Source organism: Kutzneria sp. NPDC052558, from assembly GCF_044547355.1.
Lineage (GTDB): Bacteria > Actinomycetota > Actinomycetes > Mycobacteriales > Pseudonocardiaceae > Kutzneria.
In genome coordinates this window covers 286,422-329,639 of record NZ_JBIUAG010000010.1, presented here as the reverse complement: position 1 = coordinate 329,639, position 43,218 = coordinate 286,422, and the positions used below count along the sequence as shown (strand labels likewise).

27 protein-coding genes and 2 pseudogenes (1 of these 29 cut by a window edge) are annotated in these 43,218 nt (G+C 71.9%); 18 read left to right on the top strand and 11 right to left on the bottom strand.

Annotation, left to right across the window (positions count from 1 at the left end; genetic code table 11):
* From ACIG5F_RS20490 to ACIG5F_RS20480, 3 genes and pseudogenes are all read left to right on the top strand, one after another.
* Nucleotides 1-667 (top strand): beta-ketoacyl reductase (locus ACIG5F_RS20490; RefSeq protein ID WP_396519595.1); only part of this gene is annotated, 667 nt, incomplete at its 5' end.
* A 39-nt stretch (nucleotides 668-706) separates the two neighbouring features.
* Nucleotides 707-10,912: pseudogene (locus tag ACIG5F_RS20485) on the top strand (SDR family NAD(P)-dependent oxidoreductase); the annotation flags it as partial.
* Nucleotides 10,913-10,974: 62 nt separating this feature from the next.
* Nucleotides 10,975-14,139: pseudogene (locus ACIG5F_RS20480) on the top strand (type I polyketide synthase); the annotation flags it as partial.
* A 53-nt stretch (nucleotides 14,140-14,192) separates the two neighbouring features.
* Here the strand turns inward: ACIG5F_RS20480 and ACIG5F_RS20475 are convergent.
* Entirely contained in the window at nucleotides 14,193-14,744 is a 552-nt protein-coding gene (locus ACIG5F_RS20475) for a hypothetical protein (RefSeq protein WP_396519593.1), read from the bottom strand.
* A 266-nt stretch (nucleotides 14,745-15,010) separates the two neighbouring features.
* Here ACIG5F_RS20475 and ACIG5F_RS20470 point away from each other — a divergent pair, with 266 nt between their 5' ends.
* Nucleotides 15,011-15,841, top strand: coding sequence for a transposase domain-containing protein (locus ACIG5F_RS20470; protein ID WP_396519591.1), 831 nt, complete (start codon nucleotides 15,011-15,013; stop codon nucleotides 15,839-15,841).
* Nucleotides 15,842-15,880: 39 nt separating this feature from the next.
* On the opposite strand, the gene ACIG5F_RS20465 is transcribed toward ACIG5F_RS20470, so the two are convergent.
* Both ACIG5F_RS20465 and ACIG5F_RS20460 read right to left on the bottom strand, forming a co-directional pair.
* Complete coding sequence (locus ACIG5F_RS20465; protein WP_396519589.1) at nucleotides 15,881-16,798, bottom strand: serine hydrolase domain-containing protein; 918 nt, start codon at nucleotides 16,796-16,798, stop codon at nucleotides 15,881-15,883.
* A 334-nt stretch (nucleotides 16,799-17,132) separates the two neighbouring features.
* Nucleotides 17,133-20,525, bottom strand: a complete 3,393-nt coding sequence (locus ACIG5F_RS20460) for a putative Ig domain-containing protein (RefSeq protein WP_396519587.1) — start codon at nucleotides 20,523-20,525, stop codon at nucleotides 17,133-17,135.
* A 580-nt stretch (nucleotides 20,526-21,105) separates the two neighbouring features.
* Between ACIG5F_RS20460 and pelF the strand changes: the two genes are divergently transcribed.
* Genes pelF through ACIG5F_RS20425 form a run of 7 tightly spaced genes read left to right on the top strand, consistent with a single transcriptional unit; the run spans nucleotide 21,106 to nucleotide 28,083 of the window.
* Nucleotides 21,106-22,548 (top strand): GT4 family glycosyltransferase PelF, encoded by a 1,443-nt coding sequence (gene pelF, locus ACIG5F_RS20455; RefSeq protein ID WP_396519585.1) that lies wholly within the window; start codon nucleotides 21,106-21,108, stop codon nucleotides 22,546-22,548.
* The gene (locus ACIG5F_RS20450) at nucleotides 22,545-23,981 is read left to right on the top strand and encodes a hypothetical protein (RefSeq protein ID WP_396519583.1); all 1,437 of its coding nucleotides are present in this window, start codon (nucleotides 22,545-22,547) and stop codon (nucleotides 23,979-23,981) included. The genes pelF and ACIG5F_RS20450 overlap by 4 nt, the downstream gene beginning before the upstream one ends.
* Before the next feature lie 16 nt (nucleotides 23,982-23,997).
* Complete coding sequence (locus tag ACIG5F_RS20445; RefSeq protein WP_396519581.1) at nucleotides 23,998-24,993, top strand: SDR family NAD(P)-dependent oxidoreductase; 996 nt, start codon at nucleotides 23,998-24,000, stop codon at nucleotides 24,991-24,993.
* Nucleotides 24,994-25,005: 12 nt separating this feature from the next.
* Nucleotides 25,006-25,719 carry an NDP-sugar synthase gene (locus ACIG5F_RS20440; protein WP_396519579.1) on the top strand — a complete coding sequence of 238 codons (714 nt, stop codon included), beginning with the start codon at nucleotides 25,006-25,008 and terminating at the stop codon, nucleotides 25,717-25,719.
* A 2-nt stretch (nucleotides 25,720-25,721) separates the two neighbouring features.
* Nucleotides 25,722-26,606, top strand: a complete 885-nt coding sequence (locus tag ACIG5F_RS20435; protein WP_396519577.1) for an NAD-dependent epimerase/dehydratase family protein — start codon at nucleotides 25,722-25,724, stop codon at nucleotides 26,604-26,606.
* Nucleotides 26,607-26,617: 11 nt separating this feature from the next.
* On the top strand, nucleotides 26,618-27,280 hold the full coding sequence (locus ACIG5F_RS20430) for a spherulation-specific family 4 protein (RefSeq protein WP_396519575.1): 663 nt from the start codon (nucleotides 26,618-26,620) through the stop codon (nucleotides 27,278-27,280).
* Nucleotides 27,277-28,083 (top strand): endo alpha-1,4 polygalactosaminidase, encoded by an 807-nt coding sequence (locus ACIG5F_RS20425; protein WP_396519573.1) that lies wholly within the window; start codon nucleotides 27,277-27,279, stop codon nucleotides 28,081-28,083. Before ACIG5F_RS20430 ends, ACIG5F_RS20425 begins: the two co-directional genes overlap by 4 nt.
* Nucleotides 28,084-28,145: 62 nt before the next feature.
* On the opposite strand, the gene ACIG5F_RS20420 is transcribed toward ACIG5F_RS20425, so the two are convergent.
* The gene (locus tag ACIG5F_RS20420) at nucleotides 28,146-29,159 is read right to left on the bottom strand and encodes a zinc-binding dehydrogenase (RefSeq protein WP_396519571.1); all 1,014 of its coding nucleotides are present in this window, start codon (nucleotides 29,157-29,159) and stop codon (nucleotides 28,146-28,148) included.
* Nucleotides 29,160-29,414: 255 nt separating this feature from the next.
* Here ACIG5F_RS20420 and ACIG5F_RS20415 point away from each other — a divergent pair, with 255 nt between their 5' ends.
* Nucleotides 29,415-30,596: a serine/threonine-protein kinase gene (locus ACIG5F_RS20415; protein WP_396519569.1), complete on the top strand. Its 1,182-nt coding sequence runs from the start codon at nucleotides 29,415-29,417 to the stop codon at nucleotides 30,594-30,596.
* 74 nt (nucleotides 30,597-30,670) lie between these two features.
* On the opposite strand, the gene ACIG5F_RS20410 is transcribed toward ACIG5F_RS20415, so the two are convergent.
* The 5 genes from ACIG5F_RS20410 to ACIG5F_RS20390 form a co-directional block, all read right to left on the bottom strand.
* Entirely contained in the window at nucleotides 30,671-30,988 is a 318-nt protein-coding gene (locus ACIG5F_RS20410; protein WP_396519567.1) for an alpha/beta hydrolase fold domain-containing protein, read from the bottom strand.
* A 10-nt stretch (nucleotides 30,989-30,998) separates the two neighbouring features.
* Entirely contained in the window at nucleotides 30,999-32,492 is a 1,494-nt protein-coding gene (locus tag ACIG5F_RS20405; RefSeq protein ID WP_396519565.1) for an FAD-dependent monooxygenase, read from the bottom strand.
* Nucleotides 32,489-33,361, bottom strand: coding sequence for an alpha/beta fold hydrolase (locus tag ACIG5F_RS20400; RefSeq protein ID WP_396519563.1), 873 nt, complete (start codon nucleotides 33,359-33,361; stop codon nucleotides 32,489-32,491). The genes ACIG5F_RS20405 and ACIG5F_RS20400 overlap by 4 nt, the downstream gene beginning before the upstream one ends.
* Nucleotides 33,361-34,251 carry an alpha/beta fold hydrolase gene (locus ACIG5F_RS20395; RefSeq protein ID WP_396519561.1) on the bottom strand — a complete coding sequence of 297 codons (891 nt, stop codon included), beginning with the start codon at nucleotides 34,249-34,251 and terminating at the stop codon, nucleotides 33,361-33,363. Before ACIG5F_RS20395 ends, ACIG5F_RS20400 begins: the two co-directional genes overlap by 1 nt.
* Nucleotides 34,252-34,343: 92 nt before the next feature.
* Complete coding sequence (locus tag ACIG5F_RS20390; RefSeq protein WP_396519560.1) at nucleotides 34,344-35,039, bottom strand: TetR/AcrR family transcriptional regulator; 696 nt, start codon at nucleotides 35,037-35,039, stop codon at nucleotides 34,344-34,346.
* Nucleotides 35,040-35,177: 138 nt separating this feature from the next.
* Between ACIG5F_RS20390 and ACIG5F_RS20385 the strand changes: the two genes are divergently transcribed.
* The 5 genes from ACIG5F_RS20385 (at nucleotide 35,178) to ACIG5F_RS20365 (ending at nucleotide 38,938) form a co-directional block, all read left to right on the top strand.
* On the top strand, nucleotides 35,178-36,347 hold the full coding sequence (locus tag ACIG5F_RS20385; RefSeq protein WP_396519557.1) for an MFS transporter: 1,170 nt from the start codon (nucleotides 35,178-35,180) through the stop codon (nucleotides 36,345-36,347).
* 186 nt (nucleotides 36,348-36,533) lie between these two features.
* Nucleotides 36,534-36,830, top strand: coding sequence for a DUF1330 domain-containing protein (locus ACIG5F_RS20380; protein ID WP_396519556.1), 297 nt, complete (start codon nucleotides 36,534-36,536; stop codon nucleotides 36,828-36,830).
* Between the two features lie 91 nt (nucleotides 36,831-36,921).
* The gene (locus tag ACIG5F_RS20375; protein WP_396519554.1) at nucleotides 36,922-38,289 is read left to right on the top strand and encodes a purine-cytosine permease family protein; all 1,368 of its coding nucleotides are present in this window, start codon (nucleotides 36,922-36,924) and stop codon (nucleotides 38,287-38,289) included.
* Nucleotides 38,290-38,297: 8 nt separating this feature from the next.
* Nucleotides 38,298-38,456 carry a KR domain-containing protein gene (locus ACIG5F_RS20370; RefSeq protein ID WP_396519552.1) on the top strand — a complete coding sequence of 53 codons (159 nt, stop codon included), beginning with the start codon at nucleotides 38,298-38,300 and terminating at the stop codon, nucleotides 38,454-38,456.
* A 161-nt stretch (nucleotides 38,457-38,617) separates the two neighbouring features.
* Nucleotides 38,618-38,938: an Lsr2 family protein gene (locus ACIG5F_RS20365; protein WP_396519550.1), complete on the top strand. Its 321-nt coding sequence runs from the start codon at nucleotides 38,618-38,620 to the stop codon at nucleotides 38,936-38,938.
* Between the two features lie 137 nt (nucleotides 38,939-39,075).
* Here the strand turns inward: ACIG5F_RS20365 and ACIG5F_RS20360 are convergent, their stop codons facing one another.
* Nucleotides 39,076-39,420, bottom strand: coding sequence for a hypothetical protein (locus tag ACIG5F_RS20360; RefSeq protein ID WP_396519548.1), 345 nt, complete (start codon nucleotides 39,418-39,420; stop codon nucleotides 39,076-39,078).
* A 248-nt stretch (nucleotides 39,421-39,668) separates the two neighbouring features.
* The gene (locus tag ACIG5F_RS20355; protein ID WP_396519546.1) at nucleotides 39,669-40,097 is read right to left on the bottom strand and encodes a hypothetical protein; all 429 of its coding nucleotides are present in this window, start codon (nucleotides 40,095-40,097) and stop codon (nucleotides 39,669-39,671) included.
* 172 nt (nucleotides 40,098-40,269) lie between these two features.
* On the opposite strand from ACIG5F_RS20355, the gene ACIG5F_RS20350 reads away from it, so the two are divergent.
* A protein-coding gene (locus ACIG5F_RS20350; RefSeq protein ID WP_396519544.1) for a protein kinase crosses the window boundary here: on the top strand, nucleotides 40,270-43,218 show its 5' portion. Its footprint extends 1,563 nt past the window's final position; 2,949 of the gene's 4,512 nt are visible here — the first part of the coding sequence; it begins with the start codon at nucleotides 40,270-40,272; its stop codon lies beyond the right edge, outside the window.

The following is a 43,218-nucleotide window of genomic DNA, read 5'->3' as shown; positions in this document are numbered from 1 at the left end:
CCACCACCGCCACACCCACGGACAACCCGCCACCTCACTCACCTGGGGCCTCTGGCACACCGGCATGGCCACCACCCTCACCCACACCGACCTCGGACGTATCGCGCGGACCGGCATCGTGCCCATGTCGCAGGCCCAGGCCCTCGCGCTGTTCGACGCTGCCCTCGGCCGGCCGGAACCGGTGCTGGCGCCGACCGTGTTCGACCTGTCCGGGCTGCGCGGACGCCCCGCGCTGATGCGGGAACTGCTGCCCGTCCGGGAAAGCCCGGCCAGCACCGCCGACTCGCTCACGGATCGGTTGGCCGGCCTGACATCCGAGCAGGCGCGGGCGGCGGTGAAGGACGAGGTGCGGTCCCGGATCGCGGCGGTCCTCGGGCACAAGTCGCCGGCCAGCGTCGACGACCGCACCGGCCTGCTCGATCTGGGGCTGGACTCGTTGACGGCGGTGGACCTGCGCAACCAGCTGCACGAGATCACCGGGCTGCGGCTGCCGAGCACGCTGACCTTCGACTATCCGACGCCCGGCGACCTGGCCGACCATCTGGCCGACCTGCTGTCGCCGACGGCCGAGCCGGCGCCGCCGACCGACACCGTGGGCTCGACGCTGAGCGCCACCTCCGACGACGAGCTGTTCGATTTCATCGACAACGAACTGGGTATCTCCTGACCGGTTCCGGGGGACGGACGACATCGCATGACGAGCACTGAGGACAAGCTGCGGGACTACCTGCGCCGGGTCACCGGCGACCTGCAGAAGACGCGACAGCGGCTGCACGACGTGGAGTCCCGCGCCGGCGAGCCGATCGCGATCATCGGCATGGCCTGCCGCTATCCCCACGGGGTGCGCACGCCGGAGGATCTCTGGCGGCTCGTCGACGACGGAGTCGACGCGATCTCGGAGTTCCCGGCCAACCGCGGCTGGCCGCTCGACGAGCTCTACGACCCGGACCCGGACCGGCCCGGCAAGGTCTACACCCGCTCCGGCGGCTTCCTGCACGACGCAGACCAGTTCGACGCCGCGTTCTTCGGCGTGAATCCACGCGAGGCGGCGGCGATCGACCCGCAGCAGCGGCTGCTGTTGGAAACCTCCTGGGAAGCGGTGGAACACGCCGGCATCGACCCGCTCTCGTTGCATGGCAGCCAGACCGGCGTGTTCACCGGCGTCATGTACGACGACTACGCGCTGCGCCTGCTGGGCCGCACTCCCGACGGCTTCGAGGGATACCTGGGCACCGGCAGCGCCGGCAGCGTCGCCTCCGGCCGCGTCTCCTACACGTTCGGTCTCACCGGCCCGGCGGTCAGTGTGGACACCGCCTGCTCCTCCTCCCTCGTCGCCATGCACCTCGCCGCACAAGCCCTGCGCAACGGCGAATGCGATCTCGCCCTGGCCGGCGGCGCCACCGTGATGGCCACGCCGAACACGTTCATCGAGTTCAGCCGGCAGCGCGGTCTGTCCCCGGACGGGCGGTGCAAGGCGTTCGGGGCTGGCGCGGACGGCACCGGTTGGGGCGAAGGCGTCGGCGTTCTCGTCCTGGAGCGGCTGTCCGACGCCCAGCGCCACAACCATCCGGTGCTGGCGGTGATCCGCGGTTCCGCGGTCAACCAGGACGGCCGGAGCAGTCAGTTGACCGCGCCGAACGGCCCATCGCAGCAACGGGTGATCCGCGCCGCGCTCGACGCGGCCGGACTACGACCGTCCGATGTGGACGCCGTAGAAGCCCACGGCACCGGCACCACCCTCGGCGACCCGATCGAGGCCCACGCCCTGCTGGCCACCTACGGCCAGGACCGCGACCAACCCCTATGGCTCGGCTCCATCAAATCCAACATCGGCCACACCCAGGCCGCCGCCGGCGTCGCCAGCGTGATCAAGCTGGTCGAGGCGCTTCGGCACGGAGTGCTGCCCCGGACACTGCACGTCGAACAGCCGTCACCCCAAGTGGACTGGTCGGCCGGAGCAGTGTCGCTGCTCGCCGAGCCGGTGGCTTGGCCAGCCGGGGAACGCCCCCGGCGGGCCGCGGTGTCGGGCTTCGGGGTTGGTGGCACCAACGCCCATCTCATCCTGGAGGAAGCTCCCGCACCGACGCCTTCGGCCGCCACTGACGATCCCACCGTCGCCGTGCCGCTGCTGCTGTCGGCCCGGTCCGCGACCGCACTGGCGGAGCAGGCCGCACGGCTACGCGAGTTCGTGCTGGCCAGTCCGGACGTGTCGGTCGTCGAACTGGGCCGGGCTCTGTCCACCACGCGATCGGAACTTCCCCACCGCGCGGCGGTGATCGCCGCCGACACCGAGGAGACGCTCACCGGACTGGCCGCGCTGGCCGCCGGGGAGAGCGCGGCCACCGTGGTGCCGCCGGCCGTGGCCGAGCCCGGCCCGGTGGTGTTCGTGTTTCCCGGACAGGGCTCTCAGTGGCCAGGCATGGCCCGGGACCTGCTGGAGTCGTCGCCGGTGTTCGCCGAGCAGTTGCGCGCCTGCGCCGAAGCGCTGGCGCCGCATGTGGACTGGTCGCTGCTCGACCTGATCAGCGGCACCGGTGACGCACCGCCGCTGGATCGGGTCGACGTGGTCCAGCCCGCGCTGTTCGCGGTGATGGTGTCGCTGGCCGCGTTGTGGCGTTCGCACGGCGTTCGGCCGGCCGCGGTGATCGGACACTCCCAGGGCGAGATCGCGGCGGCCTACGTGTCCGGCGCGCTGTCGCTGGCCGACGCGGCCAAGGTGGTCGCGTTGCGCAGCAAGGCGATTCGCCGGATCGCGGGCACCGGCGGCATGGCCTCGGTGGCACTGCCGGCCGACCAGGCCGCAGCGCGCGTCGGCGACGGGCTGAGTGTGGCGGCCGTCAACGGTCCACAATCGACAGTCATCTCGGGCGACGCGAATGCGCTCGCGCGGTTCGTGGCCGCCTGCAAGGCGGACGGGGTGCGGGCCCGCGTCATCCCGGTGGACTACGCGTCGCACTCGGCCGAGGTCGAGCCCTTGCGCGAACACCTGCTGGAGGTGCTGGCCGACATCGCGCCCGGTCGCGCGGAGGTGCCGTTCTTCTCCACGGTCACCGCGGGCGAACTGGACACCACTGGTCTCGATGCCGAGTACTGGTACCGGAACCTGCGGGTGACGGTCAGGTTCGCCGACACCGTCGGGCATCTGATCGAACGCGGGCACCGGCTGTTCGTCGAGACCAGTCCCCATCCGGTGTTGACGGTCAGCGTGCAGGAGTCGCTGGACGAGGCCGGGATCGGCGACACCGCACTGGCAACCGGCTCGCTGCGCCGCGACGATGGCGGCCGGCCCCGTTTCCTCACCTCGCTGGCCACCGCGCACGCGCACGGGGCGACCGTCGACTGGCGCACGGTGTTCGCCGGGGCGCCGGGACGGCACCTGGACCTGCCGACCTACCCGTTCCAGCACCGCCGGCACTGGCTCGACGCGCCGGACGCGGTCACCGACGCGGCCGACCTCGGCCTGGCCGCCACCGAACACGCCCTGCTCGGCGCCAGCACCCGGCTGGCCGACGGGGCCGGGACGCTGCTCACCGGCCGCTTGGCGGCGCGGCATCAGCCCTGGGTGGCCGAGCACAGCGTCGGCGACACCACGCTGGTCAGCGCCACCACGTTCGTCGAACTGGCGCTGCGGGCCGGCGACCAGGTCGGCAGTGACCGCGTCGAGGAGCTGCTCGTGGTGGCGCCCCTGGCGCTGCCGGCCGACGGAGTCGATCTCCAGGTCACCGTGGCCGAGTCCGACGACACGGGTCGGCGGGAGTTCGCGGTGCACGCGCGGCACGGCGAGGACTGGACCCGGCATGCCACCGGTTACCTCGCGGTCAGCACGCGGGAGCCGGCTTCGGCGGACCTGTCTGTCTGGCCGCCCGCCGGCGCGGAGCCGGTGGACCTGACCGAGTTCTATGACCGGTTGGCCATCCTCGGGGTCGGCTACGGGCCGAGCTATCGCGGCCTGCGCGCGGTGTGGCGGGTCGGCGCGGAGTTGTACGGGGAAGCGCGCCTGCCCAACGAGGTGACCACGGCCCGCCTCGGACTGCACCCCGCCCTGCTGGACTCAGCCGTTCAGGTTCTCGCCGCCGCCACCGTCAGCGAGCAGTCCGCGGTGACACTGCCGTTCGCCTGGAACGGAGTGGCGTTGCACGCGGTGGGTGCACGGGCCGTCCGGGTACGCCTGTCGCCGATCGGGCCGGACACGTTCGCCGTGACCGTCGCGGATCCGACCGGCGCCCCGGTCGCCGACGTCGAAGCCCTGACCCTGCGGCCCGTCGACCTCTCCCGGCTGGTCGTCGCCGAGCCCGCCCCGCGCGCCGCGCCGGTCGCCGTTCGGCGTACGGCCGCCACGGACGGTGAACCGTCCGGGTCGACCGACCGGCTTGCCGGTCTGGCCGACGCCGAGCGGATGACCGTGCTGCTGGACGTGGTGCGGCAGACGGCGGCGGCGGTGTTGAAACACGACGGCATCGACGAGATCGAGTCGGGTCGGTCGTTCCGCGACCTCGGCTTCGACTCGCTGACCGCCGTGGAGCTGCGCGGCCGGCTGGCCGCGGCCACCGGCCTGCGGCTGCCGGCCACGCTGGTGTTCGATCACCCCACCCCGGCCGCGCTGGCAGGCCACCTCAGCGCGCAGATCGTCGGCGGGGCGACCACCGCGCGGCCGCCGGTTCGGACGACGCCGGTCGACGAGCCGATCGCCATCGTCGGCATGGCCTGCCGCTACCCGGGCGGCGTGCGCTCGCCCGAGGACCTGTGGCAGTTGCTGATCAACGGAGTGGACGCGATCGGCGAGTTCCCCACCAACCGCGGCTGGCGGCTCGACGAGCTCTACCACCCCGATCCGGACCACCACGGCACCGTCTACACCCGCCAGGGCGGGTTCCTGCACGACGCCGACCAGTTCGACGCGGACTTCTTCGGCATCAACCCGCGGGAGGCGCTGGCCACGGACCCGCAGCAGCGGCTGCTGCTGGAGACCGCGTGGGAGGCGGTGGAACGCGCGGGCATCGACCCGACGTCGTTGCGCGGCAGCCGAACCGCCGTGTTCACCGGCGTCAACGTGAACGACTACTGGGCCCGGCTGGAGGACAACACGCCGGAGGGCTTCGAGGGCTACCTCGGCACCGGCAACGCCACCAGTGTGGCATCGGGCCGGGTCGCCTACACGTTCGGTCTGGTCGGCCCGGCTCTCACCGTGGACACCGCTTGTTCGTCCTCGGTGGTCGCGCTGCACCTGGCCGCGCAGGCACTGCGCAACGGCGAGTGCGACCTCGCGCTGGCCGGTGGCGTCACGGTGATGGCCACGCCGCATCTGTTGCTGGACTTCAGCCGGCAGCGCGGGCTGTCGCCGGACGGCCGGTGCCGCGCGTTCGCCGATTCCGCCGATGGCACCGGTTTCTCCGAGGGCGTGGGACAGCTGGTGGTGGAGCGGCTGAGCGACGCCCGGCGCAACGGCCATCCGGTGCTGGCCGTCGTCCGGGGTTCGGCCGTCAACTCCGACGGCGCCAGCAACGGCCTGACCGCGCCGAACGGCCCGTCCCAGCAGCGCGTCATCCGCGCCGCGCTCGACGCGGCCGGACTGCGACCGTCCGATGTGGACGCCGTAGAAGCCCACGGCACCGGCACCACCCTCGGCGACCCGATCGAGGCCCAGGCCCTGTTGGCCACGTACGGCCAGGACCGCGAACGGCCGCTGTTGTTGGGGTCGCTCAAGTCGAACATCGGCCACACCCAGGCCGCCGCGGCGGTGGGCGGCGTGATCAAGATGGTGCTGGCCCTGCGGCACGGGATCCTGCCCAAGACCCTGCACGTCGACACGCCGTCCGAGCGGGTGGACTGGACGGCCGGCGCGATCGACCTGCTGACCGAGCCGACCGCCTGGCCCGAGGTGGACCGGCCGAGGCGGGCCGGCGTGTCCGCGTTCGGCATCAGCGGCACCAACGCGCACGTCATCATCGAGGAACCACCGGCCGGCACGGAACGTAAGTCGTCCATTGTGGACACTCCTGTGCCGCTGGTGCTGACGGCGCGCGGGCCGCTGACCGCACAGGCGGCGGCGCTGCACGCGCACCTGGTCGCGAACCCGGCGGCCGACCTGGCCGCCATCGGCCACACCCTGGTCACCAGCCGGGCCGGCCTGCCGCGGCGTGCCGCCGTGGTCGCGGCCGACCGGGACGCGGCCCTGGCCGGCCTGCAAGCCCTCGCCGACGGGGTCACCGCCCCGAACGTCGTCGCGGGCGACGCCGGTTCGCCCGGCTCGACCGCGTTCGTGTTCACCGGGCAGGGCAGTCAACGCCCCGGCATGGGCCAGCAGCTCTACGACGCCTATCCCGTGTTCGCCACCGCCTTCGACGAGGTGTGCGCCGCCCTCGGCCTCCCCATCGCCGACGTCATCCACGACGCGGAGCGCATCAACCAGACCCAGTACACCCAGCCCGCCCTGTTTGCCCACCAAGTCGCCCTCCACCGCCTGCTCACCGCGCACGGCATCGTCCCCGACCACCTCATCGGCCATTCCATCGGCGAGATCGCCGCCGCCCACATCGCCGGCGTGCTCGATCTCGCCGACGCCGCGACCCTCGTCACCGCACGGGCACAGCTCATGCGGGAACTTCCTGCCGGCGGCGGCATGCTCGCCGTGCGGTGCGGACCGGAGCGGGTCGCGGAGCATCTGGGCGACCGGGTGTCGATCGCGGCGATCAACGGGCCGAACGCGGTGGTGCTGTCCGGGGACGCCGAGGAACTCGCCGACATCGCCGCCCGACTGACCGATGTGGACAGTCGGTGGCTGCGGGTGAGCCATGCCTTCCACTCGCCGCTGATGGAGCCGATGCTCGCCGAGTTCGCCGCGGTGGCCGCCGGACTCACCTACCACGTGCCACGCATCCCCATCGTGTCCACAGTGGACCCCGCGGCGTCGCTCGACTCGCCGGACCACTGGGTACGTCAGGTGCGGGACACCGTGCGGTTCGCGGACGGCATCCGGGCCCTCCACGCGCGGGGCGTGCGCACGTACCTCGAGATCGGGCCCGATGCCGTGCTCACTCCGCTGGTCGACGCCATCCTCGACGACAACCCGGTCCTGATCCCGACGCAGCGCGGGAACCGACCCGAGGTCGACACGTTCGTCGGCGCGGTCGCCTCGGCCCACGTCCACGGGGTGGCCGTCGACTGGGCACCGGTCTTCGGCGACCAGAACGGGGTCGACCTGCCCACCTACGCGTTCCGGCGCTCACGGTTCTGGCTGGACGCGCCGGCCGCGGTCGGCGACGCCGGCGATCTGGGCCTCGACGCGGTGCGGCATCCGTTGCTCGGCGCGGAGGTCCGGCCGGCCGACGGGAACGGGTTCCTCCTGACCGGCCGCATCTCCCTGCGCACCCACCCATGGCTGGCCGGACACGCCGTCGGCGGTGCGGTCCTGTTCCCGGGCACCGGATTCGTCGAACTGGCCCTTCAGGCCGGCCAGCGAGCAGGCTGCCACCGGATCGACGAGCTCGTGCTCGCCACGCCGCTCCTGCTGCCCGAGCACGGCGCGATCGACCTCCAGGTGGCCGTCGGCCCGGTGGACGACCAGGGTCTACGCACAGTGCGGGTGCATTCCCGGCCGCACCGCGCCGGCGACCCGCTCGACACGACACCGTGGACCACCAACGCGACGGGCCGGTTGAGCTCGACATCGGAACCCCTCGGCGAAACGTTGGACAGTTGGCCGCCGGCCGGGTCGGCCGCAGTCGACACCAGCGAGCTGTACACGGGCCTCGCGGCCGTCGGATTCCGGTACGGTCCGGCTTTCCAGGGCTTCCAGGCGGCGTGGCGGCGAGGCGACGAGGTGTTCGGCGAGGTCGCGCTGCCGGCCGACCAGCGGGCGGACGCGACCGAGTTCACCCTTCACCCGGCCCTGCTGGACGCCGCCCTGCACGGCCTCGGCCTCGGGGCTCTCGACTCCGCCTCGCTCCCGTTCTCCTGGACCGGGGTGACCCTGTGCGCGATCGGTGCGACCGCGCTACGGGTCCGCATCACCATGACGGGACCGGACACGATCGCGCTGCTGGCCACCGATCCGACCGGTGCGCCGGTCCTGATGGCGGACGCGCTGACCGTCCGGCCGCTCGACAAGGCCCAACTCGCCGCCCTCCGCCCGACCGTGCCCGAGGGGCTGCACCAGGTCGACTGGCCGGTGGTTCCGGTGGCCGACGGTCCGGCGCCGGCACGGATCCAGCTCATCGGCGGCGATCCGTTCGGGCTGGCCGAGGTGCTGCCGGCCGACCAGCTCGACGACCCGGCCGAGATCGCCGTCCTGTCGGTCGCGGGCGACCCCGAGTTGCCGATCGACACGGCGACCCACCAGCTGACCGCCCACGTCCTGGAGGCGTTGCAACGCTGGCTGGCCGACGAGCGGTTCGCCGCGAGCCGGCTGGTGGTGTTGACCCGGGACGCGGTCGGTGTGACCGGCGGGGATCCGGTGCGGGACCTGGCCGCCGCTGCGGTCCGGGGTCTGATCCGCTCCGCGCAGGCCGAGCATCCGGGCCGAATCACCTTGGTGGACATGGGAGTCCGCGAGTCCGCCGAGTCGCTGCCGGCGGCGCTGGCCGCCGACGAGCCCGTGCTGGCGATCCGCGACGGCGCGGTGCTCGCCGCCCGACTGGTCCCCCGCACGCATGACGGCCTGATCGCGCCGGCCACCGACGCGTGGCGGCTCAGCCTGAACGGCAGGGGAACCCTGGACAACCTCGCGTTCGAGGAGATCGAAGAACAGCCGCTGGGCGCAGGCCAGGTCCGGGTCGCCGTGCGCGCGGCCGGACTGAACTTCCGGGACGTGCTGTTCGCGCTGGGCATGTACCCGGGCGAGGTCCTGCTCGGCAGCGAAGGCGCCGGGGTCGTGACCGAGGTCGGTCCGGCCGTGGCCGGGTTGTCCGTCGGCGACCGGGTGTTCGGGCTGTTCCCGGGGGCGATCGGGCCGGTCGCGGCGACCGATCACCGACTGGTCGGCCGGATGCCGGACCGGTGGAGTTTCGCCCAGGCGGCGGTGGTCCCGGCGGTGTGGTTGACCGCGTACTACAGCCTCGTCGACCTGGCCGGCCTGCGTCCGGGCGAGTCGATCCTGGTGCACGCGGCCACCGGAGGCGTGGGCATGGCCGCCGTGCAGTTGGCCCGTCACCTCGGTGCGGACGTGCACGGCACGGCCAGCCCCGGCAAGTGGCCGGTGCTGCGGGAGCTGGGCTTGGCCGAGGACCGGCTCGCCTCCTCCCGGACGCTGGAGTTCGCCGAGCGGTTCGGCCACGTCGACGTCGTGCTGAACTCGCTGACCAAGGACTTCGTAGACGCATCGCTGGGGTTGCTCGGCCCCGGCGGGCGGTTCGTCGAGATGGGCAAGGCCGACATCCGCGATCCGGAGCGCGTCGCGGCCGAGCACACCGGCGTCGTCTACCGGTTCTTCGAGCTGATGGACGCCGGCCCGGACCGCATCCAGCGGATGCTGACCGAGCTGCTCGCCCTGTTCGAGAGCGGGGCGCTGCGACTGTCCCCGCACACCGCCTGGGACGTGCGCCGGTCCCCGGACGCGTTCCGTTTCCTCAGTCAGGCCAAGCACGTCGGCAAGGTGCTGCTGACCATTCCGCACGAGCTCGACCGCGACGGCACCGTGCTGGTCACCGGCGGCACCGGGTCCCTCGCCGGCGCCACCGCGCGGCATCTCGTCACCACGCACGGGGTCCGGCATCTGCTTCTGGCCAGCCGCAGCGGCCCGGCCGCCGCCGGCGCCAACCAGCTGGTGGCGGAGTTGACCGAGTTGGGCGCACGGGTCGATGTCGCGGCGGCCGATGTGTCCACAAGGGATGGTGTGGCGGGCCTGCTGGCCAGGATCGATCCCGCGCACCCGATCACCGCCGTGGTGCACACCGCGGGCGTGATCGACGACGGCGTGCTCGCCTCGCTCACGCCGGAGCGGCTCGACGCCGTGCTGCGGCCGAAGGTGGACGCGGCCTGGCACCTGCACGAACTGACCCGTCACCTCGACCTGGCCGCGTTCGTGCTGTTCTCGTCGGTGGCCGGCGTGTTCGGCGGGGCCGGGCAGGGCAACTACGCCGCGGCCAACACGTTCCTCGACGCGCTCGCCGCGCACCGCCGGTCACTCGGCCTGCCGGCGACCTCCATCGCCTGGGGCCTGTGGGCGCGCACCAGTGGCATCACTGGTCGGCTCGACCAGGCCGAGCGTGATCGCCTCCGCCGGGCCGGCCTGGTCCCGCTGGCGGACGAGCAGGCCCTGCGTCTGTTCGACGGCGCGATGGCCGCGGAGCGGGCCGAACTGGTGGCCAGTGGGCTGGATCCGACCGCGCTGCGCGATGCGGGGCCGCTGTTGCGGGGGCTGGCGGCGACCTCGGTGCGGCGCGCCGCGGAGGCGACGGTCGACGAGGACAAGCTGCGCCGCCGCCTGGCCGGGCTCACCGACGTCGAACGGGCGGCGGTGCTCGTCGACCTGGTCCGCGAGCAGGCGGCCGCCGTGCTCGGACATGCCGGCGCGCAGGCGGTCGACGCCGACCGGACGTTCAAGGAACTGGGATTCGACTCGTTGACCGCGGTCGAGCTGCGCAACCGGCTCGGCTCGGCCACCGGACTGCGGCTGACCCCGACCCTGGTCTTCGACTACCCGACCGCCGAGGCGCTGGCCGGCCAACTGGCCGCCGAGCTGGTGATCGAGCCGGCCGCGACCGGAGTCGAGGAGGCGCTGGCCGACCTCGACCGGCTGGACCGCGCACTGGCCGGAATCGGATCGGACGACGCGGCGCGCGCCGGGATCGCCGAACGGCTGCGCCTTCTGGTCACCCGGCTCGACGCCGCCCCGCCCGCGCCGGCCGGACCGGTGTCGGCCCAGGAGATCTTCGACTTCATCGACAACGAGCTCGGGCGACTGTCCGATCGGTAGGAGCGACCATGCCGGAAAACGATGCGGAGCGGGACAAACTGCTCGACTATCTGCGCCGGGCCACCGAGGATCTGCGCAGCACCCGACAACGGCTGCGAGAGCTGGAGACGGCGCGACACGAGCCGATCGCCGTCATCGGCATGGCCTGCCGGTTCCCCGGCGGCGTGCGCACGCCGGAGGACCTGTGGCGGCTGGTGACCGACGGCGTGGACGCGATCACCGAACTCCCCAAGGACCGCGGCTGGGACCTGGAAGCCCTCTACGATCCCGACCCCGACCACAGTGGCACCAGCTACACCAGATCCGGCGGGTTCCTGACCGGCGCGGACGAGTTCGACGCCGATTTCTTCGGCATCACGCCCCGCGAGGCGCTGGCCCTGGACCCGCAGCAACGGCTGCTGCTGACCACCAGCTGGGAGGCGTTGGAGCGCGCCGGCATCCCGCCGCACGCCCTGCGCGGCAGCCGAACCGGCGTCTTCGCTGGTCTCGTCGGGCAGGAGTACGTGCCGCTGTCCGCGCCGCCGCCCGCCGGCCTCGACGGATACCTGCTCACCGGCAACGCGGCCAGCGTCGCGTCCGGTCGGATCGCCTACGCCTTCGGCTTCGAGGGGCCCACGCTCACCGTGGACACGGCCTGCTCGTCATCGCTGGTCGCGCTGCACCTGGCGGTCCGGGCGCTGCGCAACGGCGAATGCGACCTGGCCCTGGCCGGCGGCACTACGGTGATGGCGAATCCGGCGCTGCTGGTGGAATTCAGCCGGCAGCGGGGTCTGTCCCCGGACGGCCGCTGCCGGGCCTTCGCCGAGGCCGCCGACGGCACCGGCTTCGCCGAGGGCGTCGGCCAACTGGTGGTGGAACGGCTCTCCGACGCGCAGCGCCACGGCCATCCGGTGCTGGCGGTGATCCGGGGCTCCGCGGTGAACGCCGACGGCGCCACCAACGGCCTGACCGCGCCGAACGGGCCGGCCCAGCAACGGGTCATCGGCGCGGCGCTGGCTGACGCCGGACTACGTCCGTCCGATGTGGACGTCGTCGAGGGGCACGGCACCGGAACCACGCTGGGTGATCCGATCGAAGCCCAGGCGCTGCTGGCGACCTATGGTCGGGACCGGCCCCGACCGCTGTTGCTGGGGTCGATCAAATCCAACATCGGCCACACCCAGGCCGCCGCCGGCGTGGCCGGCGTGATCAAACTGGTGTTGGCGATGCGGCACGGCGTCGTGCCGAAGACGCTGCACGTCGACGCGCCGTCCGGGCACGTGGACTGGACGGCCGGCGCGATCGACCTGCTGACCGAGCCGACCGCCTGGCCCGAGGTGGACCGGCCGAGGCGGGCCGCGGTGTCCTCGTTCGGGATCAGCGGCACCAACGCGCACCTCATTCTGGAACAGGCGCCGGCGGAGACGCCCGAGCAGACCGCGCGACCGGCGATCCTGCCGTGGGTGCTGTCCGCCCGCGGCGAGCAGGCCCTGCGCCGTCAAGCCGCCCGGCTGACCGAATACGTGACGGCGAATCCCGACATCCCGGTCGGCGACATCGGCGCCGCGCTCTTGACCGGACGGGCCGAGTTCACGCACCGGGCGGTGCTGGCGGCCGGGGATCGCGCCGAGGCGTTGGCCGGCCTGGCCGCGGTGGCCGATGGCGCGGCGGCGGACACCGCGGTCCGCGGCCAACCCCGGCCCGGTGCGATCGCTTTCCTGTTCACCGGCCAGGGCAGCCAACGGCTGGGGATGGGCCGCGAGCTCTATGCGAACGAACCAGTGTTCGCGCGGGCGCTGGACGAGGTGTGCGCGCAGCTGGACCCGTTCCTCGACTGCCCGATCCGCGACGTGATCTTCGCCGAGCCGGGGCACGCCGACGCCGCGCTGCTCGACCAGACCGCGTTCACCCAGGCCGCGCTGTTCGCCGTGGAAACCGCGCTGTACCGTCTGGTGCGCTCTTACGGTGTCACCCCCGACTACCTCATCGGCCACTCCATCGGCGAGCTGGCCGCGGCGCACGCGGCGGGCGTGCTCACCCTGCCCGACGCAGCCGTTCTGGTCGCGGCCCGGGGAAAGCTGATGCAGGCCGCGCCCAGCGGCGGGGCCATGGTGTCCGTTCAGGCGGCGGAGCAGGTCGTCGCGCCGTTGCTCGCCGGTCAGGAGCACCTGGTGTCCGTCGCGGCCGTCAACGGTCCGCGGTCGACCGTGGTGTCCGGGGACGCCGAGGCCGTTCGCCGACTGGTCGCCGATCTGCGCGCGCAGGGGGTGAAGGCCCGCCGGCTGCGGGTCAGTCACGCGTTCCACTCGCCGCACATGGACGGCGTGCTGGACATCTTCCGCGCGGTCGCCGGCAAACTCGCCTTCGCGCCGCCGCGGATTCCACTGGTGTCCACTGTGACCGGTGGCGTGGCCGGCGCCGGGCAGCTCACGTCGCCGGACTACTGGACCGCCCAGCTCCGCGGGGGCGTCCGCTTCCTGGACGGCATGCGCCTGCTGGAGGGACTTGGCGTGAACCGGTTCGTCGAACTCGGCCCGGACGCGACCCTGTGCGGCCTCGGCGCTCAGTGCCTCACCGGCGCGACCTCGGACCCGGTGTTCGCGCCGGTCCTGCGCCCGGACCGGCCGGAGCTCACGACCGTGGCCACGGCCCTCGGCGCGCTGCATGTGCGGGGAACCCGGGTCGACTGGCGGGCCGGGCCGGTGCGCTACCGGCTGGACCTGCCCACCTACCCGTTCGAGTCCGACCGCTACTGGCTGGACCAGTCCACGCTCGGCGTGCGGACCTCCTCGGCGGAAGGCCGATTCCTGGCCGCGCTCGACCGGCCCGACAGCGTCGAACTCGCCGACACCCTCGGCCTGGACGCGCCGTTGCGGGACGCGCTGGCGCAGCTGTGGCCCGCGCTGGCGGACTGGCGCGCCACGAATCGTGTCGAGGCACCCGTCCCACCCGAGCCCACCGACAAGTCATGGGTGCGGGACATGGTCGCCGCACCGGCCGCGGAGCAGGAGACGCTGCTGCTCGACCTGCTGCGCCGGCACGTCGCCGCGGTCCTGGGTCATCAGTCGCCGGATCGTATCGAGGGCGAGCACAGCCTGCTCGAACTGGGCTTCTCCTCGTTCACCGCGCTGGAGCTGAGCAACCGGCTCAAGACGGAGGCCGGCGTGGACCTGCCGCCGGTCGCCATCTACGACCACCCGACGCCGGCCGCGCTGGCCCGCTACCTCCGCGCCGAACTCACCGCGTGAACGCCAAGGGCGGTGGCCGGATCACCGGCCACCGCCCTTGGACACGAATCAGATCACCGGCGATAGAGCACGATCGCCGACGCGTATTCCTTATGCGGCACCACCGGCCGGAACTGCCGGAAGCCGACCGCGCCGCGGAACGGGCCCGCGACGCCCACCGCCGTAATGGTCGCCTGCTCCCCCGCGGTCAGCCGGGCGTCGTCGATGAGGCCGCCAGTGCGGATGACATTGCCGTCCCGCAACCGGATCTCCTCGCCGAAGTAGGCCACGAAACCGCCGTCCTCACGCTGATAGAGCATCTGCCCGACGCCCTTGCTCTGGCCGACCTTGTCACCCGCGGCGTCGAAGAACTCGTACGCCACCTCCGCGCGGTCGTTCACCGTCGGGCTCTCGCCGCTGAAGTCCTCGTTGTTCGACTCGTACTTCAGCAGCTTCTCGACGAGGTCGACCAGCACCAGGGAATTGGCCGGATCGGCCACCCGGGGATCGTCCTTCGCCGGCGCGAACGGTGGCACCACCAGCTTACTGATGGCGAACGAGGACAGGTCGGACAACACCGCCGTCGCCGCGGCCGGTAGCCGCAACCCGCTGGTCCGCACGGTCATCAATCGCTCCCCTTTGCTTGGTTACACGTGGCTGCCGGACGAAACGGCCGTGGGGAAAACGTAGCCCGAGTCGCTGAACCGGCCCTAAAGCTGACATTGGCCGCCCCCCGCGTCCCGTTCCGGACGGCTGAGCCGACCATGCCGATATCGCGGATGGGCTCCACCCGGGTCCAATGTCACTTGGCTTAGTTTGATCTTGGTGGTCCTGGTGTCTGGACGATGACGCTCGGGCGGCATGATCACCTGTCATAGCGCAGGATGTTGGGGTGGCTGCCGGGAACCGGCTGACGGCGATGGCGATGGCGTTGTTCGCCGATGAGGACTACGAGGAAGTCGCGGCCCGGCTGACCGACACGCTGTCCTCGTGGGGTTGCTGGGATGACGGGTGGAGTGTGCCGACCTCGGGTGGGATCACCCAGGCCCGCCAGCGGCTCGGGCACGAACCGCTGCGGGAGCTGTTCGCCCAGGTCGCGGTCCCGGTCGCGGACCACCTGACCCGCGGGGCGTTTCTGGGCCCGTGGCGGGTGATGGCCATTGACGGGTTCGAGTGGGACGCCCCGTCCAGCCAGGCCGACACCGCGGAGTTCGGGGACGCCGGCGGCGAGGACGACAAGTCGGCGTTCGCGAAAATCCGGGTGGTCACCGTCAGCGAGTGCGCCTCGCACGCGGTGGTGGACGCCGAGATCGGCGGGATCGCGGGCAAGGGCAGCCGGGAGCAGGCCCTGGCCCGCAGGATGTATCCGCGGCTGGACGCCGACTGGCTGCTGATCGCCGACCGCAACTTCTACAACTGGGCGGACTGGTGCGCCGCTGCCGACACGGGCGCGCAGTTGTTGTGGCGGGCCAAGGCGGGTCTGCGGCTGCCCCATGTCTGGTGGCCCAGATACTGGGCACAGGTCGCCATTCTAGTCACCGCCCTCGACCGAGACATAGAAGAACTGGTAGGCCTCGGACGCGAACCGATAGTCACGAAATACCTTGAGCAGAATGCCGTTGCAGCACCAGGGGTGGCTATGGCGATCAGGTGTGCGACCGAGAACGCGTTGGCCAGTTTCCGGCACGCCGACAGGGAAATCGTTCCCGTGGCCCGATGCTGACACGGGCACTCTTGGGCTTCACCCGAGGAACGCTTGCCTTTATAGGCGGGCTACGATCTCTTCGTCTATTAGGGCTGTTATAGAGGTTCGCCGGGGGACGCCCCCTTCCACGTGGGCGGTTACGGTTACCACCGCCTCCTTGTCCGGGGAGATTATGCAGAGCTGACCGTAGAGGCCTGCCATTTTGTACGTTTTTTCCCCGCGGGTGCACCAGACGCCGAGGCCGTAACTGTCCGAGAGGCGGAAGCCTTCGTCCGTTGGGTCCTGCACGGTCGGGACGGTTTCAGTCGCAATTCGCGCGCAGTATTCGGCGGGGACCAACTGGCGGCCTTCGTGGCGGCCCTCGTCGAGCAGGAGGCGGCCGAAGCGGGCCAGTTCGGACGTCCTCAGGTGCAGGGCGCTCTCCGCTACCGGATGGCCGAGGGGGCAGGTGTGCCACTGGGGGTTGTGGATGGCCAGCGGGGTGAAGAGGCGGGGCAACAGGTAGTCGCGGACGTTGGCGCCGGTCGCGGCGCGCAGGGCGCGGGCCGCTATGTACGGGCCGATGCCGGTGTACCTGAAATACGTGCCGGGCTCGTGCGCCAGCGGGGTCGCGAAGAAGTCAGCGGCTAGGTCCGGGACTACGACGGGGTCGTAAGCGGACCAGAAGTACGGGCTGCCGGACGTCATCATGAGCAAGTGCCGGAGCGTGACCTGGTCCAGGCCGGGCGCGGCAGAGCCGGCTAGCTCGGGGTAGTACTTGAGGGCGGGGTCGTCCAGGGCGAGGCGGCCTTCGGCTTCGGCGATGCCAAGCGCTACGGACGTAAAGGTCTTCGAGACCGACCGCACGTCGACTCGGTCGTCCGAGCGGAGCCTGCGTTCGACCGGCTCGGCACCGCGGCGGTAGATGTGCACTCCGTAGAGTTCCATGCCCTCGCGTTCGGCGGACCGGACCAGGGCGTCAATGAGCTCCCGCATGGCGGGGAGCCTAACGGCGGGGTCTGACACTCGCGGCTGCCTGCGCTGCGTCGCTATGCCCCCAGGGCCCCGGAGCGTCCCGTGCTTGACCGGGTTTGAGCTGTTGTGACCTGGGGGCCTGGAGTGACGAAGCCGGTCGCAGGTGGAAGCCGACGATCCGGGCGGCATCGTGCTCGTGGGTGGGCGTCACGTAGACGATGTCGGCGCACCGGGCGGCCAGCGCGAAGGCATTGGGCTCGTGCGCCTGGGAATGGATGTGACGACCAGTCGCCATGACCTGAGACACCCCGGCATGCGCCGCGCGGGCATGCCGGGGTGGCCGAGGATTGCTCGCTTATTGGCTGGGCGAACGGATCCCGAAGCGAGCCGCGGCCGCGGCGGTGGTCGCCGGCGCGGGGGCGACGTTCACGGTCAGCGTCTGCGTGATGGCGCCGGAGGCGTTGGTCGCGGTGACTACCACGTCGACGGCCCCGGCCGTCGTCGGCGTGCCGGACAGCAGCGCGGTGCCGTTGCCCTGGTCGGCGAACGTCAACCCGGCCGGCAGCGGGCCGGACTCGGTGATCGCCGGGGCGGGCACTCCGGTGGCGGTGACGGCGAACGCCCCGTTCGAGTCGACGGTGAAGTAGGCGGCGGCCGGGCTGGTGATCGCCGGCGGGCTCGGGTCCTGCACGGTGATCGTCACCGACAGCGTGGCGGTGCTGCCGGAGACGTTGGTGGCCGAGATGGTCACCGGGTAGGAGCCGGCGGCGCCGGCAGCCGGGGTGCCGGACACCGTGGCGGTGCCGTTCCCGTTGTCGGCGAACGTCAGCCCGGCCGGCAGCGGGCCGCTCTCGGTGATCGTCGCGGCCGGGTAGCCGGTGGTCGTCGCGGTGTAGGCGCCGGCCACGCCGGTCGTGAACGCCGCCGTCGTCGGGCTCGTGATCGCGGGCGCCTCCGCGTCGGTCAGGGTGAAGTTCTGCACGGCGGTGCCCGATGTCGACGTCGCCGTGATGGTGATCGGATAGCTGCCGCCGCTGCCGCCGACGGCCGTCCCGGCGATCAGCGCCGTGCCGTTGCCCTGGTCGGTGAAGGTGAGCCCGGCGGGCAGGGCGCCGGACTCGGTGAGGGCCGGCGTCGGCGAGCCGGTGGTCGCGACGGTCGTGGAGAAGGGGGCGCCGACGATCGAGGTGGCCGAGTCGCCGCTGATGACCGCCGGGGCGATGCTTTCGGTCAACGTCAGCGAGGCGCCTGCGGCCAGGTTCGTCCAGGTGGACAGCGCGCCGCCGTAGGACTCGCCGAACGCGGCGCCGTTCACCGTCGTGCCAGCCGGCGCGGTGATCGGCACGTCGACCCCGGTCCCGCCGGTGTTGGCCACCGTGACGACGCCGTTCTGCACGGACGCCGTCACCGTGCCGGCGCGCTGCGCGTCGGACCAGCCGGACTGCTGGGTGAGGATCCGCGACTCGGTGGCGTCGGTGACCGGCGCGATGGGCGCGGCGTACCAACTGTTGTACTGCGACAGCATGTTCGAGATCAGCGTCAGCAGGGTGTAGCCGTAGTCCTGCGTCACGCCGTTGACGGTCTGGGTGGCCGGCCCGATGAGGTCGGACTGGTGCGCGTAGCCGACCCGCGGGTCGTTGGCGAGCACGTGGCTGAGCATGATGTGCGATTCCGACGCCAGCACCGAGGCCTCGGTGGCCGCCGTGGTCAGGCAGGTGGTCACCGCGCTGGCGACGCACCGGCCGGTCTCGTTGGGGAACTGGGCGTCGCCGAGCGAGTGGCCGGCGGCAACGTAGAGCGTGTTGTACTCGTTCAGCTGGTCCGGCCAGTTGCTGGCGTTGTAGTAGATGTTGCTCGGATAGCGCGGGGCCGAGGCCGCGCCGCCGATCGGGTACTGGTTGGGCTGCCGGGAGGCGTCCGCGGCCAGCGTGGTGACCCCGAGGCCGGCGACGGCCGCCGGCATGTTCGGGTTCTCCAGGCCGGAGTGCTCGCCGGTGACCACGGCGCTCGGCGACCAGTTGGTGAGGCCGTTGTTGACCGCGAACGCGTCGTCGAGGCCGATCTCCTGGCCGATGCTGCCGGCGCCGCCGGCCGGCGTCCATCCCGAATTGTTGGCGCCGCCGCACGAGATGCCCGGGTCGGTCGCGGTCGGGAAGGTGGACGTGGTCGCCGGGGCGGCGCCCGGCGCGGTCGCGCCGGTGTCGGTGAACTGGTAGGCGCCGGTCGCGCCGGTGGCGTCCTCGGCGACCTGGCCGACCAGCCCGTAGCCGGTGGCGCCCGGGTCCTTCCGGTACACGTTGTAGCCCCAGAACCCGCTGCCGCCGGAGAACTTCGACTCCAGTGTGGACAGCGAGGGGCCGCCGCCGTTGGGTGCGTCGGCCCAACTCAGCGACACCGAGCCGGACGCGCCGACCGTCGCCGTGGCCGGGGTGGACGGCTCCGACTCGCCGTACGCGGTCGCCGCGGTCACCTCGTAGCTGTAGCTGCCGGCGGCCAGCGTGCCGCCGCTGCCCACGACCGGCGTGTCGACCGGCAGCGGCTGCCACACGACGCAGCCCAGGAACAGGTGCGACCAGGTGTGCGTGATCCAGTTGAACGAGGACTGGTTGGCCAGCAACGCGTTGACCAGGCCGGAGCTGTTGGGGGCGGCGGCGTCGACCGTGAGGCCCGGCTGGGTGTAGGTCGTCCCGTTCACCGTCGTGCTGCCTGTGCAGTTGGCGTTCGACGCGGCCGTGGCGCTCGGCGCGGTGCACGCCCCGACGCCGTTGAAGGCGAACTCCAGCGTGATGCCCGTCTGCTTCTCCCAGTTCGCCACATAGGCCACATCGGCCGCGGTCATCTGGGAGTCCGGCGGCCCGGCGGCCGGATTGCCCTGCGCCGAGGTCGGGCAGCCGACGTCCACCGGCTCGGTGGCGGCGGGCGTGCACTGGAGCTCGGAGCTCCACTCGTTGTCGGCGATGAACAGGTCGTCGACGTCCTCGCCGAAGTAGTTCCGGTACAGGCCCAGGTGCAGGCCCTGGGTGACCCAGTTGACCAGGCCCGGGGCCAGCAGCAGCCACTGCGTCTGGCTGGCGTTGTAGTCGAAGGTCAGCGCCAGCTCGGAGACGTTGGCCTGCCGGTCGGCGGCGGGATGCTGGTACACGCCGGCGAGCACGTTGCCGGCGGAGTTCTCCAGCCACGGCGTGAACGGCGCGCCGGCGACCGCGGTCGCGGGATAACCGTAGGTGCCGGCGTCCATCGGCACCGGGCCCTTCAGCTCGGGCAGCTGATCGCGGCCGGCCGCGGTCAGCTGGGCGGTCGTGTTGTCCAACGTGCCCCCGGGGCCGGCCGTCACGCCGAGCGCCGGCGACGGGTACATGTAGCCGTCCACCTGCCGGACGCCGAACGCCGCCTCGTAGTCGTACAGCGTGTCCAGCGCGCCGGCGGCGAAGTTGGTCGGCGAGTCGGCGATCACCACGCCGTTGAAGTGGCCCTCGGCGCCGGTGGACAGCGCGGGCAGGCTCACCGTTTGGCTGCCCGCGGCCCCGCTCACCGTGGCCGTCGTGTACGCGACGCCCTCTCCGCTCAGCGCGGACTGCCACGCCGCGGTGGTCGGGTCGGACGCCCCGGCCCCGATCAACAGCACGTTCAGGTCCAGGCGGGAGGGTGTGGCCGCCGCCGCGGGGGCGGCGGCGCACAAGGCCGTCAACAATGCGCCGACGGCGCCGACCGCGACGACACCGATGGATCGACGAACCAGTCCGCTCACGTAAGAACCCCTTTCAGGGGCGGCACGGCAGAAGGAGGATGCCAGACTCGGCGATCCCTTTATACCGCATCGAGGGGACGGCGCAACGGCTCCGATTGACATTAACACCGACACACCGGCCACGCCCTTTTTATCCAACTCGCCCGAGCTGTCGAAGTCGATAGGAAAGATTCTTTCCAAAGGGGGTTACCAAAATGCGCGACAAAGCACAAGTTGGACCAACGCGCCTATTCCCGCGCGACCACCCCGAGCAGGAAACATACCCCATTCGGGGGAGGATTGAACCGAATGCCGGCTCGCGGCGTACGTCGCCGCAATTTATCAACTCGTTACCATTTTCCCAGGGGGCTTCAAGTGAGCGACTCTCGCGACGCTCTAGCCTGTGACCAACTGAGGATAATTGGGGGCGCAGCAACGTTGCCGTGCTGCCCGCGGGTGAACTGTCAAAGGAGCGCCGTGAGCGTCGGTAGCCGCAAGCTGTGCCGATACGTCGGGCCAACAGCCGGCCAATTCCGTGCATTAACAACGAGTTTCCCGGGAATTTCCCGGGTCGTCGGCGGATGACACGGACAGGTGGGTCATGACGGGCATCGCGCTGATGACGGAAGGCACCTACCCGCACAGCTTCGGCGGCGTCAGTGTCTGGTGCGACCAGCTGGTACGCGGCATGGCGGACTACGACTACCACGTCGTCGCCCTCGTCGGCGGCGGCGACCCGCGGGTCGCCTGGGAGCTGCCGGCGAACGTCGCGTCCGTCACGGCGATTCCGCTGTGGGGAGGCGACTCGGGCGTGCCCAGGATCGGCCGGGCGGCGCGGGCCAGGTTCCGGCCGCTCGGACACGAGTTCCTGAGCAGCCTGCTCGACCGGTCCGACACCGCGGTCGCGCGTTTCGGCGTCGCGCTGCGCCAGCTGTTCGAGTACGCCCAGCAGGACAGCCTGACCGCCGCGCTGCGCACCGACGACACCGTGCGCACCCTGACCGAGATCTGGCACGACCACTTGCCCACCGACGGGCCGGCGGCGCCGACCCTGTTCGACGCGCTGGAGTGCCTGCAACTGCTGGAGCACCTGCTGCGTCCGCTGTCGGCGCGGCCGGTGCGGGCCGCGGTCTCGCACTGCGTGGCCAACGGGTTGGCGGTGTTGCCGGCGCTCGCCGCACGCTGGTCGTACGGCACGCCGATCCTGCTCACTGAGCACGGCATCTATCTGCGCGAGCGCTATCTCGGCTACCGCGTGAGCCCGTACCGGTGGGCGACCAAAGCCATGGTGCTGGGCTTGTTCCGACAGCTGTGCTCGCTGGCGTACCTCGAGGCCAGCCAGATCACGCCCGGCAACATGTACAACCAGCGCTGGGAGGAGCGGCTCGGCGCGGACCACGCCATCATCCGCACCGTCTACAACGGCGTCGAGCCCGACCACTTCCCGCCGGTCGAGGCCGAGCCCGAGGCGCCCACCGTCAGCTGGGCCGGCCGGGTGGACCCGATCAAGGACATCGAGACGCTGCTGCGGGCGTTCGCGCTGGTGCGCCAGCGGATTCCGGACGCGCGGCTGCGCCTGTTCGGCGGCACGCCGGCCGGCGGCCAGGCCTACCTGGACCGTTGCCGGGCGCTGGCCGACCAGCTGGGCGTCGGCGACTGCGCCACCTTCGAGGGGCGGGTGGACAACATCCGGGACGCCTACGTGGCCGGCCATGTGGTGGTGCTGTCCAGCATCTCCGAGGGCTTCCCGTACACCGTGATCGAGGCGATGACCTGCGGCCGCCCGTGCGTGGCCACCGACGTCGGCGGCGTCGCGGAGGCGATCGGCGAGACCGGCCTGGTGGTGCCCCCGCGCGATCCCGACGCGATGGCCGAGGCATGCGTCACACTGCTCGGCGACCCCGAGCTGCGGACCCGGATGGGCGCGGAAGCGCGGCAGCGGGTGCTGACCTACTTCACCCTGGACCAGGCGATCACCACGTTCGGCCAGCTCTACCGCGCGCTCGCCGCCGGCGAGCCGGTCCTGGTGGGAGCGAAGACGTGAGCGCGGGCACCGTGCCGGAACTGGAGCCGCTCCAGCCGTCGTTGGCGCGGCCGGTCGCCGAGGTGCAGCTGGCCGACCTGTGCGAGCGGTTCGAGTCGTTGTGCGCCAACGCGGTCGATCCGCTGGAGATCGCCGCCGGCCTGGAGGCCGAGGGGTTCAGCGACCAGAGCGTACGCGTCGGCTTCGGCTTCCCCGACGTGTTCGCCCTCGCCGAGGACCTGCACCGACGGGTGCCGCCCAGCCCGGCGGAGCCCGCGCCGCAACCGGATCCGTGGCGCACCTCGGTGTGGCGGCACGCGCTGCGCGGCCTGCTGTTCGGGCTGCCGTCGCTGTGCTACCCGGTCGCCGCGCCCCTGCTGTCCACAGTGGACGCTGTGCCGCTGCTGGTGGTGTCGACCATCGTCTCCTGGGCGTTGAGCCAGGGCCTGTCCTACCTCGGCTACGCACGACTCGGCAACGTGGACCGGGACGGCGCGCGGCGCGTGCTCCGCCTCGGGCTGCTCGGCGCGCTCGTCCTGCTGCTGGCCGTCGTCGGGCTGGGCGCGGCGCTGGCCGGCCGGATCGGTCCGGCCACGGTCTTCGCCGCCGGCCAGGGCGGATACCTGCTGGCGGCGACCGTGTTGTTCGTCGATCGGGGCGAACGGTGGCTGGTGGCCGGGCTCGCGCCGGGAGTGCTGGCCGGCGCGGTCTTTCTGGCGCTCGGCGCACCGGACGGACTGCGCGGCGGCGCGCTGGCGGCGGTGGCCGGCACGCCGCTGCTCACCCTGGGCTTCGCCCTCGGCCGGACGAGCTGGCCGGCGCCGAAAGCCGCCACTGCGCTGCGATGGACCGAGTTGCGGGCCACCTGGCCGTATCTCGCGTTCGGCGCGATCGCCGCCGGCCTGCTCGCCTTTCCGCTGATCGCGATGCTGCTGGTGCCGTCCACGGCGGGCGGCGCGTCCAACGCGATGCTGGCGGCACTGCCGCTGTCGTTGAGCATGGGCGCCGCGGAGTGGCTGCTCCACCGCTACCGCAGCGGGACGCGCCGGCTGTTACAGCGAACCAGGCGGGTGGAGGACTTCGCCGCCCGGTCCTGGTGGCAGCTGGTCTCCACTGTGGCCTGGTACCTGCTGTGCACCGGGGTGCTGATGGCAGCGACGCGGGAACTCGGAGCCGCCGTCGGCATCAGTCCACAGTGGACGGGCATGCTGGCGTACGCGGCCTGCCTGGTGTTGGGCGGCACGCTGTTCCTAGCGCTGCTGCTCCAGGCGTTCTCCGGGCCGGCCGCGGTGCTGCCGTGGGCCGGCGGCGCGCTGGCCGCCGAGGTCGGGTACGTGATGTTCGATCGGACCGCCTCGGTGCTGCGCGTGCAGCTGCTGGTGTGCGGCGGCCTGCTGATCGCACTTGTCCTACGCGCCGGTGTCGTGCTCGACAAGCCGGCACGACACCGTTGAGCCGGAAGGAGATTCGATGGCGGATCTGGTAGCGGTCACGGGGGCGGAGGGGTTCATCGGCTCGCACCTGGTCGAGGCGCTGGTCGCCGCCGGCCACCGGGTGCGGGCCATGGTGCTCTACAACTCGATGGGCTCGTGGGGCTGGCTGGAGGAGTTGGACGCCGACGTGCTCGACCAGGTCGACGTGGTCCTCGGCGACGTGCGGGACGCGGCGTCGGCGCGGGAGCTCGTCGAGGGGGCGGCGGCCGTCTACCACCTGGCGGCGCTGATCGCGATCCCGTACTCCTACCGCGCGCCGCGGTCCTATGTGGACACCAACGTCATCGGCACGCTGAACGTGCTGGACGCGGTGCGGGCCTGCGACACGCCGCGGCTGGTGCACACCTCGACCAGCGAGACCTACGGCACCGCCCGCACGGTCCCGATCAGCGAGCAGCACCCGTTGCAGGCCCAGTCGCCCTACGCCGCGTCGAAGACGGCCGCCGACAAGCTGGTCGAGTCCTACCACCTGAGCTTCGGGGTGCCGGCCGTGACCCTGCGGCCGTTCAACACGTTCGGGCCGCGCCAGTCCGCGCGGGCGGTGATTCCCACGGTGATCAGCCAGATCGCCGCGGGCGCCCGGCAGATCAAGCTCGGCGCGCTGGACCCCAGCCGGGACTTCCTGTACGTGGCCGACACCGCGGCGGCGTTCGTCACGGTGGGGACCGCGCCGGCGAGCGCAGTTGTGGGCGAGCTGTTCAACGCCGGCACCGGGGACGAGGTGACGATCGGCCAGGTGACCGCCGACATCGCCCGGCTGATGGACGCCGACGTCGACATCACCGAGGACAGCCAGCGCATCCGTCCCAAGGACTCCGAAGTGCAACGCCTGGTCGCCGACGCCGCCAAGCTCGCCGAGCACACCGGCTGGCGGCCGGCGCACACCAGGGACGACGGGCTGCGCCGGACCATCGACTGGTTCCGGCGGCCGGAGAACCTCGCCCGGTACAAGCCCGGCATCTACCACCAGTGACCGGAGGCGATCATGCACGCGATCATCCTGGCCGGCGGCAAGGGAGTGCGCCTGCGGCCGTACACGACGAGACTGCCCAAGCCGCTGGTGCCGATCGGCGACGAGTTCTCCATCCTGGAGATCGTCCTGCGGCAACTGGCGCAGCAGGGCTTCAGCGACGTCACGCTGGCCATCGGCTACCTCGGCGACCTCATCCGCTCCTACGTCGGCGACGGCGGCAAGTGGGGCCTGCGGATCGACTACCACACCGAGGACTCGCCGCTGGGCACCATCGGGCCGGTGCTGAACCTGCGGGACCGGCTGCCGGCCGAGTTCCTGGTGATGAACGGCGACGTGCTCACCGACCTGGACTACGCCGACCTGCTGGACAACCACGTGCGCTGCGGCGCGCCGATGACCGTGGCGACCTACTGCCGGCAGGTCAAGGTCGACTTCGGCGTGCTCACCAGCCGGGCCGGCCACATCGTCGACTTCACCGAGAAGCCGACGCTGAACTACCAGGTCAGCATGGGGGTGTACGGGGTGAGCCGGGACACGCTCGCCGACTACCTGCCCGGCGTGCCGCTCGGCTTCGACGAGCTGGTGCTGGACCTGCTCGCCAAGAGCACCCCGCCGGCGGAGTACCGCTTCGACGGCTACTGGCTCGACATCGGCCGGCCGGACGACTACGACCGCGCCAACGCCGAGTTCGACCGGCTGCGGGGGACGCTGCTGAAGGGGGTGTAGCGGTGCCACGCGCGCTGCTCATCGGGGCGGCCGGCTTCCTCGGCCGGCACGTGCACGAGATCGTCGCCGCCGCCGGCTGGCACGTCCAGCCGGCGTCCCGCGCCGGCCGGGTGCGGGTCGATCTCGGCCCTGACGGGGCGCCGCGGCTGGCCGCGCTGCTCGAGGAGTACCGGCCGGACGCGGTGGTCAACTGCGCCGGCGCGGTCACCGGCGACCCGGCCGAGCTGATCGCCGCCAACACCACCGCCCCCGCCGTGCTGGTGCGGGCGATGCTCGACCACGCGCCGCGGGCCCGCCTCGTGCACCTGGGGTCCGCGGCCGAGTACGGCGTCTGCCCGCCGGACGTGCCGATCACCGAGACCCAGCTGCCGCGGCCGGTCGGCGTCTACGGCGTGACCAAGCTGGCCGGCACCCAGGCCGTCGAACTGGGCCATGCCGCCGGCCTCGACGCCGTGGTGCTGCGGGTGTTCAACCCGGTCGGCGCCGGCGCCCCGCCGTCCAGCCTGCCCGGCCGGCTGGTGGCCCAGTTCGCCGACGCCGGCGGGCGCGGCGAGATCACGCTCGGGCCGCTGGGCGCGGTGCGTGACTTCGTCGACGCCCGCGACGTCGCCGACGCCGTGCTCGCGGCGATCACCGCGCCGGCCGTGGCGGCGCCGGTGCTCAACGTGGCGGCCGGCCATGGCGTGCCGGTCCGGACGCTGGTCGACACCCTGGCCGACATCGCCGGCTTCACCGGCACGATCGCCGAGTCGGCCAACGGCTCCGCGCGGTCCGGCGACGTGCCGTGGCAGCAGGCCGACATCACCGCCGCCGAGCGGGTGCTCGGCTGGCGGCCGCGGATCGGGCTGCGGGCCTCCCTCACGGAGCTCTGGCAGGCGGCACGGTGACGGGGGTGCGAATGACTGGGCAGACGGTGACGGGGCGGGTAGTGCCGGCGTACTTCCATCCCGCGGTCCGGCCCGACGACTGGGAGGCGCTGGCACGGTCGGCCCCGCGGCTGGTCGTGCTCAACATCGCCGACGGCCCCGGTCACCTGGTGGACGGCGTGTTCGCGGCCGCCGTCGACCGGGTCGTCGCGGCCGGGGTGACGGTCGCCGGGTACGTGGACACCGACTACGGCCGCAAGGACGCCCGGGACGCGGTGTCCGAGCTGCGCCGGTACCGGGAGTGGTACGGGGTGGAGAGCGTCTTCTTCGACCGCGCGGCCAGCGGGATCGAGCACGTCGCCCGCTACGCCGAGCTCGCCGACGCCGCCCGGGCGATCGGGTCGCGGGTGGTCGCCTTCAACCACGGCACCCATCCGGCGCCGGAATTCGCTGCCCACTGCGACCTGCTGGGCACGTTCGAAGGCCCGTGGCCGTCCTTCCGCGACGCCGAGGTGCCCAGGTGGGTGCACGACCTGCCGGCGGACCGGTTCTTCAACCTGGTCTACGCGGTCTCCCCCACGCTGCGCCGGCGGGTCGCCGTGCTGGCCGAGGAACGCAACGTCGGTTCCGCGCTGTGCACCGAGGGCCAGCCACCCAATCCGTGGTCCTTCCTCCCCGAGGACCTCCCGACATGACTCGCCTGGTCGCCGTGGCGCTGCTGCTTCTGGTGCTCGCCGGCTGCACCGGGCCGGTGACCGGCGAGGCGTCGTCGACCAGCGGCGGGACGCAGTCGTATTGGCAGCCGAAGCCAGGCGCCACCTGGCAATGGCAGCTCGCCGGGTCGATCGACACCGGCGTCGACGCCGCCGTGTACGACGTCGACGGCACGGAGACCACTGCGGCGCAGGTGGGCGCGCTGCATGCGGCCGGCCGCAAGGTGATCTGCTACGTCGACGCCGGCGGCTACGAGGACTACCGGCCCGACGCCAAGGCGTTCCCGTCCTCGGTGCTCGGCAAGGCCGAGAGCTGGCCGGGCCAGCGGTGGCTGGACATCCGGCAGGTCGGCGTCCTGGAGCCGATCATGGCCGCCCGCTTCGACACCTGCCGCGGCAAGGGGTTCGACGCCGTCGAGGCCGACGAGACGGACGGCTACGCCAACGACACCGGCTTCCCGCTGACTGCCGCGAACCAGTTGGCGTACAACCGGATGCTGGCCGGGCTGGCGCACCAGCGCGGCCTGTCCATCGGGTTGAAGAACGACCTGGACCAGATCCCGCAGCTGGTGGGCGACTTCCAGTTCGCCATCGACGAGCAGTGCTTCCAGTACGAGGAGTGCGAGCAGTTGCGACCCTTCGTGCAGGCGGGCAAGGCCGTGTTCGAGGTGGAGTACCAGTTGGACGGCTCACAGTTCTGCGCGTCGGCGAAGGCCATGGGCTTCAGCGCCATGCGCAAGAACACCGCGCTGGACGCCCCCAGATGGCCCTGCGCCGCGTCCTGATCGGCCAGCGCAGGGAAGTCGGACCGTCACGAGAAGGCCGCCGGGGCGGGGTGCGAGGTCGATCACGTCTCCGGGTCCGAATGCCGAACGCGGACAACGAGCTTGCCGGTCGCCCGGTTGTGCTCCATGTCGTCGTGAGCCTGCGGCACCTGCTCCAGGCCGTCGTAAACGCGGTCCACCGGGAAGGTCAGCCGGCCGGCCGCGAGCGCGTCGAGGATCTCCTGGAACACCTCCCGCGGCAGGTCGGCCGCGTCGCCGAAGTAGCCTGCCAGGCGCACTCCCCTCGGCAGGTACTCGTTCGGTGAGAACTCTCGCACCGTCCACTGATTGGAGAGGCTGCCGCCGAAACAGCCCGTGCCGTGCACGCGCACCGCGCGCAGTGTGTCGGGCAGGGTCGGCGTACCGACGAGATCAAGGGCTGTGTCGACGCCGTCCGGGTACAGCTCGCGCACGGCGGGCGCGACCTCGCCGGTGTCGAGCAGGGGGTGGTGGACGCCGTGCTCCTTCAACAACACGAGACGGTCGGCCCGCCGGGTGGTGGACAGCACCGTGGCGCCGCGCCATGCGGCCAGCGCGGCGGCGGCCAAGCCCACCGACGAGGTCCCACCGCGGATCAGCACCGTCTGGCCGGGTTTCAGGTCCAGTCCGACGGTGAGCGAGCCGTAGGCGGTCTGCACCATCTCCGGCAAGGCGCCCAGCACTGTCCAGGCAAGGTCGGTATCCACCGGAATGACCTGGGCCAACGGCACCGACGTGTACTCGGCATAGCCGCCGTCGTAGGTGCGTCCCATGTCCCCCATCATCGCGACGACCTTCTGCCCGCGGGCCAGCCCGCTGCCGGCCGGAGCCACGTCGACGGTTCCGGCGGCCTCGATGCCCGGCACCCGCGGAAAGCTGACCCCCTCGCTCAGGCCCAGTCGAAGCTTCAACTCCGAGCGATTGACCCCGAACGCCTCGACCCGGATGCGCACCCAGCCGTCCCGCTCGGGCGGGAGTGGAAGCGTGGTCAGCCGCAGGTTGTCCACGGGGCCGGGGGCGGACAGCTGGATGGCGCGCATGGTGATCAGCGAGGACATCAAGGGCCTGCCTTCTTCCCGGGACAGCAGCGTTCGACGACGGTGGTCAACCCGCCGGCGCCGCGACTTCATTCCCGACCCGCCAACCAAGCCGGCTTTGCGGCGCGACACCGAACGGCGATTGCTCCGCATGCTCATGCGTGCGCCGTGACTCGGACAATCCGGCAGGATCCACCGATGCCGTCGTTCGTGGTGTGAATTCGACGCCAGCGTGGTAGCCATCGTTGTTGTTCCACGGCGTGGGGAGGCAGGCGGATGGACAGTGACCCGTTCAGCCCGACGGGCGCGCGACCGCTGCTGTCCCGGCGCTACCGGATCGGCGCGCTGGTGGGCGCCGGCGCGATGGCCGAGGTGTACCGGGCCTACGACCTCAAGCTCGAGCGCCCGGTGGCGATCAAGAGATTCGCCTCGACGGCCAGCGCGAGCGACCGCAGACGGTTCGAGGACGAGGCCAGGCTGCTGGCCGGCCTGTCACACCCGGGGCTGGTCGCCGTCTACGACGCCGGCCGGCACGAGAACAGCCAGTACCTGGTGATGCGGCTGGTGGACGGACCCAGCCTGCACGTGGCGCTGACCAAGCAGAAGCCGACGGTCGACGAGGTGCTGGCGCTGGGCGACCGGCTGCTGCGGACGCTGGCCCACGTGCATGCCCACGGCATCGTGCACCGCGACATCAAACCGTCGAACATCCTGGTCGACCTGGACGGCGAGGTCTATCTGGCCGACTTCGGCCTGGCCCGCCTGATCGACACCGGCAGCATCACCCGCTCCGGGGAGATCGTCGGCACCGCGGCGTACCTGGCGCCGGAACAGGTGCGCGGCGAGCGGGCGACGCCCGCCTCCGATGTCTACGCCCTTGGCCTGGTGCTGTTGCAGTGCCTGACCGGCCACCAGGAATACCGGGGCAGTCAGGCGGAGGCCGCACTGGCGCGCCTGACGCGCGACCCCGTGATCCCGGACTGGTTGCCCGGCGGGCTGGCGAGCCTGCTGGCCGAGATGACCAGCGCCGATCCCGCACTGCGACCGTCGTCGGAGCAGTGCGTGGAGCGATTCGCCCAACTCGGGGCGACCGAAGTGTCGACGATGCCTTTGCCGCAACGGCCCCGTCGGCGCGGCGCCGTCGCGGTGGCGGCCGGCAGCGTGCTCGTGGCCGGCGCGCTGCTGGCGTTCGCGTTGCGACCGACTGACCCTCCGGTGACAACGAATGCCCCTCCCCCGGCCACCATGACCTTCACACCGGCCACAACGTCGCCGACCACCGCCACAGCCAGCACCACGACAGGTGTCGACCTCGCGGCCGGCGCCGAGGTCGGTGCGCACGGCCCTGACAGCGGCCCGACCACCGGCGCCGGCGGACACGTTCCGCCCGGCCAGGCCAAGAAGACCGAGGACGGCGGCCCTGGCATCGTGCCGCCGGGCAAGGGCCGACACGGCTGATCACGCGAGACCGGGGCTCAGCCATTCAGACCGGCGCCGGCTGGGGCCCGCCCCGACGATGACGACGGGCACCGTCACAACGACACCCCGAGGGCCACGAGGTAGCCCGCGACGAGCACTGCGCAGATAGTCGCCGGCACGAGGTCGCGGCCTCGGTCGTGGTTGCGCACGTGCGTGATGAGGGCGCCGGCGAGCAGGATGATCAGGACGGTCATGTCCGGGGCCAGGCGATAGCGCACGGCGGCGACGGTGATGCCGAGCTGGCGGGCGAAGGCGATGTTCCTCCGGTCGTCCTGCTCGGGGGCGCCGAAGATGAACCCGCCGCCCTGGGTCCAGAGCAGTGCGGGAGCCGGCGCGGCCAACCCGGCCGGCTGGAACACGCGCAGCGACACCGACGGCTCGTCAGCCGATGGAGGGCGGTGCCAGGGTTTGGGCGCTGCGGGTCAGGGCGGTGGCCCGGTTGTCGGTGGCGATGTGGGCGATGTAGCCGTCGGGGCGGACAAGGATCTGGGTGGGTCCGGTCACGCCGTAGATCTTGGTCAGGCTGGGCGCGGCGTCGGCCGGGATCTTGACGACGTGCAGCTCGGCGCCGGTGGTGGGCCAACGGGATGCGTCGATGGCGGTGTCGCCGATGGCCAGCAGGGTGAAGTGGGGACCCCGGAAGCGGTCGAACAGGGCGCCGGTGTGTCCGTTGGTGTCGCGGTACCTCGCGTTCGGGGCTCGGTCGCCGGCGTGGACGGTCGTGTCGGTGGCGTCGTGGTGGGTGAGCGGACTGTCGCGATAGTTCAGCTTGAGTTGGCGCTCCTCGTCGCCGCGGGTGGCGGCGGCCAGGGGGCGGTCGCCGAGTTTTTGGTAGAGGTCGCTGGACAGGCCGAGCACGCGGGCGGCGACGGGGCGGCGTTCGGCCTCGTAGCTGTCCAGGAGTGCTTGCGGTGCGCCGGCGAGGACCTGGGCGAGTTTCCAGCCGAGGTTGTAGGCGTCCTGCACGCCGGTGTTGAGGCCTTGCGCGCCGGCGGGGGTGTGGACGTGGGCCGCGTCGCCGGCGAGGAACGCGTTGCCCGCGCGGTACCGCTCGACGAGGCGGACGTTGGGGCGGAAGATCGAGGACCAGAACACCTCGCGGATGCGCAGGCCGGCTCGTCCGGACGCTTCGTGGACAAGGCGGCTGATGGCGGCGGGATCGCGGTCGGGGGTTTCGTCGGGCTTGAGGCGCAGCATGAGTTGGAACTTCTCGCCGGGCAGCGGGCACAGTCCCATGAAGCGGCCGCCGTTGCGGGGCCAGATGTGCCAGCGGTTGCGGGCCAGGCCGTCCACCAGGACGTCGGCGACGATCATCTTGTCGCTTTCGTCGGTCTGGCCGACGAAGGGGATGTCGGCCTGCACACGCACGGCGCTCGCGCCGCCGTCCGCGCCGACGACGAACCGGGCCCGGACCGTCCGCTCGCCGTCCGGGCCGGTGACGGTCGCGACGACGGCGTCGCCCTTGTCGATGAGGGAGGTCAGGCGCGTGCCGTACTCGACCCGGCCGCCGAGCTCCTCCAGGCGGCGGCGTAGGCAGGCGTCGGTGTCGTACTGCGGGATGAGCCTGGTTTCCGGGTGGGGCACGTCCTCGGTGACCTTGTGGCGGCCCATCATCCGCCACGGCAGCGTGACCGGGCCGAGGTGGATGCCGAGCAGCGGGTAGCTGCGCGAGTGGTCGACGATGTCGTCCAGGAGGCCGAGGTCGTCGAAGACTTCGAGGGTGCGTGGCTGGATGCCTTTGGCGCGGGAGCCGGGGAAGCCGCCGTCGGCGGCGTCGACGAGGCGGAACGGCACGCCGCGGCGGGCCAGGTCGCAGGCGAGGGTGAGGCCGGTGGGTCCGGCGCCCACGATGAGCACGTCGGTGGTGTCGGTCATGTCTGGAGCTCCGTGACGAAGGTGGTGAGCAGGTCGGCGAACCGCTGCGGGCGTTCGAAGGGCGCCATGTGCCCGCAGTCGGGGATGTGTTCGGCGCGCACCGGCTTGAGCAGTTCGACGGCGCGGTCGAAGGCGGTGGCGGGGGTGACCCGGTCGTTCGCGCCCCAGACCAGCATGGTCGGCGGCAGGCCGGCGGCGTCGAAGAGCGCGTCCTGGTTGGTGAACGGGACGTGCGTGAGGGTGGAGGTCAGCGCGTGCATCGAGCCCTCGAACCGGAAGCCGTCCAGCACCACCGTTCGCAGCCGCTCGGCGTCCACAGTGGACTCGACGTTGCGGTCGAGGTGGGCCAGGAGGTTGCGGCGCAGCAGGTGCTTGCCGACCAGCGGGGTGAGCGGGTCGGGCAGCAGCGCGATCGGGTTGCGTTCGGCGGACAACCCGGCCGGCCCGCTCACCGTCAGCGACGCGGCGCGGGAGCCGGGGCTCGCGGCGTAGGCGAGGGAGATCAGCGCGCCCATCGATGACCCGACCACGTGGACGTCGGACAGGCCGAGACGGCGGATCAGGTCGTCGAGTTGCCGCACGAACAGCGGGCGCCCGTACCGGCCGCGGACCCGGTCGGAGTACCCGCGCCCGTAGGCGCTGTAGGTCAGCGTGCGCGAGCCCCGCCCGTGCAGCACCGTGGTGACCTCGTCCCAGAAGTCGAGCGGGATCGTGAGGCCCGGGACGAAGACGAACACCGGCCCGCTCGCGGGACCCGCGAGTTCGTAGTGGGTCGTGCCGTCGGAGAGCACGGCGAAGTCGCCACGCCGCCCGGCGCGCGTGTCGGGTCCGAGCCGGTCCGTCTCACCGCGCGCGACGAAGTACCGCATCAGCCGTCCTCCCGGTCGAGGCCGTCGGCGAAGGCGCCGATCGCCCGGCTCACCTCGGCGGGCGCCTCGGCCGGCATGAGGTGCCCGCCCCCCGGCAGCACGACCTCGTGGCTGTCGGGGATGTCCCGGCCGAAGTGCTGACCTGAGACCAGTTCGCTGCTCAGCACCAGGGTCGGCGTCCGGATGGCGGCGATCTCGGCCGAGCGGTCGGGGTGGTCGGTGGTGGCGAAGTCGATGAACGCGTCCCGTGCGCCGGGCCGGGACGTCAGCGTGTGCACGCGGTCGACCAGGGCGTCGTCGACGACGGTCGAGCCCGGTCCGACCAGCCCGGCGAGGTTGCGAGCGGTCGCGGCGCGGGAGCTGAGCCGGCGCAGGACCGGCCGCAGCGGCGGGATCCGGGCCAGGCGCAGCGCGAGCGGGATGTCCTTGTCCGGGTACCCGGTGGCGTTCATCAGCACGAGTCCGCGCAGCCGGTCCGGGTGGGCCAGCGCGTAGGTCCAGGCGATCTGGCCGCCGAAGGAGTGCCCGGCGAGCACGAACGGCCCGGGGACGAGCGGTTCAAGCAGCCGGTCGAGGAAGGACACGTACGCGCCGACCGAGTAGTCGCGGTCCGGACGCGGACCGGTGAGCCCGAAGCCGGGCAGGTCCGGTCGAACGACGTCGAAGCGGTCCGCGAGTAGGTCCGTGACGGCATCGAAGACGTGCAGCGACGCGCCGCTGCCGTGTAGCAGCACGAGCGTGGGTCCGGTGCCCGTTCGCCGGAGGTGCACGCGCATGCCGTCCAGGTCGACGAACCGGGATGTCGCGTCCGTGAGCTCCATTTCAGTCACTCCGTATCCGTTGTTGGTCGCCGCCGAAGCGCCCTGGGGCAGCACGGTCCGGATTGTCACGGCGTGCCTCCGACAGCTCGACAACCGATTTCGGATACACCGTAGCCGTAATACGGAGCGGCGGTCAAGCGGGCCGTCGGGGTGTGGTCGGGTCAGGCGCGGGCGTCGCCGGTCCGGACCGCTTCCAGGCCCGTGATGATCAGCCGCAGCCCGAATTCGAACTCGTCTTCCAGGGCCACCGGGAGCGCGTCGGCGACGGCGACCGTGGCCGGGAACCGGTCCGGGTCCAGTCGGTGTAGCCGGGCGGACACGTCGGTGTCCTCACGGCGCTGGGCGGCGGCGTCCTGGTTCAGCTGCATCGCGAAGCCGAGCACGTGCCGAGCCAGCGTCGAGTAGGCCCGCGCCGCCAACGCGGGCGAGAACCCCGCGGCGAGCAGGAGCGCCAGGGCGCGCTCGCGGTGCAGCAGGGCGTTGGGGCCGACGGGGACGTGCTCGCCGATCAGCGGGGCCGCGTTGCGATGCCTGCGCAGCACCTCGAACATCGCCGCCGCCAGCGCGCCGCACGCGTCCTGCCAGGTCGCCGCTTGTTCTGGGTCGACGTCGATCTCGCCGAAGATGCGGTCGACCACCTGCGCGAGCAGGTCCGCGCGGCTGTCGAAGTGCCGGTACAGCGTCGCCGTGCTCGACTCCAGCCGCTGGGCCAGGGCACGCAGGGACAGCGCGTCGGCGCCTTCTTCGTCGAGGATCGCCAGCGCCGCCGCGACGATCTGCTCGCGCGGCATTGCCGGGCGGCCGGGGGCGCGTCGGCCGGCGGAGGTCGCGCCGCGGCTGTTCGGGGATGGTGGCACGCGTCAAGTATGTCCGGGCTTGACCGTGCCCGACAATATCGGCTACAACGTAGCCATTAATGTTTCCGTCCAGTGGCCGCCGCGGCGTGCCGAGCGAGGAGTCGCATGCGAGCCGGTCCAGCCGGTCGACCGCGACCGGTGACGTCGCGCCGGGCGGCGTTCCGGATCGTCGCGGCGGCCTTCGCCGTGACGATGTCCGGCACCACCCTGCCCACTCCGCTGTACCCGCTCTACCAGCGCGCGATGGGCTTCTCGACGCTCACCACGACCGTCGTCTTCGCCGCCTACGCGGTCGGCGTCCTGGCCGCGCTCCTGCTCGTCGGCCGCGCGTCGGACGTGATCGGGCGACGGCGCACCCTGATCCCCGGCCTGGCCTGCGCCGCGTTGAGCGCGATCCTGTTCCTCGTCGCCGACGACGTCGGGACGCTGATCGCGGCGCGACTGCTGTCCGGGCTGTCGGCGGGCATCTTCACCGGCACCGCGACAGCCACCCTCGTCGACTTCGACGATGACCGTGGCCGCGCCACCCTGGTCGCGGCGGTGGCCAACATGGGCGGGCTCGGCGCTGGACCGCTCGTGTCCGGTCTCCTGGCGCAGTACGCACCCGGCCCACTGCGCCTGCCCTTCCTGGTCCACCTGCTGCTGGTCCTCGCGGTGGGCTGGGGCATCAAGGCGATACCCGAGCCCGTCACCGTCCGCAGCCCGCGTGAACTGCGCATCACGCGCCTGGCGGTGCCCGCTCCGATGCGGACGACCTTCGCCAAGGCCGCGGTCGCCGGTTTCGCCAGTTTCGCCGTGCTGGGCCTGTTCACCGCCGTGACACCGCTGTTCCTGCGCACACTGCTCGCCGTCCCCGCCCCCGCGCCGGCCGGCCTCCTGGTCTGCTGGCTGCTCGTGGCGTCGACCTTCGGCCAGGCCGTTCTGGTCCCACGACTGCGCGCGCACGCCCTGCCGGTCGGATCGGGCACCCTGGCCCTCGGCGCGCTGGTGCTCGCCGGAGCCCTCGCGGTCGGGTCGCTTCCACTCCTGCTCGTCGCCACAACCCTCGCCGGACTCGGCCAGGGCACCACCTTCCGCGCCGCGCTCGCGCTGCTGACCGCGGCAAGCCCACCCGACCGGCGCGCCGAGGTCGCGTCCAGCTTCTTCGTCGTCGCCTACGTCGCCATCTCCGCGCCAGTCGTGGGAGAGGGCCTGGCGGCGCAGCTGGTCGGCCTGCGCACGGCCGGCGTGGGGTTCGGCGTGGCCGTCGCCGCGCTCGCCGCCGTCACGACGGCCTGCTTCCGGCCGACGGCGCCTCCCGCACCCTGAACGTTTCCCAGCTCGCTGCTCGGCGTCTGGACCGCCAGAACTCGATGGCGGTCACGGGCACAGGGATGGACGTCGCCGCCGGCTCCGCGACCACGACGGTCGTAGTTGACGACCGTAAATCACGGGGCGAGGGCTTCGGCGACCTGGGTATGTTTCTGATCATCAATCCCGAACGCAGGAGGAGCCGTGGCCAAGGGCTACTGGGTCAGCGTCTATCCCGCCATCGCGGACCCCGAGAGGCTTGATGCCTACAACGAACTGGCCCGTCCAGCCGTCAAGGCCGCGGGCGGGCGGGTGCTCGCCCGCGGCGGCAGCCGGGTCGTCGCACACGAAGCCGGAATCGCCGAGCGCGTTGTCCTGATCGAGTTCGACAGCTTCGAACAGGCGGTCGCCGCGCGCGCGAGTGCGGCCTACCAGGAGGCGCTGGCCGAACTCCCCGACGGCTTCGAGCGCGACTTTCGCATCATCGAAGGCCTCGACTGACGTCGTGTCCGCGCACCGGGAAAGGGGCTTACCCGGTCGAAACATCGCTGGTCTAGCGTTCCGGCGTCGAAGCGAGCAGAGGAGGCGCGCCATGGCGGTCTCGGCGGCAGGACCGGCGCGTCCGGGCGAGTACGGCGACCGGGTCGTCGCCGTCGAACCCGGCGACATCGAGCCCATCGCGGCCCAGGACAGACACGGCACACCACGTCAGCTGTTCTGGACGTGGTCCTCGCCGAACCTGGAGTTCGCCACGATTTTCGTCGGGGTGCTGGCGGTGTCGGTGTTCGGCCTGCCGTTCTGGCCGGCGCTGGCCGCGATCGCGCTCGGCAACGGCCTCGGCGCGCTGACCCACGGCGTGCTTTCCGCCCGCGGTCCACGGTACGGCGTGCCGCAGATGGTGCTGAGCCGACTCGGGTTCGGCTACTGGGGAAACCTCGTGCCAGCCACGCTGATGTCGGTCACGGCCGGCATCGGCTGGTTCGCCGTGAACAGCGTCAGCGGCGCGTTCGCCCTCAACACGCTGACCGCGCTGCCCCTGCCGGCCAGCCTCGCCGTGGTCGTGGCGATCCAGATCGGCATCGCGTTCTTCGGCCACAACCTGGTTCAGGCCTACGAGAAGTACGTCTTCGCCGTGCTGGCGGTGATCTTCGCGATCGTCGCCGTAGTCACCTTCGCCCAGTCGCACCCGAACGCGCCGGGCGGCAGCGGCGGCGTCGGCGGCTTCCTGCTCACCACCGGCGCGGCGTTCGGCTATGCGGCCGGCTGGAATCCCTACGCCGCCGACTACACGCGCTATCTGCCCGCCACGGTCAGCGGCCGGGCGGTCGGCTGGTTCGCCGCGCTGGGCCTGTTCCTGTCATGCAGCGTGCTGATGGCCGTCGGCGCCGCGGCCGCGACCATCGGCGGCGGCGCCGACGAGACTCCGACGGCCGCCTTCACCGGCCACCTGCCGGGCTGGCTGGCGGCGATCACGCTGCTGGCGATCGTGCTCGGGGCCGTCGCGGCGAACGCGCTCAACGTCTACTCGGGCGCGTTGGCGTTCCTCACCCTGGGCATCACGCTGCCGCTGGCCTGGCGGCGGGCGATCGTCGCGCTCGGCTTCGGCGCCGTCGGCTTCGTGCTCGCCCTGCTCGGCCTGTCCGACGCTGGCGCGGCGTACGAGAACTTCCTGCTGGTCATCTCCTACTGGATCGCGCCCTGGCTGGCCGTGATCCTCGTCGACCAGTGGCTGCGCACCGGCCAGGACGTCGCTCCCCTACTCGCCGACCGCTCGCGCATCGGCTGGCCGGGGCTGGTGTCGTTCCTGACCGGCGCTGTGGTCTCGATCGTGTTCTTCGCGAACCAGTCGCTCTACCTCGCGCCGGTGCCCAAGGCCATGCCGCAGGTCGGCGACATCACCTTCCTCGTCGGCTTCACCATCACGGGGGCGATGTACGCGATCCTCGGCCGCATCCGCTGACCGGCGTCGTGCACGCCGCCGCCAACGCCTCTCTCGACGCACTGGCCCGGCATCGAGCCGCCGCCGGCCTGCCCGCGGTGTCGATCGGCTGGGGTTGGTGGAGCGAGACCGGCATGACCGCCGAGCTGGGGCCGGCCGACCGCCGGCGGCTTCGCCGACTCGGGTAGACGCCGATGTCCATCGCCGACGGGCTCGCCCTCTTCGGCGCCGCGCGTTTCCGGGCGACCATCCGCAACTCCCACCCGTTCGAGTGACACCGCGGGCAGCGAAACCACGTCACGGGCCGGTACAACCGTACGTGCACCTTCAACCACGGGAGCCCTCGACCATGGCACAGAAAACGGTCGTCGAACTGATCGACGACCTGGACGGCAGCAGGGCCGGCGAAAGCGTGACTTTCGCCTTGGACGGCGTGGAGTACACCATCGACCTGTCCCGGGAGAACGCCGCGAAGCTGCGCGACACACTGGCCGAGCACATCGCCCGCGGCCGCCGCGTCGGCGGGCAGAAGCGGCGCGCCGCCGGCGCCGACCAGGAACCGTTCCAGACAATGCGGGAGTGGGCTCGGTCCAACGGCACGCAGATCTCCAGCCGTGGGCCCATCCCGGCCGAGGTGATCGCACAGTTCCAGGCAGCGCACCCCCGATAGGCGCCGAAGGCCGGCCGGCCACCCTGCACGTCGAACTGTCCGCCGGCAGGTATCGGGCGTGGTCGGCGGAGCCCGGCCAGGACCGTATGTCCATTATGGACGGCCAGGTCACACGGCCATCCACAATGGACAATGGGTCAGAAGCCGCAGGTGGTGTCGACGGTGCGGGCCAACTGCATGAGGTCAGGTGAGCCGGGATCGGTGTTCAGGGTGACGAACAAGGTCTTCACAGCGGCCACGCACGCGGTCAGGCCGTTGTTGCTCGCCGTCAGTGAACTGATCTGGCTGTTGAGGCTGTCAGCCTGGGCGTCGAGCCGGTCGATGCGCACGTTCGCGGCCGACAGCTTCTGGTTCGCGTCGGTCAACGACCGTTGTCGTTGGTCGAGCTGCTCGTGCAGGCCGGCGTTGGTGGTCTGCTCGTTCAGGTAGAGCACGAGCGTCGTGCCGGCCGCCGCCAAGGCGCACGCAACCACGGCGGCCACCACGGCAAGGGAAGTTCGGCTCCGGCCGCTCGCCGGCGGCGTCGGGCTCGTCGCTTCCGGCGGGGTCGGAGCGGGCATCGGGGCGAAGCGCGGGTCGTGGTGGAACTCCGGCGGCTGCGCGGACGGCGCGCCCGCGGCCGGTTGCGGACCGACGGATGCGGCTTGCGGCCCAGGGAATTCGGCGGAACGGGGGTCAAACATGACTCGATCCCTTCCCTATCAACTGGATTTCGTGACTGCCGGCGGGATCACCGCCAGATGCTGCCCTGCGCGTACCAGGCCTGCACGTCGTCGGTCATCAGCACGCGGATGACGGTGAAGGCGAGCAGCACGGCCAATGCCCCGGTCACCGTGCCGCTGAACACCGTGACCAGACCGCCGATGATGGTGATCACCTCGACGGTGGCGACAACCGGCCGCACCCACACCCGCGGACGCAGGGTGAACACGACACAGACCAGTAGCACCAAGGCGATCGCCATGCCGGCGTAGCCGGCGAGGTACGCCAGGCCGGCCTCGCTCGGTGCGCCGCCGTGCCTGGTGATCCGGTCGAGGTTGTCGACGATCAGCAAGCCCAGCACGCCGTTGCCGAGCGACTGGAGGACAAGGATGGCCACGGCGACGCGGAGCGGACGGGGCATCAAGGCCTGCTTCGTGTCGCTCGCGAGCTCGTTCATTACGACGCTCCTCACGTGGTTTCTTCGTGCTGGAGCAATGGTGGAAGCGGGCCCGTGACCACGACCAGTGGAAACTTCCGGTTTCCGCGGTGTCCCGTCGCCGGGCTCGATCGGGGGCCGGATCACGGGTAGGCTGCCGGCCAGGTCGAGCCTTGGTTTCCGGAGTGTGCCAATGGTTTCCGGTGCGGCAAGTTCCGAGGAGTCCACGTCGGCGGAGTTCGGGCCGTATCGCATTCTGGGGCTGCTCGGTCAGGGTGGCATGGGTGTGGTGCACCGCGCTCACGACATCAGGCACGACCGGGTGATCGCGCTCAAGCGGTTGCCGGTGTCCTTGGCGGAACACGAGTTTCGCGCCCGGTTCCGGCGTGAGGCGCGGATCGTGGCGGGTCTGCGCCACCCGAACGTGATCCCGGTCAACGACTTCGGCGAGATCGACGGGCAGCTGTTCCTGGACATGATGCTGGTCGACGGGACCGACCTGCGCCGCGCCGCTGGCGCCGGCACGGTCGACCCGGATCGGGCGGTCCAGTTGCTCACCCAGGTCGCGGCGGCCTTGGACGCGGCGCACGCGGACGGGCTGGTCCACCGCGACGTCAAGCCGTCGAACATTCTCATCGACCGGGACGGGCACGCCTTCCTCGCCGACTTCGGCATCGCGCGGGACGCCACCCCGGAGGCGACCGCGCTCACCGCGTCGGGACAACTGCTCGGATCATGGGACTACATGGCGCCGGAACGGTTGTCCGGCGGACCGGTGGACGGTCGCGCCGACCAGTACTCGTTGGCGTGCGTCCTGTTCGAGTGCCTCACCGGACGGTTGCCCCATCCGGCCATCGATCCGGCCGCCAAGGTGGCCGCGCACCTGCTCCAACCGCCACCGGCGCCGTCGGTGTTCGCACCGACCGTCACGCCCGCCCTCGACACGGTCGTGATGCGCGGCCTGGCCAAGGATCCGGCGCGTCGCTTTCCGACCGCGACCGCGCTGATGACGGCGGCGCGGTCGGCGTCCTACGCGGGCGAGACGCGGCTGGCCCCGAGCCCGACGCGGCTCGGTCCGGCCGCCCGCGAACGGGATCAGGCGCACCTGGTTCGCGCCATCCTGCGGGCCACGGCCGACCGTGAGCCGGCCGCGCGGCCGCGACCCGACCAACCACCGCCCTGCCCCTACCCCGGGCTGCGCGGGTTCGACCGCGCGGACGCCGACTGGTTCCATGGGCGCTCCCGCGTGGTGGCGGATCTGTTGGTACGACTGGCCGAACAGCTCGACACCGGGGAGCCGGTGGTGCTGATCGGCGCGTCCGGGGCGGGCAAGTCGTCGGTGCTGTGCGCCGGTCTGCTGCCGGCGATAGCCGCCGCCGACCGGTCGGACCAGCGGGCCTGGCCGCAGATCGTGCTCACGCCGGGCGCGGACCCGATCGGCGCCTTGGCGACCGCGCTCGCCGCCCGCACCAGCGTCATCGCCGAGCACTGGGCCGCGGTGATCCGGGATGCGCCGGCCGAGTTCGGCGCGCTGTGCGCGGGCGAGGTCGGTTCGGACCCGATTCGCCCGGTGATCGTGGTCGACCAGTTCGAGGAGTTGTTCACGCACGGCGTCCCGGAGCCGGTGCGGCGGGCGTTCGCCACGGCGCTGGCCAATGCCCAGCCGGCACTGGTCGTGCTGGCCGTCCGGGCCGATCAGGTCGAACGGTGCATCGAGTTGGCCCCGCTGGTGCCGGCGCTGAACTCGCCGGTGCTGCTGGGCCCGATGGACACGGTGGCGCTGCGCGAGGCGATCGTGCGGCCCGCCCACGATGTCGGGGTCGAGGTCGAGCCGGGGTTGGCCGAACGGCTGATAGCCGACCTCGGCGTGCACGGCGACGCCGGCTACGACCCGGGGGCGTTGCCCCGGCTGGCGCACGCCTTACGGGAGACATGGAATCGCAGTGACGAACGCGTCCTGACGTTGGCCGCGTACCGGCTCGCGGGCGGGATCGCCGGGGCGGTGGCCCGCACCGCCGAGGAGATCTACGCCCAGCTCGACCCGGCCATCCAGCGGGCGTTGCGCACGATGCTGCTGGGGTTGGTGGCGGTGTCCGAGGACGGCGCGCTCGCCCGGCGCCGGGTCGATCCGGGTGAACTCGTCGCGGCGGCCGGCGGGGCCGAGGTGCTGGACCGGCTGATTGCCGCCCGGCTGGTGACCGTCGACGAGTTCGGGGCCAGGCTGGCCCACGAGGCGTTGCTGTCGGCGTGGCCCCGGCTGCGGGACTGGATCGACGAGGACCGCGCCGGCCTGGTCCAGCACCGCCGGTTCGCCGAGGCGGTCCAGGCCTGGGTGGAGTCCGGCGAGCAGGCCGACGACCTCTACCGTGGGGTCCGGCTGGCCACGCTGACCTCCTGGCTGGAGTCGGCGGGCGGCCGGGTGCGGCTGCATCCCGTCGAGCAGGACTTCCTGGCCCGGTCGAGTGCCGCCGAGCAGGCCGCCGCGCTGGCCACCCGGCGCCGGACCAGACGGCTGCGTGTGTTGGTGGCCGCGCTGTCGGTGCTGCTGGTCGTCGCGTCGGTCACGGTGGTGGTGGCCACCCGGCTCCGCCAGGACGCGCTGAACCAGCAGGCCCAGGCCGAGGCCGCCGGCCGGGTCAGCCTGTCCCGGCAGCTGGCCGCCGAGTCCGAGCTCTACCGAGGCGTCGACCCCTTGCGGCTGGGGTTGTCCGCGCTGGGCGCTTGGCAGGCCGGCCAGACCGTCGAGGCCCGCAGCGCGGTGCTGAATGCCCAGCAGGACAGCTTCCGGGGCGAGATGGCGGGCCACACCAGCGCCGCGACCTCGGTGACGGTCAGCGCCGACGGGCGGGTCGCGGTCAGCGGCGGACAGGACGGCACACTGCGCTTGTGGGACGTCCCGAACCGGCGGGCCGTGGCCACCCTGGCCACGAACGGCTCGTGGTACCACGCGACGTCGATGTCCGCTGACGGCCGGCTGTTGGTCGCGCTGGACGCCGATTCGCGCATGGCGAGCCTGTGGGACCTCGGCCGCCGGGCGAAGATCTTCACCCCGCCGGGCGGGGAGTCCACGGCCGGCGCCGTCTCGGCCGACGGTCGGCTGTTCGCCGCGGCCACCACGCAAGGCCTGGGGATCTGGGACACG

Excerpts from the sequence above, each read along its gene's own strand:
- pelF (WP_396519585.1), top strand. The coding sequence starts at position 21,106 with ATGACGGGCATCGCGCTGATGACGGAAGGCACCTACCCGCACAGCTTC.
- ACIG5F_RS20475 (WP_396519593.1), bottom strand. The coding sequence starts at position 14,744 with ATGACCGTGCGGACCAGCGGGTTGCGGCTACCGGCCGCGGCGACGGCG.
- ACIG5F_RS20355 (WP_396519546.1), bottom strand. The coding sequence starts at position 40,097 with ATGAACGAGCTCGCGAGCGACACGAAGCAGGCCTTGATGCCCCGTCCG.
- ACIG5F_RS20425 (WP_396519573.1), top strand. The coding sequence starts at position 27,277 with ATGACTCGCCTGGTCGCCGTGGCGCTGCTGCTTCTGGTGCTCGCCGGC.
- ACIG5F_RS20465 (WP_396519589.1), bottom strand. The coding sequence starts at position 16,798 with ATGCGGGAGCTCATTGACGCCCTGGTCCGGTCCGCCGAACGCGAGGGC.
- ACIG5F_RS20430 (WP_396519575.1), top strand. The coding sequence starts at position 26,618 with ATGACTGGGCAGACGGTGACGGGGCGGGTAGTGCCGGCGTACTTCCAT.
- ACIG5F_RS20365 (WP_396519550.1), top strand. The coding sequence starts at position 38,618 with ATGGCACAGAAAACGGTCGTCGAACTGATCGACGACCTGGACGGCAGC.
- ACIG5F_RS20415 (WP_396519569.1), top strand. The coding sequence starts at position 29,415 with ATGGACAGTGACCCGTTCAGCCCGACGGGCGCGCGACCGCTGCTGTCC.
- ACIG5F_RS20420 (WP_396519571.1), bottom strand. The coding sequence starts at position 29,159 with ATGTCCTCGCTGATCACCATGCGCGCCATCCAGCTGTCCGCCCCCGGC.
- ACIG5F_RS20375 (WP_396519554.1), top strand. The coding sequence starts at position 36,922 with ATGGCGGTCTCGGCGGCAGGACCGGCGCGTCCGGGCGAGTACGGCGAC.
- ACIG5F_RS20445 (WP_396519581.1), top strand. The coding sequence starts at position 23,998 with ATGGCGGATCTGGTAGCGGTCACGGGGGCGGAGGGGTTCATCGGCTCG.
- ACIG5F_RS20405 (WP_396519565.1), bottom strand. The coding sequence starts at position 32,492 with ATGACCGACACCACCGACGTGCTCATCGTGGGCGCCGGACCCACCGGC.
- ACIG5F_RS20440 (WP_396519579.1), top strand. The coding sequence starts at position 25,006 with ATGCACGCGATCATCCTGGCCGGCGGCAAGGGAGTGCGCCTGCGGCCG.
- ACIG5F_RS20400 (WP_396519563.1), bottom strand. The coding sequence starts at position 33,361 with ATGCGGTACTTCGTCGCGCGCGGTGAGACGGACCGGCTCGGACCCGAC.